Source organism: Methylobacterium sp. V23 (genome assembly GCF_002917135.1).
Taxonomy (GTDB): Bacteria; Pseudomonadota; Alphaproteobacteria; order Rhizobiales; family Beijerinckiaceae; genus Methylobacterium.
Genome location: NZ_PDHT01000020.1, coordinates 1 through 57,488, shown reverse-complemented (window position 1 = coordinate 57,488; position 57,488 = coordinate 1). Strand labels below are relative to the sequence as shown.

Here is a 57,488-nt window from a genome sequence, read left to right as displayed (position 1 = left end):
CCCGCGACCAGATCGGTTCGTCGAGCAGCGGGCCGATGTAGCGGTAATTGGCGGGGAGCACCGCCCCGTCGAAGTCGAAGGCTTGGCTGACCGCCAGGAGGACCCGCTCGGCCCGTTCGTAGTGGGCGAAGGCGGTCGTGACCGGCGCCAGCCCGAATGCGCGGCGTGCGTCGTTGAGCGCCGGTCGGCCGTGCTCCATTGCCAAAACAATCTTGTCGGTTGCTGCGTCGACCGCGGCCCGCTCCGCTTCCGTCCGCGGCGGCGCCAGGCCGCTGGCGGCGGGGGGCATGCCGGGCAGTGGGCGAATGCTGATATGCGGCGACAGGACGGCGTGCGGGATGCCGGCCACCTCGGCGGCCAGGGCGCAGCCGACGAGCAGGTCGATGCTGAGGACCGCGTCGGTCGGGAGGCGACGGATCTCGTCGAGGGTGTCCGCGGCGTAGGCGCCTGCCGGGGCGAACATGGCTTGGCGCAGCCAATCGGCCAGATCTGAGAAATCGACCGGATCGGCCTCCTGTCCGGTCGGGGCCCGGCGCCACCCGACGAACGGAAAGCCGGCCGCCGCGATCTCGGCCTGCATGGCTGGATCGGCCATGATGCGCGGACGGTGACCTGCCCGGTGCAGTTGCCGGGCTGCCGTGAGCACGGGGCTGAGATTGCCCGTGGTTCCCCACGAGATGCACAGGACGTCGAGCGACATGGTGGGTTTCCCAGTCTGGGCGCACGGGAGTGCGGTCTTCAGGTCGTGCTTGGGGGATTTGCCGACGGGCAGACGGTCGATCTAACCCGGGTGGATGATGGGGATGCAGCCGCCGAAGGCGACGCTGATCACCGACCTCTCGAGCCTTGCGTATACGAGACCGTTGCGTCCCGGTCGGCGTCCCGGACCTGGCAAGGGGACCGAACCGGCAGGCACCTGCCGCCTCGCGGCGGGCAATCCGACAGGGTCGGCGAACGACCCGCGACGCCCAGCGCTGGAAAGGTGAAAGCGTCTGAGGCGGAGCGTTCGTCGCCCGGCAATCGTGGAGACAGCCATATTAATCTGCCGCAGTTGGTATGATGACTATCGATTTTCTCAGTTACGGCGCGGTTTCGACCTGAGAAATTTTGTATTACAACGGTAATACATCTCTCTGAATTCCGTGCGGAAGCCATGCCTGACGCGAATGCTTGCTCGGAAACGGCCGCGTATTATGAAGGGCGCAATCCTTTAGGGGGCGTGATACCAAATCGGCGGTTCGAGGCCCGACGCCCGGACACGACCTGATCGGGATTCGGGGGCGGGCTGGCGACGGACACGGGGGCTGCCGGGATTGATCGCCTGGAGCGCAGTCCGACGAAGCGGCCGCGGGTTCGTCGGAGGATGCGCGCAAACACAACGACCTGGAGACGCCGGCCCGATGCAATCGGGCCGGATACGGCTCTAGCGCGACGGGTCTCCCGGTTTCCGAACCGGCCTGTCGAGATCGTGCCGGCGCGGCAGGCTGCCGCGAGAAGGAGTTGGTAATGATCGAACCCAGTCTGAGCCGGGGTCCGGCTCGAGGTGCGCGGGCCGGTACGACACGCATCCTGCTCATCGAGGACGATGCGGGCATCCAGCGCATCGTCTCCGATCACTTCGCCGACCACGATGTCGACGTCACCCCGGCGACGGACCGGAAGCAGGCGGAGAGGCGGCTCGCGGAGGGCGCGTTCGACCTCGTGGTGCTCGACCTGCGCCTGGGATCGGAGAACGGCCTCGACCTGCTGCGCGACCTGCGCGCCCGGAGCGACCTGCCGGTGATCATCACCACCGGCCACCGCCGGGACGAAATCGACCGGGTGATCGGCCTCGAACTTGGTGCGGACGACTACATCGTCAAACCCTACGGCCTGCGCGAGCTGCTGGCGCGGGTGCGGGTCATCCTGCGCCGGGCCGAGGTTGCGCCCGCCCCGACGCGGGTTCAGGACTCCCATCGCAGCCGCTTCGACGGCTGGGTGCTCGACCGCCGGCGCCGGCGCCTGACCAACCCCGACGGTGCGGACGTCGCCCTGAGCAAGGGCGAGTACGCGCTGCTGGCTGCCTTCCTCGATGCCCCCCAGCGTCCCCTGAGCCGCGAGCAGCTCCTGCAAGCCACGCGCGTCCACGAGGATGTGTTCGACCGCAGCATCGACGTGCAGATCCTGCGGTTGCGCCGCAAGCTGGAGGCGGATCCGAGCGCGCCGCGTCTGATCGTGACCGAGCGCGGCATCGGCTACGTCTTCGCCGTACCGGTCGAGAGGCTGTGATCGTGGCGCCGTCGCGCCGGGCCCGTTCCCCCGTGGCGGCGTTCGGCGCCGTCCTCATCGGCGGCGCCCTGGCCATCCTGCCGCTGGCCGCCGGGGAAGGGCCGCCCGGAGCCCCGCAACCGGCTGAGGCCGTGGAGGCCCGGGACGTCATCACCCCCGTCCCGAGCAGTCTCGGGGCGGATCCGGAGCGGGTCGCCCTCGGCCGGATGCTGTTCGCCGACAACCGGCTGTCGCGTGGGGGCGACCGGGCCTGCATCACCTGTCACGATCTCCGCAGCAACGGCGCGAGCGCGGCCGCCAGGAATGTGACCACTGACGGCACGCCGATGCCGCGCAATACGCCGACGGCCTTCAACGCGGCGCTGAGCTTCCGCTTAGGGTGGGCGGGCGACATCCCGACGCTGCGGGACCAAGCCGAGATCGCCCTGACCCGGCCGGAGTTCCTGGGCGGATCGTGGCCCCACATCCTCGCGGTGATCCAAGCCGACCCGGCCCTCGATGGTCCGTTCCGGGCGACCTATGGCCGGGACGTCGATCGAGCGGCGGTGATCGACGCGATCAACAGCTTCGAGCGCAGCCTGCTCACTCCCGACAGCCGCTTCGACCGGTGGCTGCACGGCGACGTCCATGCGATCACCGAGTCGGAGCGGGCAGGCTACGCCCTGTTCAAGGGCATCGGCTGCGCGGCCTGCCACCAGGGCGTCAACGTAGGCGGCAACCTGTTCGAGAAAGTCGGGATCTTCGTCACGATCCCCGACAAGGCCGCCGAGGTGCTCCGCGTGCCGAGCCTGCGCAACGTCGCGGTCACGGCGCCCTACTTCGATGACGGCGGCGTCGCCACGCTCCCCGAGGCGGTGCGGTTGATGGCCCGGGTGCAACTCGGCCGTGAGCTGACCGAAGCGCAAACCAGCGCGATCGTGGCGTTCCTCGGCACGCTCACGGGTTTCTACGAGGGGCGTCCCCTCACGGCTTCGCGGGCGCCCGACGCGCTGCCGCAGCCAGACGCCCGGCCGCAGCCAGATGCCCGGTCTCAGCCAGATGCCCGGCCTCAGCCATGAGGCTGACCCTGCAGGCCGCCGTCCTCGGGGTGCTGCTGGCCGCCCTGCTTACGTGGCTGATGATCAACGGCAAGGGCGAGATGGACGCCGCCTTTGCGCAGACCCGGCGCACGGTCGATGCCATCGCCCTCGCCGAATCCCGGATGCAGCACGACGTGCTCCGGGCGCGGACCGGGCTCCTGCGCAACTACGATCCGATCGTGGCCCACCTCCACGAAATGCAAGCGGCGCTGTCCGGGTTGCAGGCGGCGAGCGGACCGGACGATGGCGAGATGCGCTCGCTCGCCGAGGCGATCGCCCGGGAGGCGCAGATGGTCGAGCGCTTCAAGACCGGCAATGCCCTGGTGCAGAACTCGATCGCCTACTTCGACTCCCTCAGCGATCGGCTTTCGGAGCCGGACATCGATCCCAAACTCGCCCGCGCGGTCGCCGCCCTGCAGATCCGGGTCTCGGAACTCGCCCGCGAAGCGAGCCCCAAGCGCCTCGACGACATCCGCACGCGGCTCGATGTCCTGGCGGCGAGCGCACCTTCGGACCGCGATGCGGACATCTCCGCCATCGTCCTGCACGGGCGCCAGCTCTTGGACCTACTGCCGCAGGTCGACACCGTCGCCCGTTCCCTGCCGAACTCGTCGAGCGAGGCGGCGCGCCAAGCGCTCCTGGAGGCTCGCCGTACCCTTCGGGACCAGCGGCAGGCCCGCGCGGACGGATTCCGTCTCGCCCTCTATGCGGCCGCCTTATGCTTGGTGGCCTTGGTGGTGCGCGTAGGTTTGCTGATGCGAGCGGGGACCCTCGTCCTGCGCCGAACGATCGCCTTTCAATCGGTCGTCGCGCAGGCCGCCAACCATTTCTCGGCGAGCCAGCCCGACGAGATTGCATCGCGCATCGTCGATGTCATGGCGATGGTCAGCACGGGAGCCTGCACGGACCATTGCTACATCCTGATGCTCGACGGTTCCGACACGGTCCACTTGTGGAACCGAGCGGGGCTGCAGGCGCCCCGCGGCTGGCCGCTCGCGCAACGCGCTCTCGTGCCTGACATCATCGCTGCGTCCGAAGACTACATTTTCGTCGAGACCGCCGACGAAATCGGGCCCCCGGCGCTGGTTCGCCCCCTGGCGCAGCGCGGGGTCGCAACGTTCACCTGCGCGCGCCTGCGACGGGGCGGACACATCGTCGGTGTGCTGTGCTTCGAGCGCACCGTCAGTGTCCTGCCTCCCTGGATGCGGCACTCGCGCGGGCTCCTGCGCGTCGTGGCCGAAAGCTTCGGCGCGGCGCTGGAGCGCCAGCACGTCTGGGCCGAACGTCGCGAGATCGAGGCGGCCCTGCGGCGCGCGCAGCGACTCGAAGCGATCGGGATCTTCGCCAGCGGCGTGGCGCACAACATCAACAATGTCCTCAACGTCATGCTCGGTCATGCCGAGATCGCCGCGGATGCCCTGCCGGTCGATCCGGGACGGGCAACCGAGCATATCGGGCTGCTGGTCCAAGCGGGTGGTCGGGCCCATGAGATCGCGGGACAGATCCTGGATTACGGGCGGCGGGGCTGCTCATCGCAGAACACGAGTGCGGTCGACGCGATCGTGGCCGAGACGGTGGACGTGATCCGGACATCGACCGCCGACCCGACCGCGATCCGCCTGACCGGGACCACCGACGGCGCGATCGTCGACGGCGAACCGGCGCAGCTGCAGCAGGTGATCCACAATTTGATCCGCAACGCCATCCAGGCGTCCGAGCCGGGTGCCGCGGTCGACGTGCAGCTCGAACGGGTCCGATTACCAGGGCCGCGGGCCTTCTCGCACGGAGAGCTGCCATCCGGCACCTACGCCCGCATCCGCGTGTCCGACGCGGGCTGCGGGATGGACGAGGCCACGTGCGCACGGATCTTCGAGCCGTTCTTCACCACGCGTCCGGCCGGAACGGGGCTCGGTCTCGCCACGGCGTTCGAATTTGTCCAGGAACAGGCGGGCGCCTTCGACGTCCGGAGCGCGCCGGGCGTCGGCAGCGCGTTCGAGGTGTGGCTGGCCGCACGCCCGGCGTCGGAGCGCGGCGTCCCGGCCGCCGGCGGCACTGTGATGATCGTCGGAGCCGCGCGCGCCACGGTGCAGGAGGATGAGGAGACCCTCGCGGCCCTGGGTTACGAGCCGATCGGCTACACAGACCCGGACGCGGCGCTGACCGCACTGCGGATGGAGCCGAAGCGCTTCGACATCTTGATCGTCGAGAACCAGCCGTCGCGTTCGCTCGGTCTCGCCTTCGCGCGCCGCGCCGCCCGTATCGTCGATCGTCCGATCGTCCTCTCCCTGTCGGCCTCGGACACGGTACGACCGGAGGTTCTCTCGGCGATTCCGATCGTCGATGTCGCGCACCGACCCTGGCGTTCGAGCGCGCTCGCACTCACGCTGCGGCGACACCTGGGTTCGGAAGCGCGGAGCGCGCCGCCCCAGCGCACGGTCGCCGAGGATCGCGTAGTCGCGGAGTAGCACGTCATCCCGGAGCCCCGACACGGGCGGGCAAGCCTGCTTCACCCCGCCATGCCGCCGCTGGCGCCGGACGGCGTGGGTGCGCTCGGTCATCTTGGCGGCCCTGCGCCGCAACGCCTGATCCGCCTCCCGCCGCGGCGCCGCGGCGCCGCGGCGCCGCGCGCAGGCGGTGCTCGTACCGCCCATGCTCGGCCCCGACGTGGTCGTTTCGGCTGGCCCGGAGGCGAGGCGCGGCGTGCTGGCCACGCGCCCGGGTCTCTCCCGGCGCGTTCGGGCCGCTCTCACCGTCCGCGGGACCCGTCCACGCGGCAACGGCCCGGACGCACGCACCCGCTCGGCGACCGCGCGCTGGTCCGCTGCGGTCAACCGCCGTGCATTTGCAGCCACCCGACGATCCCGCCCACCACCGCCGGCTCGATGCCGTCGTAACCATGAGGCGAGAGCGAATCGCAGTCCCGGGCCGAGCTCCGCAGGTCGCCGCTGACCGCAAGGATGCGGACACTCGGCGCGTGCGGCAGGGCGGCGGCGATGCGTGGAGCCATCTCGGGCGGGGTCACATCGCAGGCGTCCTTGCGGTTGGCCACGACGAGCACCGGAACGCGCACGCTCTGCGGATCCGCGTCGAAGACCGTTTCGGTGCTCCGTCGTCCCGGTAACGACACGGCCTCGGTCAACACCAGGCCCGCAAGGAGACCCGGCCCGGCTTGGGCGGCGCCGTTCACCGCCGCGATCGTCCCCTGGCTTGTGCCGACGAGGAAGACGGGCGAAGGCGCTTGCTCCCGGGCGAAGGCGGCCAGACCGGCCACCAGACGGCCGTAGGCTGGAGCGCTTCGCATGCCTCGCAGGTTCGCCCGATCGATCGTGTCCGGGATCAGGACGGCGTAGCCCCTCGCCACCCAGTCGGCCCTCGTGCGGACAAGGAAATTCTCCTGGTGTCGCAGGTCGCCCTCGCGCCCGACGCCGATGTCGCCGGAGCCCCCCGGCAACATCACCAGCGTTGCCCGGGGGTGAGGCGGTGCCTCGTAGAGGACGCGCTGGTTTCGACCGTCGCCGAGCGGCAGATCCACCACCCGCTCTCCCGCCACAAGGGTTTGCCGCGCCGATCCGGTCTGAGCGATGGCCGGCGTGCCGAGCAGGCTCACGGCGACGAGCGAGCGGGTGAATGTGTTCAGCATCGCAACGCGCCCCGAAGAGACCGACCGGACTGTCTCGCACGCTTCATGAAGACGGCGCGTGCCTCCTTGCACGTTGTGCGCAAAGCCATCGGTTTCTTCGGGAGCGGCCGGTCGCGAGCGGTCCGGCAACATCGGCTCGCGGTCGCAGGCGTACACGCGTTCGAGACCCGAAAGCCGACCTTCGGTCGAGACCGGGTCATAGGACGTGCGGGTCGGATACCGATGCGACTTGCCAGAGCGATGCTGGGTCGCCAGCCGCTCACTGCCAGGCCGGCGACGATACGATGCCACGGGTCGTCTGATGTTGCCCATCCCTCACATCGGCCTGGGCGACATCACGCATCTCCGCTCGAGCGGCGCCCGTCTCCCGCGGCACGGCGGTCACGTCTTCTCGCGTCGCGGCTATCGGCCGAGCATGGCCACGGGTCCGCGTTGAGGTGTGTTCGGCGCAGATGTCGCCGGGCGTCTTCCTGCCAAGGCCATCGGACTGACGTTCACGGCGACTGCCACGGACGTCCGTCCGACGCCTTCGGTGTGCCTCAGCCCTTTTTCTTATAGGCTTGGATGGCGTTCTGGCAGCCGGGGGAAAGCTTCGACATGTTCTTCTGGAAGCATGCCTGAGTCTCGGGACCGTCCTCGGGCGGCAGTCCCGCACAGAAGGTCGTGAAATCGCCGGCGCACTGCTGCTGCAGGGCGGCCTTGTCCTCGTCGGACATCGGTGCGGCCAGGGCGGCGCCGGCCGCCGTGGCGGCCAGAATGAAGGTCAACCCGAAACGTATCAGCATGTCCTGCTCCCACGACCCCCAAGTGCTTCGGGTCGGGAGCGAAAACGTCGGTACCGTCCGAACCGTTGCACCCGTCACCCAGATTGCGGAGGGGTAACGGGCAGACGCGTGCGGGTACCGAATCCCAATTGAACGGCTGCTTCTCTCATCCTCTCGCGCGGAAACGGACGGGAGAAAACCACCCGACCCGGTCGTCCATCGCTGCTTTCTCAGGGTCGAGGAGCGGACGTTCCCGGGTTCCTCGGATCGCGCGCGGGTCCGAAAACGTCGGCCGCCGCATGCCTCGGCCGTCCGAAAATCGACCCCTGGAAATCTGCCGATCCCCGGCGGCGGTGAGACCGATGGGGTCCGGTCCGATGATCTTGCCTGCCGTGACGTTTGCCGCATGCGGAGCTAAAGCGGTCCGGTCAATTCCGTCGAGATGCCGACGATCGACGTCACGCCTTCCGGGACGTCCCTGCGCCTTCAAGCCGAGTCCGTGCGGGGCCTCTCGGCCTCGGCCCGATCGCGGGACCCCCGGAGGAGCGCGCCGATTCCCTCTCGAACGCGTGGCGTGACAGGGTTGTAGACGATCATGCCGAGATCCGGCCGGCCGTCCACGGAGAAGGCCGAGAACTCTAGCTCGATGGAGCCCAGGATCGGGTGCCGGAGCCGCTTGACCCCGTCCGTGTGCGCCCGGACGTCGTTCTCCCGCCACAGGGCTGCGAACTCCGGGCTGGTGCGACTGAGTTCCTCCGCCAATGCGTTCACCTCGGATGCGGCGCCTGCCCGCACCGCATCCGCCCGGAACGCCCCGACGACGTAGCGCGCCACGCTCTGCCAATCATGCTGCGCCGCTCGCACGCGCGGGTCGCCGAACATGCGGCGCAGGATGTTGCGCTCGCCGGGAGGGACCGTGTCCCAGTCGGTCAGCACCACGGCGGCGGCCCGGTTCCAGGCGACCACGTCCCAGGTCGCGGTCTTGATCAGCGCCGGGCTGACCTCAAGCGTGTCGAGCAACCGCTGGAGGCGCGGGGTGATCCCCTCCTTCGGCGTGTAGCGGACCTCGGGAGGACGCCCGAGGGCGAGCATGAACACGTGCTCGCGCTCCGGTTCGGTCAGCATCAATCCGACCGCGATGCGGTTCAGGACGTCAGCCGAGGGCGCTCCGCCACGTCCCTGCTCCAGCCACGTGTACCAGGTGGCGCTGATGTTCGAGCGCTGGGCGACCTCCTCCCGGCGCAGGCCGGGCGTGCGCCGGCGGCCCGAGAACCCCAGCGCGGCAGGATCGAGCCTGGTCCGCCGATCCCGCAGGTATGCTCCGAGCGTGGTTTCCGAGCTGGCAAGCATGGCGATCCTGTTAGCCGGTATACCGGGATACGGTCACTACTTTAACGGGATCGGCGCCGAGCGGATAGTTGGCGTCCGAACCCAACGGACCGCATCCCATGCTCATCTTCCTCACCGGCGCCACCGGCTTCATCGGCTCGGCCATCGTCCCCGAACTCCTCTCCGCGGGCCATCGGGTCCTCGGGATGACGCGGTCGGAGGCCGGAGCACGGGCCCTTGCCGAAGCGGGGGCCGAACCGTTCCTCGGTACCCTGGAGGACGTCGACAGTCTCCGTCGCGGCGCTGCCAGGGCGGACGGGGTCATCCACACCGCCTTCGACCACGACTTCTCCGACTTCGTCGCCAACTGCCAGAAGGACCGGCGCGCCATCGCGGCCCTGGGCTCGGCGCTCAAGGGGTCCGACCGCCCCCTCCTGATCACCTCCGGGGTCGGCATCGGTTGCTCAGCGCCAGGGCAACCGGCGACCGAGGACGTTTTCAACGCCGCGTATGCGAACCCCCGCGTGGCCTCGGAACTCGCGGGGGCGGCGCTCCTGGACGAGGGTGTGAACGTCTCGGTGGTGCGCCTCCCGCAGGTCCACGACACGGTCAAGCAGGGGCTCGTCACCTACCTGATCGATCTCGCGCGCGCCAAAGGCGTATCGGCCTATGTCGGGGACGGGGCGAACCGCTGGGCGGCAGGTCCCGTCCTCGACGTGGCGCGCCTCTATCGCCTCGCCGTGGAAAAGGCGGATGCGGGGGCTCGCTACCACGCCGTCGCCGAGGAGGGGGTCCGTGCCCGCGACATCGCGGAGGTCATCGGCCGCGGCCTGAAGGTGCCCGTGACGGCCCTGTCGCCGGAAGAGGCGGCCGGACATTTCGGGTGGCTCGGCATGTTCGCCGGCCTCGACATGTCGGCGTCCAAGGCCCGGACGCAGGCGCGGCTCGGCTGGCATCCGACCGGGCCGGGATTGCTGGCCGACCTTGAGCGGATGGACTATTCCCGCCCCCCGTCCTGAGACGACGGACGCAGCGCGTGACCGGCCGCGTCGGCGCCGTTCCCGATGGGAAGCGCGATGTCGCAGATCCACCCGCCCCGGACGTAGAGCGGATGGACGCGTCTTCTCCGACCTTTGTCGGTCACGTGCGCCGATCCGCTCTTCGTCGGCGGGCAAGCCCGTCGTCTTCGATCTTTGACCAGGACCGGTGGAAAGCAGGATGACCGCGTCCTGTCTCGTAGGGCGGCCCGAGCACGCCAAACCGCTCCGCACCGTCAGGGCCATTCACTGACCGATCGACACACCGGTTGAAGTGGTCCTTCGTCGCCAGGGTTGTGCCGTGCGCCGGTCCAGCGACCGCCTTGGGCAGACGATTTCGGCTGCGTCGCTCCGTGCGGACGGCGACGAGCACTGCCCCATCGTCGACGCGGGTGCCGACCACACCAAGCCCTGGCATTGGCGCGACGGCCCCATGCTGCTGCCTCGGGTTGGCGTCCTCAACCACAGGCACGGGCAACGATCCGAAGGCGCGTGGGTGACCGACGACCGTATCGCATCGTCCCCACAGCGCACGCGCACGATACGCGTGCGCACCGCTCGAATCAGAGCCATATCGCCGTCTCCCTCATGGATGGTGCCTCGAGGCGCGGTGAGGCACAGATCGGTTCCCCGAGCTGGGTGCGAGTCCTGATCCGGACCAGCGCCATGTTCCCGGTTGCTCCGGACATCCGCGCCTTGCACGCGCTGTGTCGAGAGGAAACCCACGGTGCGGTTGACCCAGCCGCGATCCGCGCCCTCGCGGACGGGAGCAGGCCAAGCGGCTGGACGGTCGACGGGAACTCCGGAAACACCGGGCGAAATCAGCCGGCGAGCACCCGCTCCACTGCCGCTCCGAGCGCGCGCACGCCGAAGGCCAAATCCCCGTCGGTGGTATTCTCCGCCCAATGGTGGCTGATGCCGCCGATCGATGGGACGAACAGCATCGCGGCCGGGAGGATGCGGGCGACGTTCTGGGCGTCGTGGCCGGCCCCCGAGGGCATCACCTGCCAGAGGCCGGGGCAGACCTCCTCGGCAGCCTCCGAGAGGGCTCGCATCAGGTCGGGGTCGCAAGGGGCGGGGATCGCCTTCGACAGCGCGAGGAGCGTGGCGGTGCAGCGCTCCCGCCGGTTCGACTCGCGCACCAGCGCGTCGAGGCAAGCCTCCATCCGCTCCAGCACCGGAATTGATACGTCGCGAAACTGGAAGGCCACCTCGGCGCGGCCTGGGATGATGCTGTAGCCGCCGGGATCCAGGGTGATCCGGCCCGTCGTCCAGGTGCTGCGCGGGCCGCAGACCTTCGGAAATTCCCGGTCGATGGCCGCAAGCAGGCGCACCGCCGAGAGCCCGGCATCCCGGCGCTCGGCCATGGTGGTGCCGCCGGCATGGTCCTGATGACCTTCGAAAACGATCCGGAACTGCCAGATCGCCACGATGCCGCTGACCACGCCGAGATGCAGGCCGGCGGACTCCAGCTGCGTGCCCTGTTCGATATGCAGTTCCAGAAAGCCGCGGTAGCGGGCGGGATCCAATCGCGTCCGCGGTTGCCCCGCGAGACCGGCCGATTCGAGGGCCGCGCGCAGGGGCGTCCCGTCTGTACGGTTGCGGGCGGCGTCGATCTCGGCCTCGGTCAGGTCACCGATCGCTGAGCGGCTCCCGAGGAAGCCGCCGGAGAAGTGCCCCTCTTCGTCCGCGAAGGCGACGACGTCGACCGGAAGGCTGGCCCGGGCCAGCGCCAAGCCGGCGACGACGCCGAGCGCCCCGTCGAGCCAGCCAGCCTCGTTCTGGGTCTCGATGTGGCTGCCTACGAGGGGGGGGGCCTGGGCCGCGATGACGCCCGAGGACGTTGCCGATTTCATCGATCGATGCCTCAAGTCCGCATCCCTCGAGTCGCGCCATCAGCCAGCGGCGCGATTCCATATCTTGAGGCGAAAAGGTGGGCCGGTGAACACCGGTCCGGAACTGGCCGATCTCGCGCAAGGCGTACAGGTCGGCGAGGAAAGCGTCCGTATCGATTTTGGTCATTGCAGGGTCCGGCCTCTGAGCGCCCGAACCCTGCAAGCCTCGTGCAGAGGTGAATTCGGCCGCTTCGCGCCGCCCATCCACCTTCGGGCTCCGAGCCGAGCGAGGAGAGATCGCCTGACCACAGCGCCGTCTCGTCCCCCGCTCGCGAACCCACAGCGGCCACGGCCCGTCGCCCGCCTGTCATGGCTGATGTTGAGACGCTGGGTGATCTTCGCGGACAGGAAAGTTCCTGCTTCGCCAGGACTCATGTTCGCCAGGACTAATGCCAAGCGTGTTTTCATCGTGGCTTTAAGAGGTTTGAGCTGAAGTTTATGCCGTCATGACTTCTGCCGGCATCGACGAAAACGGGCTTGTTCCCTTTCAGAGGCAGCTGTGCGCGATGAGCTGATGGATAAAGGCTGCACAGGCTTCGAGTTCGTCGCGGGTCACATACTCGTCCGCCTTGTGCGCGCGCGCGATGGAGCCCGGGCCGATCACCACGCTCGGCGTGTTGCCCAGCGCCTCGAACAGGCCGGCCTCGGTTCCGTAGGAAACTTTGGCGTGGCCATTTCGGCCGGCGAGCGTCTTGGCCAGGGTGACGATCTCGGCCTCCGGGCGGGTCTCAAGGCCCGGATAGTCGATCAGCGGCTCTATCGCGACGCCGCAGGCAGGATCGACGGCCTGCATCATCGGCGCCAAGATGTCCGTGGCATAGGCGATCGCCGCCGCCGCGAGGGCCGCCGCATCGTCGCCACCGATCGCGCGGTACTCGAACTCCACCGAGCAGGTTTCTGGCACGATATTGAGCGCCGATCCGCCTCGGACGACGCTGGACAGGCCCGTGGTGTGGGGCACGTCGTAGAGTGCGTCCCGCCGCCCGTCACGAACGAGTGCCTCGGCCGAGAGCCGCACATGCTCGATGAAGCGGGCCGCGTACTCCACCGCATTGACGCCCTGCGGGGCCAATGCCGAATGGCAGGCGAGGCCCCGGAAGGTGACGCGCGCAGCAGACTTCCCCTTGTGGCCGACGACCACCTCCATTCCTGTCGGTTCGCCGACGAAACAGCCGCGCGGGTGCAGGCCCCGTTCCAGCATCCGCGCGATGAGGGGGCGGACGCCGAGGCAGCCGATTTCCTCGTCGTAGGAAATCGCGAGATGGATCGGTGTCGAGAGCCCCGCCGTCATCATCGCAGGCAATGCAGCGAGGCAGACGGCGAGGAAGCCCTTCATGTCGGAGGTGCCGCGACCGTAGAGGCGCCCTGCCTCCTCGCGCAGGACGAAGGGATCGGACGACCAAGGCTGGCCCTCGACCGGGACCACGTCGCTGTGGCCCGAGAGCACGTAACCGGGTTTGTCCCCGGGCCCGACGCTGATCCAGAGAGCCGCCTTGTTGCCGGAGGCGTCCGGGACCCGCTCCACCGCGGCCCCATGACCACGGGCGAAGGCTTCCACCCAGTCGATCAGCGGTAGGTTCGAGCGCGTGCTGACTGTGTCGAAAGCGACGAGCGTGGCGAGAAACGCGACGCTATCGGGCACCTCCGCTCGCGAGGGGGCATCTGACGTTGTCCAGGTCTGTCGCGTCATGGCTTTCACGTCATGGCTTTCGATCGTGTGCCGGAGCAGTGTGTGGCGACCTGTCGGATCCGGGCCGGTGCCGAAACGCGGATCGCCGGTCCCACGACTCCGAAGCCCGGCGGAAACCCCGGGCCCGATCCGAAACCCGAGTCCGGGCAGCGGTCGCCGGAGCGGTAAGCAACCGCCTTGGTAACGGATCAGTCGACGTTCGTCTGCAAAGACGTTTGGACCGTCGCGTCACGGTTTGGCATGATTGACGCTTCCGGCCCAGAGAGGCAGACCTTGCTGCCGCTGGGCTCGGCCCTGCCCGTGCCTCACGCCGTTTCACGATCCACGACGGACATCCTTGATGACGCAGACGCCGGAGACTGCCGGGCGGACCCCCGGCCTGTGCTGGATTCGGGCCGTGGCCGGCCTCGCCATCTCGGGTATCGTCGCCATCTCGGGTGTCGTCGCCCTCGCGGGCGATGCGGCGCAGGCGCGGGACCTTCGGGTCGGCCTGAGCGCCGAGCCGACCTCGATGGATCCGCACTTCCACAACCTCGGGCCCAACAACGCCTTGCGCCGGCACATCTTCGAGTCGCTCGTCGATACGGATGCCCAGATGAGGCTCAAGCCTTCGCTCGCCCTGTCGTGGACGCCGCGGGATACGACTACCTGGGAGTTCAAGCTGCGGCCGGGCGTGACCTTCTCGGACGGCACGCCGTTCACGGCGCAGGACGTGATCTACACCTTCTGCCGGATCCCGCTGGTCGAGAATTCGCCCTCGTCCTTCGCCACCTTCGTCAAACCCTTCACGCGGGTCGAGGCGCCTGATCCGCTCACCGTGGTGGTGACCACCGACGGTCCGCTGCCGCTTCTGCCGACGAACCTTACGGCGCTCGGAATGCTGAGCGCCAAGGCGTCGGGGGCCGCGGGCGCGGTGACCTTCGCCAAGGGCGGCTGCACCGGCATGGGGACGCCGCCGCGGTCCACCGACTTCGCCGATCCGAAGGTCTCGGTCGGCACCGGCCCCTACGTCCTGCGGGAATACGTCCGCGGCACGCAGATCGTGCTGGCGCCGAACCCGTCCTACTGGGGACCCAAGTCCGCCTTCGACAAGGTGACGATGAAGCCGATCCCCTCGACGGGACCGCGGGTCGCGGCGCTGCTCGCCGGCGACGTCGATCTTATCGAGAGCCCGGCGATCCAGGACCTGCCCCGGATCGAGGGGGCCGGGTTCACCGTGACCAAGGGGCTGTCGAACCGCATCATCTACGTCCATCTCGACCAGTTCGATGGGCCGGACTGGAAGACCCCGACCATCAAGGGCACCGACCGGAACCCCCTGCGTGACGTTCGCGTGCGGGAAGCCCTCTCCAAGGCGGTCGACCGGAAGGCCATCGTCGAGCGGGTGATGGGCGGAGTGGCGCAGGCGGCGGGCGAGATCCTGCCTTACCCGCTCTCCGGCACGACCAAGGACTTCCCGATCGTGCCCTACGACCCCAAGGGGGCCAAGGACCTGCTCACGCAAGCCGGTTATCCGAACGGGTTCGAGATCACGCTCGGCACGCCGAACGACCGCTACATCAACGACGAGAAGGTGGCGCAGGTCATCGCGCAGATGTGGACCCGCATCGGCGTGAGGACCGGCATCGACGCCTCCACGGCTTCGACCTTCTTCACCCGGCGCAACAAGTTCGAGTTCTCGGCCTATCTCTCCGGCTGGGGAGCGGACTCGGGCGACATGTCGAACTCCCTGAACTCGCTGCTGCTGTGCTTCGACCCGGTGAAGGGGCTCGGCTTCACAAATCGCGGGCGCTACTGCAACCGCGAGGTCGACCGACTGACGGTCGAGGCGATGGCGACCTTCGAGGAGGCGAAGCGCGAGGATCTGCTTCGGCAGGCCTCGGCGCTTGCCATGAAGGACTACCCGCTGATCCCGCTTCACTTCGAGGTGACGCCCTGGGCCACGGCCAAGGGCCTGCGCTACGTGCCGCGCATCGATCAGTACACGCTGGTGATGAACGTGGAACTGACCCCGTGACGGTCGATCCTCGGGAGCAGCCCTGCCCGTGCTGACCTACCTCATCCAGCGTTTCGGCCAGGCGGTGCTCACGGTCGCTGCCATGGCGACCTTGGTCTTTCTCGGCGTCTATGCCATCGCCGACCCGATCGACGTGCTCGCCGCACCGGACGCGACGCCGGACGAACGCGCGCAGATCAGCCGACGCCTCGGCCTCGACCAGCCCCTCTGGATGCAGTTCGCCACCTGCGTCTGGCGCGCGCTGCACGGCGACCTCGGCCGCTCGTTCGTCTACAACGAGCCGGCCTTCACGGTGATCCTGCAGCGGCTCCCCGCGACCCTGGAACTCGCCTTCACAGCGCTCTTCATCGCGATCGCCCTCGGCCTGCCCCTCGGACTCTGGGCGGGCCTGCGCGCGGAAAAGGCCACCGACAAGGCGATCATGGGCGGGTCCATCCTGGCCTTCTCCCTGCCGAACTTCTGGCAGGGACTGATGCTGGTCCTGATCTTTTCGGTGACGCTGGGCTGGCTGCCGGCCGGGGGGCGTGGCGAGACCGTGCGCGTCCTCGGGCTCGATCTCGGCTTCCTCACCCTCGACGGCCTTCGCCACCTCATCCTGCCGGCCGTGAACCTCGCCCTGTTCAAGCTCGCGGTGGTGATCCGCCTCGCCCGGGCCGGAACCCGTGAGGCCATGCTGCAGGACTACGTCCGGTTTGCCCGCGCCAAGGGATTGCGGCCGGCCCGCATCGTCGGCGTTCATGTCCTCAAGAACATCCTGCTGCCCGTGGTCACCGTGATCGGGCTGGAATTCGGCTCGATGATCGCGTTCGCGGTGGTCACCGAGACGGTGTTCGCCTGGCCCGGCATCGGCAAGCTGCTGATTGATTCGATCAACCGCCTCGACCGGCCGGTGATCGTCGCCTACCTCATGCTGACGGTGTGTCTGTTCGTGCTGATCAACTTCGTCATCGATCTGATCTATGCCGCCCTCGACCCACGGGTGCGCCTCGCGGAAACGGACGCATGACGCCCGCGGCCACTCTCCCGGAAGAGCCGGTCCCGTACCGGGCGGATCCGGTCTGGCGCGCCCACGCTCGCGCGTTCTTCCGCTCCCCCGCGGCCGGCCTCGGCCTCGTCATCCTGGTGGCCGTGGCCCTGGTGGCAGCGCTGGCGCCCTGGATCACGCCGCAGGATCCCTACGACCTTGCGAGCCTCGATGTCATGGATGGCACGCAGCCGCCTGGAAGCCGGAGCTTCGCCGGGCTCACCTACTGGCTCGGAACCGATGCCCAGGGGCGCGACATGCTGTCGGCCATCGTCTACGGGCTGCGCGTCTCGCTCGTCGTCAGCCTCTCGGCGACACTCATCGCCGCGTCCGTCGGCTCCTGCATCGGCGTGCTCGCAGCCAATGCGGGCGGGCGGCTGGACGCCGTGCTGATGCGCCTGGTCGACCTGCAGCTCTCGTTCCCCGCGATCCTGATCGCCCTCGTGTTGCTCGCCGCTTTCGGGCGGGGCATCGACAAGGTGGTGATCGCCCTGGTGACCGTGCAATGGGCCTACTACGCTCGGGCGATCCGGGCCCAGGCCTTGGTGGAACGGCGCCGGGAGTACATGGAGGCGGCCCGGGCGCTCGCGCTCCCGCGCACCAGCCTGATCTTCCGGCACCTCCTGCCGAACTGTCTGGCTCCGGTGATCGTGGTCGCGACCATGCAGGTGGCCCACGCCATCGCCCTCGAAGCCACGCTCTCCTTCCTCGGCGTCGGCGTGCCGGTGACCGAACCCTCCCTCGGGCTTCTGATCAAGAACGGCTACGACTACCTGCTCTCGGGCAAGTACTGGATCTCGACCTTTCCGGGCCTTGCCCTCGTCGCCGTCATCGTGGCCATCAACCTCGTGGGAGACCGTTTGCGCGACGTGCTCAACCCCAGGCTCTCCGCGTGAGCGCGCCGGACCGGACACCGCCGGCCAACGCGCCCGTCCTCGCCGTCGAGAACCTTCAGGTCGCCTTTCGGGCCGGCGGCCGGGAACACCTGGCGGTCCAGGGGCTGGACCTGTCCGTATCCCGCGGCGAGGTGGTGGGGCTCGTCGGCGAATCCGGCTCCGGCAAATCCGTCACCGGGCTTGCCCTCATGGGCCTGATCGACGCTCCGGGCCGTGTCGCCGGAGGAAGGATCGTCTTCGAGGGCCGCGATCTCATGGGCCTGTCCGAGGCCGAGCTTCGGCGCCTGCGCGGCGCCCGCATGGCGATGATCTTCCAGGACCCGATGACCACCCTGAACCCAGTACTCCGGGTGGAAACCCAGATCGTCGAGGCGATCACCGCCCACGAGCGAGTTTCGGCGAAGGCGGCCCGCGCCCGCGCCCGCGAGGCGCTGGTGCGCGTTGGCATCCCCGCGCCCGACGAGCGCCTCGGGGCCTACCCGCACCAGCTCTCGGGCGGCATGCGCCAGCGGATCGCCATCGCCATCGCGCTGCTGCATCGCCCCGCCCTCCTCATCGCTGACGAACCCACCACCGCGCTCGACGTGACGATCCAGGCCCAGATACTGGCGGAGGCGCAGGATCTGTGTGCCGAGATGGGCACCGCGTTGATCTGGATCACCCACGACCTCGCGGTGGTCTCCGGTCTCGCCGACCGGCTCCTCGTGATGTATGCGGGTCGGGTCGTCGAGGCCGGTCCGGTGGCCGAGGTTGTGGAGGCGCCGCTCCACCCCTACAGCGCCGGACTGATCGGCTCGGCCCCGAGCCGCAACAAGCGCGGCGCCCGCTTGGCGCAGATCCCTGGCCTCGCCCCGCCGCTGGGCCGACGTCCACCGGGCTGCGCCTTCGCGCCCCGCTGCTTCAACGTCCGGCCCGACTGTTCCGAGCCTCCGCCCCTGGTCCGCCGGTCGGGCCGGGAGGCCCTCTGCCGGTATCCTCTCAGCGAGACCGTCGTCGCGTGAAGCCCCTCGTGACCCTGGAATCCGTGTCGAAGCGTTTCGGCACAACGCCCTCCCTCGCCGCCCGCATCGCCAGCCTGCTCGGCGAGCGCCGCCGACCCACCAGCGTCCAGGCGGTTTCGGACATCGACATGCGCGTGGACGCCGGCGAAGTCGTCGGGCTCGTCGGTGAGTCCGGTTGCGGCAAGTCCACGCTCGCCCGCCTCGTGGCCGGTCTCCACGTGCCGAGCGACGGGCGCGTCCGACGCGCGGGCGTGGATCTCACCGAGATGACCCCCACCGAGCGCCGGGCCGCTCAGCTCAGCGTGCAGATGGTGTTTCAAGACGCCACGGCCTCACTCAATCCACGCATGCGCGTTCTCGACATCGTCGGCGAGGCGCCCGTCGCCCATGGCCTCGTGAGCGCCGGGGCCAAGCGAGACTACGTCGCCGACCTCCTCGCGCGCGTGAGCCTCGGGCCAGATGCGATGGCCCGCTTCCCCCACCAGTTCTCCGGGGGGCAGCGAGCCCGGATCGGCATCGCCCGGGCGCTGGCGGTGCAGCCGAAGATGCTCGTCCTCGACGAGTCCGTTGCGGCCCTCGACGTCTCGATCCAGGCCCAGGTGCTCAACCTCTTTCTCGACCTGCGCCGCGATCTCGGGCTGACCTACCTGTTCGTCAGCCACGATCTCGGGGTGATCGAGCACGTGGCGACACGGGTCCTGGTCATGTATCTCGGCCGCATCGTCGAGGAGGCGCCGGTGGAGGCACTGTTCGCCGCCCCGGCCCATCCCTACACGATCAGCCTCCTCGCGCAGACGCCGCGGCTCGTGCCGAGCAAGCGCCGCTTCCAGGGGCTCGTCGGCGAGCCTCCCTCGCCCCTGGCTCCGCCGCCCGGCTGCGCCTTCCATCCGCGCTGTGCCCATGCCATCGCGCGCTGCCGGGTCGAGCGACCGGTGCTGCGCAGCCTTGCGGGTGAACGCCACGTCGCTTGCCACCTGGAACGATCGGAGTTCGGATGAGGTCAGCCCCCGAGCTCTGCCCGTCACGAGGATGATCGATGGACCGGACCCCAAAGGCCGGATGATCAGAAATCCCGGGCAAATCGTCAGGGCAGTCCGACCGCCATGCGTCTTTCTCCAAGCCGCTGACTTCTCCAAGCAGCTGAGGTGCTCCAGGCAGCTGACTTGCTCCAAGCCTCTGAAATGAACGCCGGCAACCATCGTCACGCCCGGCTGGGGCCGCCGGCTGGACGTAGATTCCTGAACCAAGACCGTTCACGCAGATACAGCCTGGACATTCCCGCGAGAAGGCCGTTTGCACATGACACGAGACGCTCTGTCCCTCGGCATCATCGGCGCCGGCATCATGGGGGAACGCATGCTCGGCGTCGTGTCCGCTCAGACGGACATTCCCGTGCGCGTTGCCGGGATCTGGGATCCATCCCCCGCCTCGCTGGACCGGATCGCCTGCACGTTTCCGGCGGTGACAAGGATGGCAGATGCCGACGCGCTGATCGCGGCAAGTACGTGTGTCTACGTGGCTTCGCCGCCCGGCTCGCATATCGGCTACGCCCGGAGGGCCTCGGCCGCGGGGCGCAGCGTTTTCCTGGAGAAGCCCCTCGCTGTCGACCTGGAAGAGGCACGCCGGTTCGTGGCGGAGGGCGACGCTGTGGGCGCAGTGAACTTCCCGTTCGCGTCCTCTCCTGCGGTGGCCACCATCGCACGCTGGATCGCCGAGGGCGCAATCGGCGCCCCGCGTCGTCTGGTGATCGATGTGGCCTTCGCGCATTGGCCGCGGCCCTGGCAGACCGACGCCGCGGCCTGGCTCGACGCGCGCAGGGAGGGCGGCTTCACGCGCGAAGTCGTCTCGCATTTCCTGTTCCTGACCCGACGTCTCGTGGGCCCGCTGCGCGAGCTGCGGGGCAATGCCAACTTTCCCGAGCCCCACCGCTCCGAACGGGCGATCCAGGCGACGCTCCGAGCGGGCGACGTACCGGTCTTCGTCACCGGCCAAGTCGGTGGAACCCGGCAGGACGACCACAACACCTGGACCCTCCTGGGCGAGAGCGGGGCGGTTCGCCTGCGGGATTGGTCGATCGCCGAGCGGCTACGGCCGAACGGACAATTCGAGACGGCACCGGATGCGTTGCCCAACGACCAGGCACGGCTGGTCGCCCTCCGGCGTCAGCTCGACGGTGTCGTCCGGATGACCCGTGGCGAGCCGCACGCGCTCGCCACCTTCGTCGAGGCGCTGGAGGTCCAGGAAGTCGTCGAAGGGCTCGTCGCCCGATAGGCTCGACCTGACGTCAGCCTGAACAGCAGGCAATGGCGGTGGCGGTTGACCCACGGGCCATCGACCGCACCGGTCGATGCGGATTGCCATGAGGACGTCCCTGGGTATTCCCTGCGCGAACGCCGATTGAGGCCTGACCGGGAATGCGTTGAGATGGATCGCCCTGCCGAGCCGGCCCGGCCCGCCCCGCCTGCCGACGCAATCCCGCTGTCCCGCCGCGTTCCTTTCGCCCGGCAGATCGCCGACACCCTGCGGGATCTGATCGTTCGTGGCGATCTGGCTGCGGGGAGCCGGATCGTCGAGCGCACGCTGTGCGAACGCTTGAGCGTCTCGCGCACGCCCCTGCGCGAGGCTTTGAAGCTTTTGGAGGCCGATGGTCTGATCGAACTCAGCCAAAATCGCGGTGCGCGGGTCATGTCCATGACGATCACGGAGGCCGGGCACCTGTTCGAGCTGATCGCAGGCCTGGAGGGTTTTGCCGCGGAGTTGGCCGTTGCTCGCGCATGCCCTGACGACATCATCGCTCTGGAGCTTCAGCATGCGCAAATGCTTAAGCATTACGCTGACCAGGAGAAAGATGCTTACTTTGCGCTCAACAATGCCATCCACGACGCCGTGGTTCGCCTGTCCGGGAACCCGCTCCTGATCGCGACCCATGCGTCGATCCTGTTGCGGGCCCGACGGGGACGCTACATGGCGATCGTTGACCCTCTGCGCTGGCGCGAGTCCGTTGCTGAGCACGCGGCGCTGATGGCGGCATTCCGGTCCTGCGATGCGCCCGCGGCCGGTGCCGTGTGGCGGCAGCATCTTCGGAGGACGGGTGAAACCGTCCGTACCGCGCTGGGCCAGCCAGCGGTTTCCGCGGACGGGGCGAGCGAACAGCATTCCGCCGAGACGTGCCTTACCGGCTCCGAGACCCACCGACCCAGTTCGGACTGACCGTCCGACCCGAACTCACGCGCCCGGTCGCGAAGTCGCAGTCCCCCGGATGTCCGTCGGCATCGCACCCTTCGGTCTGCGGCCTTCCACCTGGCGTGCGTGCCTGCCAGTCACGCGTCGTCTTCGCTGATTATACTCGCTTTTTACCGATGGCATGCAATTTGGATGGGGTGATCACCTGTCCGGCGAACCGATTGCGAGACTGCCATGGTCGCGAAGATCCACCTCAGGCACCCGAACCGCCGCGGGCTCCTGCGCGTCGGGGGGCTCGCGGGCCTGGGCTCGGTGTCCTTGCGCCGATCGGCCTGGGCGGCAGCAGAGACGACGCTCGAAGCGATCCGCCGGGCCGGGCTCGTGCGCGTCGGCTGCGAGGCCGCGTACCGGCCCTTCACCTTTCGCGAGGGCGGCAATGTGGTCGGCTACGATGTCGATCTCGCCGCGCTGCTCTTCGCACCCCTCGGCGTCATGGTCGAGATGGTGGACACGGCTTGGGCCGGCGTGATCCCGGCCCTCTACGCCGGCAACTTCGACCTGATCATGACCTCGCTCACCTACACCAAGGAGCGCGTTCAGCGCGTCGGCTATACGATCCCCTACGCGGAGGCGACCCAGGAACTCCTCGTCCGCGCATCCGATGCCCAGGCAATCCGCTCCCTCGATGGGATGGCCGGCAAGATCCTCGGCGTGAAGCTCGGCTCGGCCGGCGACACCATGAAGGCCGGGCCCGACGCGAAGCTGAAGGCCGCCGCCGGCACCGGATTCTCGGAGGTCAAGACCTACGACGATCACCCCGCGGCCTATCTCGCACTGGCTCAGGGTTCCGTCGATGGGGTGATCAACACGCTTGCGACCCTGACGCAGGTCACCAAGGATGCGCCCGGACGGTATGCCGTTGTCCGCGATATCGGGCCCCGCAACTGGGCCGGTATCGGGGTGCGGAAAGAGGATGCGGCGCTGATCGCGTTCCTCGACGCACGGATCACCGCCCTGAAGGCGAGCGGCGATATCTACGCCCTGCAGGAGAAATGGTTCGGCATCCGCATGGATCTCGCCGACCACATCCCGACCTTCTCCTGAGGCGATGCCGTGAGCATCGATTGGGCCGTCGTCGCGATGGCCATACCACTCCTGGCGCAGGGCGCCCTCACGAGCCTGAGGATCGCCGCCCTCGCAGGTCTCCTCGGGTTGGCAGGGGGCGTCGCGCTCGGCCTGATCGCCCTCGGCGGCTTTACGCCGGCGCGCCTCGCCGTTCGGGCCTACGTGGACTTCATCCGTGGAACGCCGCTCCTCATCCAGATCTTCATCGTCTTCTTCGGCCTTCCGATGCTCGGATGGCGGCCCGGCGAATACCTGTCGGGGGTCATCGCGCTCTCGCTGAACAGTGCCGGCTATATCGCCGAGATCGTGCGCGGCGCGGTCGGTTCGATCGAACGGGGCCAGACAGAGGCGGCGCAGTCCATCGGGCTCACCCGCGGCAAGATCCTGCTCCACGTCCTGCTGCCGCAGGCCATCCGCCCGATGACGCCCGCGCTGACCAACGACCTGATCACCCTCGTGAAGAACACCTCCCTGCTGTCGGTGATCTCCGTCTACGAGCTGACCCGCTCCGGCCAGGCGATCATCGCGTCACACTTTTCCCCACTGGAGATCTTCGCGTTGCTGGCGCTGTACTACTACCTCATCATTTCAGTGCTGGCTTACATCTCCAGATTGATCGAACGGAAGCTCCCCGCATGGTAGGGCCCGAACGATCATCCCTCCCCGCGCCGGCGCCGCTGCTGTCCATCCGGAACCTGTGCAAGCGGTTCGGGGACCGCATGGTCCTCAAGGATGTCTCCTTCGAGATCGGCGCGGGCGAGGCCGTGGTGCTGATCGGGCCATCGGGCTCGGGCAAGACCACGGTGCTGCGCTGCCTGAACCAGCTCGAGACCCCCACATCGGGCACGATCACCCTGGCGGGCGACGTCATCGGCGGCAGCCTAGCTCCGGATGGGACACGGTGGAAGCCTTTCGGTGAGGCAGACATCGCCGGCCAGCGCCGACGCTTCGGCTTCGTGTTCCAACGCTTCAACCTTTTCCCCCACCTCTGCGCCTTGCAGAACGTCGCTCTGGGACCGCGCCTGACCCTGGGACTACTGAAGGCCACGGCCGAGGCGCGCGCGGCGGCGCACCTGGAGTGGGTTCGGCTCGCAGACCACCGGGACAAGCGGCCCGGGCAACTCTCCGGCGGCCAGCAACAGCGTGTGGCCATCGCGCGTGCGCTCGCCATGGAGCCGGAGTTGATCCTCTTCGACGAGCCGACCTCCGCGCTCGATCCCGAACTCGTTCACGAAGTCCTCGACGTCATGCGCGCTCTTGCCCGCGACGGCATGACGATGATCGTCGTCACGCACGAGATGAGCTTCGCACGGCAGGTCGCCCACCGCATGGTCTTCATGGCGGACGGGGCGATCGTCGAGCAGGGCGCGCCCGACGCCCTCTTCACCGCGCCGCAGCACGAGACGACGCGCCGCTTCCTCGCCCACGTGCGGAATCGATGACCCCGATGCGTCCGCTCGACCTCCTGCTGACGGGCGCCACGGCGCTGACGGCGAACCCCCGCGACCCGGTGATCGCCGATGCCGTCATCGGGATCACGGCCAACCGCATCACGCGGATCGGTCGTGCTCCGGCCGGCGAGCCCCTGCCCGTTGTGCGCCGTGTCCTGCATCTGCCGGGACGCGTCATCACGCCCGGCCTCGTCAACATCCACACGCATACGACCCTCGCCATGGTGCGCGGCGTCGCTGAGGATCTGGGCTTCGCCCCGGCCTACACGCCGGGCATCCCGCAGGGGCACATGGTGACCCCGGACGAGGCCTGCGCCATCGCTCGGCTCGGGGCCCTCGAGGCGCTGCTGTTCGGCTCGACGCTGATCAACGATACCTTCGTGCATGCCGATGTGATCACCCCAGCGATGGCGGAGCTCGGTCTCCGGGTCTGGTCCTGCGGCCGCATCCACGACGTCGATTTCAGCGGCGTCTCGACGGGGCGCTGGGTGCATCGGGACGCTATCGGCGACCAAACCCTCGGGGAGGCGCTCGACCTCGCCGCGCGCTACGAGGGCCGCAGTGACCTTCGGATCGGCGTCCAGCTCGCGGCGCACGCGCCCGATACCTGCTCGACGCCGTTCCTTCGGCGGATCGCGGAGGCGGCCCGCTCGACCGGCCTGCGGGTCACGACGCACCTGTCCCAGAGCAAGGTCGAAGTCGCCCGCATCCGCGAGCGGGACGGGGTGAGCCCGCCCGAACTTCTCGACGCGGTCGGGCTTCTCGACGATCGGTTGCTCGCCGCCCACTGCATCCACGTCAGCGAGGCCGACATCGCCCGCATCGGGCGTGCGGGTATCGGCATCGCGCATATCGCGAAGGGCAATGCCACGGGGGGAACGATCGCCCCCACCGCACGCCTGCGCGCGGCGGGGGCACGGCTGACCCTCGGCACCGACAACATGCACGCGGATATGGTGGAGGTGATGCGCTGGGCGCTCGCCATGGGCCGCATCCAGGCCGGCGCGGTCACCGCGGAGTGGCAACCCGAGGCCGTGTTCGACATGGCGACGATGGCGGGCGCCCGCGCCATGGGACTCGCGGACGAGATCGGGAGCCTGGAGCCCGGCAAGCGGGCGGACCTCGTCGTTTTCGATTTCCGCCGCCCGCACCTGGCGCCGAACCGCAATCCCCTCGGGAACCTCGTCCACACCGCGCAGGGACGGGACGTCGAGATGGTTCTGGTCGACGGCGCCGTCGTGGTGGAGGACGGCCGCCCCACCCGCGCCGATGCCGACACGATCCGGCGCGACGCCGAGCGCGCCATCACGGCCTTGTGGGAGCGCGCCCGGGCATGAAGATCCTGCTTCTCAATCCGAACACCTCCACGGCGATGACGGAGCGGATGTCGACGGAGGCCGCCGGAGCCCTGGCGCCCGACACCGACCTGACCGCCATCACGGCGATCCGGGGCCTGCCCTACATCGCGAGCCGGGCCGAGGCGCAACTGGCCGGCAGCACTGTCCTCGAAATGCTGGCCGAGCATCGCCGGGGGTACGACGCGGCCATCATCGCGGCCTTCGGCGATCCCGGCCTGATCGCGGCGCGGGAACTCTTCGACCTGCCCGTGATCGGCATGGCGGAAGCCGCAATGCACACCGCCTGCATGCTCGGACAGCGGTTCGCCATCGTCACCTTCTCACCCACCCTGCTGCCCTGGTACGAGGATGCCGTCGCACTCGCCGGCCTCGGCGCGCGCTGTTCGGCTCTGCGGGCCGTCCGGGTGGGGTTCCGCTCGGTCACCGAGGTCCAGCATGAGTTGGAAGGCGAGATCGCCGAGCTGATCCGGCGAACGATCCGGGAGGACGGCGCCGACGTGGTGGTGCTCGCCGGCGCTCCCCTGACGGGCCTCGCGAAGCGCCTTCGCGCAGAGATGTCCGTTCCCCTCGTGGACCCGCTCGCCGCGGCCCTGGGCCAGGCGCAGGCCCTGGTCCGCCTGGCACCCGCGCCGGCGCGCGCCGGTCGCTTCGCGCGGCCCGGGGCCAAGGCGACCGCAGGTCTGGCGCCCGCTCTCGCGCGGTGGATCGAACACCGTGAGGAGCCGGGATGAGGCAGGAGCCGTTCGACCCGCCGCCCGCGACGCTGGCGGGATGCGGGCGGCCTTCGGATCTGTCACGGGAGCAGCCATCTCATTATTGGGCGCCGGCAGACGACATCGCTCATCGTATTGTCTTCATCGGGAGGCGGATTTTGCTGTTGTTTCTCAAATACTGACGGCGAACACGGCCGCCTTGTTTCGGGGAGACATCCTCGGTCGTTCTGGCATCCGTTTTGCTGAGCCTTCGCTTATCGCCTGGAGTACTCTGATTTGTCTCAGTCACCACACCTGACGAAGCTCTCCCGCCGCGCGGTGCTCGCTCTCCCGGTCGGCCTTGCGGCGGCCTCGGGACACGTGGCCGCCGCCGAACCCCGGCGGGGCGGCACGATGGTGATGATCGTGCATCCCGAACCTTCGACGCTGGCGCACTACGCCGTCACCGCCGGCAACATCCCGCCCATCGCGACACAGGTCTACGAGGGGCTGTGCACCTATGACTGGGACCTGAACCCTCAACCGAACCTGGCCCGATCGTGGGAGATCGCGCCCGACGGCAAAACCATCACCTTCAAGCTGCAGGAGGGCGTGACCTTCCACAACGGCAAGCCGTTCACCAGCGCCGACGTGCAGTACTCGTTCATGGAAGTCCTGAAGAAGTACAACCCGATCGCCCCGGTGATGCTGACGGAACTGACGTCGGTCGACACGCCTGATCCCCAGACGGCGGTTCTGCACCTCGCCAACCCGGCGCCGTACCTGATGAAGGCCCTGTCCGGGCGTGACCTTCCGATCCTGTGCAAGTCCGTCTTCGAGGGGACCGATGTCCTCCAGAACCCCAGCGCCAACAAACCGATCGGCACCGGGCCGTTCAAGTTCGTGAGTTGGGAGCGTGGGCAGTCCGTGCGGCTCGATCGGAACGAGCATTACTGGAAACCCGGCCTGCCCTACCTCAACCGCATCATCGCCCGTTTCATCCCGGATGCGGGAACCCGGTCGGCGGCGATGGAGGCCGGCGAGGCCCATTTCGCCGCCTACAGCGCGGTGAACTACGCCGACCTGGCACGCATGACGTCCAATCCCATCCTGGGGCTGACGACCAAGGGCTACGAGATGACGCCGGCCCAGAGCGTGCTCGAACTCAACGGCCGGCACCCGCAACTCCAGAAGAAGGGCGTGCGCCAGGCGATCGCCTATGCGATCGATCGCAACGTCATCCTGCGGGACGTCATGTACGGCTACGGCCAGCCCGCGACCGGTCCGCTCAGCCGCAAATTCAAGACGGCCGGGCTCTACACGGACGACCTGCGACGGTTCGACGTTCCGGATCGCATCGAGATCGCCAACCGTCTGCTCGACGAGGCCGGCGCGCCGCGCGGCGCCGACTCCATGCGCTTCGGCCTGCATCTGGAGGTCAATTCATTCGGCGAACAATGGCTGCGGCAGGCCGAATACCTGAAGCAGGCCCTGGCACCGGTCGGCATCGACGTGACGCTGCGGTCGGAGGACACGGCGACGTGGCTCCGGCGGGTCTACACGAACTACGACTACGACCTGAACGAGCCGTTCCTGAGCCAGGGCGTCGATCCGGTCTATGGCCTGAACAAGCAGTTCCTGACGTCGCAGATCCGCAAGGGCGTCACCTTCGTCAACGACATGTTCTACAGCAACCCGGAGGTCGACCGGATGCTCGACGCGGGCATGCGCGAGCCAGATCCGATCAAGCGCGGCGACATCTACAAGAAAGTTCAGCAGATCCTTGCCGAGGACTGCCCGATGGTCTGGCTGATCGACGTACAATACGTCAGCGTGTTCAACACGAAGCTGCACGACCACACCACAGGTCCGCTGGGGACGCAGCAGGCGTTCGAGCGGGCCTGGATGGACAAGTAGCGTCGTGCGGCTCGCGCGCTATCTCGGCCACCGGATCCTGCTGGCGATTCCGGTGGTGCTCGGCATCGTCGTGCTCAACTTCTTCCTCATTCATCTCGCGCCCGGCGACGCGGCCTCGGTCCTGGCGGGCGAGAGCGGTGCGGCGAGCCCCGAATACCTGGAGCAGTTGCGGCAGAAGTTCGGGCTGGACCAGCCGCTCGGCACGCAGTTCCTCGTCTACCTGACGAACATGCTGCACCTGAACCTTGGATACTCGTTCCGCAACGACAGTCCGGTCACCGACCTCATCCTCGACCGGCTCTGGCCGACGGGCCTGCTGATGCTGACGGCCTTCGGGGCCGCCCTCGTGGCCGGGACCCTGCTGGGGTTGATCGCCGCCACACGGCGGAACTCGTGGCGCGATAGCGTCATCTCGCTCGTGAGCCTCGTCGCCTACGCGACGCCGGGCTTCTGGCTCGGCCTGATGATGATCGTGGTCTTCGCGATCCATCTCGGCTGGCTCCCGACCAGCGGCTTCGACACGGTCGGCGCCGACACCGAGGGCTGGGATCAGGTTTGGGACGTTGCCCGCCATCTCGTGATGCCGGCCATCGCCCTGTCGCTGTTCTATCTCGCCGTCTACGCCCGGGTGATGCGGGCCTCCGTGCTGGAGCAGGTCGGCATGGACTACGTCACCACGGCGCGCGCCAAGGGCCAGACCGAAACCCGGATCATGACGGGGCACGTTCTGCGCAACGCGCTTCTCCCCGTCGTGACCATGGCGGGCGTTCAGGCCGGCAACCTGATCGGCGGGTCCATCGTCGTCGAGACGGTCTTCGGCTGGCCGGGAATCGGCACGCTGGCGTTCAACGCCCTGCAATCCCGTGACCTGAACCTGCTGCTGGGGATCTTCTTCGTGTCGGCCTGCCTCGTCGTTCTGGTGAACCTCGCGGTCGATCTCATCTACACCGCCCTCGATCCGCGAATGGAGCTCTGAGCATGGGCGCCGGTCTCGCGCGCTTCGCCCGCAACCGCATGGCCCTGTTCGGTGCGGCCATCCTGCTCGGGCTTCTGCTTCTGGTCCTGGCGACGCCAGCCCTCTTTCCAGGCGATCCATTCCGCCTCGTCGGGCCTGCCCTCCAGCCACCAGGCGGGCGCTTCCTGCTCGGCACCGATACCCTCGGGCGGGACGTCGCCGCGCAGATCGCCTACGGCGCCCGCACCTCCCTGCTGATCGGCGTCGGCGCAACGCTCGGCGCCATCCTCTTCGGCGTGATCGTCGGCGGATTGGCCGGGTACTACCGCGGCGCCGTCGAGATCGTCCTCATGCGGGTCACCGAGTTCTTCCAGACCATTCCGGCCTTCGTCCTCGCGATCCTGATCGTGGCGATCCTCTCGCCCTCCGTGACGAGCGAGATCATCGCCATCGCGGCCGTGTCCTGGCCGGGCATCGCGCGCCTCGTCCGGGGCGAGTTCGCGGCCCTCGGTGGCCGGGAGTTCATCCTCGCCTGCACGGGGCTCGGGGCCAGCGACGCCCGGATCATCTTCCGGCACATGCTGCCGAACTGCACCGCGCCGATCATCGCGGTCGGCTCTCTGCTGATCGGCACGGCGATCCTGATCGAGGCCGGGCTCGCCTTCCTCGGCCTCGGCGACCCCAACGTGATGAGTTGGGGCCTGATCATCAGCGCCGGCCGCGCGGTTCTGCGTTCGGCGTGGTGGATCTGCACCTTCCCGGGCATCGCCATCCTGCTCACGGTGCTGGCCATCAATCTCGTGGGCGATGGATTGAACGAAGCCCTGAATCCGAGGCTGCGCGAGCGATGACCACCCCCGTTCTCGACATCGAGAAGCTCTCGATCGGCCTGCCGCCCGGAGCGGACCGCGCCCAGGCCGTGACGGATGTCGACCTCGCCCTCCGGGCCGGGGCGGTGACCTGCCTGATCGGCGAGAGTGGATCGGGGAAGTCGATGGTGGCGCGCGCGATCCTGGGATTGCTGCCGAAGCCGCATGTCCGCATTGTCGGCGGCCGCCTCCTGTTCGAGGGGCAGGACCTCGCGGCGATCGATGAGAGCGGGATGCGGGCGATCCGGGGCGCCAGGATCGCGATGATTTTCCAGGAGCCGATGACGGCCTTGAACCCCCTCCATACGATCGGGCGCCAGCTCGACGAGATCCTGCGCATTCACACGACGACCGGCCGCGCCGCGCGTCGCGACAGGATCCTCGCGCTTCTCGACAGCGTCCACCTGCCGGACCCGGCACGCCTCGCTCGCGCGTTCCCGCACCAATTGTCGGGCGGGCAGCGACAGCGCGCGATGATCGCCATGGCGCTCGCGCTCAAACCGCGCCTGCTGATCGCGGACGAGCCGACCACGGCTCTCGACGTGACCACCCAGGCGCAGATCCTTCACCTGATCCGTGACCTTCAACGCGAGCACGGCACCTCGGTCCTGTTCATCACGCATGATTTCGGCGTGGTCGCCGATATCGCCGACAGCGTGGCGGTCCTGCAAAAGGGACGGCTGGTGGAGCAAGGCGGCGTCGCGGACGTCCTCGGCCGCCCCCAGCATCCGTATACCCGCTCGCTCATCGCCGCCGTGCCGAAGCTGGCGCCGCCTCCGGTCCGGCCAGCGAGTACGGCACCCCTGGTCGTGGAGGGACGTAAGATCGAGAAGGCCTACGGGGCACGCGGGCTGTTCGGCGGCCGGGCGATCCGGGCGCTGGCCCAGGTCGATGTCGAACTCCGGCGCGGGGAGACCCTCGGAGTGGTCGGGGAGAGCGGCTCCGGCAAGAGCACCCTGGCGCGCGCCGTGACCCGGCTCATGCCGGTGGATGGCGGCGAAATCCTGCTCTCGGGCCACAACGTCGCCGACCTGAGCCGCGCCCAGATGCGCCCGCATCGCAAGCGCGTGCAGATGGTGTTCCAGGATCCCTACGCCTCCCTCGATCCGCGCCAGCGCGTGATCGACATCATCGCGGAGGGACCGATCATCCACGGCACCACGCCCGCGGTGGCACAGGAGGAAGCGCGCGTGCTGCTCGGACTGGTCGGCCTCGATCCGTCGGCCGCGCGACGCTTTCCCCACGAGTTCAGCGGAGGCCAGCGCCAACGGATCGGTATCGCCCGCGCGCTCGCTCTCCGGCCGGATATCCTGGTCGCCGACGAACCGGTCTCCGCGCTCGACGTTTCGGTGCAGGCCCAGATCCTCGCGCTTCTTGCCGACATCAAGGCTCGGCTTCAGCTCAGCATGCTGTTCGTCACCCACGATCTGCGCGTCGCCCTCCAGGTCTGCGACCGGATCGCCGTGATGCGGCAGGGGGCTGTGGTCGAAGTCGGCCCCACGGCAGAGATCTACGCGTCGCCGAAGCATCCCTACACGGCCGCCCTGTTCGCCGCCGTACCCGGCGCCGACTGGCAGGAACGGGCGAGCCGGCCCATTCACGAGCGGACACACGCATGACCCCACCCCCTGGAAACGCCATCGAAGCCTTCCTGCCCGGACCCCGGGCCAAGGTCGCGGGGGCCCCGTCGGGTCCGCTTGTCGGTCTCACTTTCGCGGTCAAGGATCTGATCGACGTCGCCGACATTCCGACCGGCGGCGGCAATCCGGACTGGCCGCGTGTCCATCCGACGCCGACCCGGCATGCGGCCGTCGTGCGGTCCCTGCTGGACGCCGGAGCCTCCGTCGTCGGGAAGACCGTTACGGACGAGGTCTCGCTCGGCATCCTGGGCGAGAACGCGCATGACGGCACCCCCCTGAACCCGGTCGTGCCCGATCGTGTCCCCGGAGGCTCATCCAGCGGGTCGGCCTCCGCCGTGGCTGCCGGGGCGTGCGATTTCGCCCTGGGAACAGACACGGGCGGCTCGGTGCGCGTCCCGGCGAGTTTCTGCGGACTCTACGGGATTCGCCCGACCCATGGTCGCGTCGACTTCACCGGCATCGCCCCGCAGGCGCCGACCTCCGATACGTGCGGATGGTTCGCCCGCGACGCTGGCACGTTGTCCCGGGTCGCCGAGATCCTGCTCGGCGACCCGCTTCCGACCACCCTGCGCTCTCGCCTGCCCCCTCGCCTGCTCGTCGCCACCGATGCCTTCGGCTTCGCGGACGCTTCGGTGCAGGCCGCACTGGCACCCATGGTCGACCGGCTCGCGAGCCTGATCGGACATCGGCAGGACGTGACCTTGGCGCCGCAGGGCTTGTCGGTCTGGCAACGGGCGCAGCGGGTGCTGCAGGGAAGCGAGGCCTGGGCGACGTTCGCGCCTTGGATCGATACCTGCAATCCCCGCATGGCCTTCGGCGTCGCCCGGGCCCTCATCCAGGGCTCGATGATGTCGGAGGCCGAGCGGAATGCCGCGACCCTCATGCGGATCGAGGCGCGGGCGCGGATGGCCCTCCTCCTCCCGCCGGGCACGATCCTGTGTCTGCCGACGACACCGTTCGCGGCGCCGCCCAAAGGACTGCCCCTCCACCTGCTCAACCCGCTGCGTGAACGCATCAGCTGCCTCACCAGCCATGGCGGCCTGACGGGTGTGCCGCAGGTGAACCTTCCGGGCGCTACGGACCAGGACGCCCCGGTCGGCCTGTCGATCATCGGGGGTGTCGGAACGGATCTCGACCTGATCCGGGTCGCGGTTGCTATGGAGAGATGAGCGATGGATGCCAGCCTGAACCAGCCGCACGTGGTCGCCGAAGTGTCCGCCCTGTTCGAACGCTACGAGCAGGCGCTGATCGACAAGGATGTGGGTGTCCTGGACGACACGTTCTGGGATAGCCCCCACACGATCCGCTATGCTGTCCACGAGAACGGTTATGGCTTCGCGGCAATCCATGCCGCCCGCGTCGCCGCCGTCCCGGTGCCCGGGGGCATCAAGGAGGCCCGCATTCGCCTCGAGATCCTGACCGTGGGCACGGATCTCGCCACGGTGAACCTCGAGTTCAAGCCACGGGGAAAGCCCGGGATCGGCCGTCAGAGCCAGACGTGGTTCCGTTTCCCGGAGCAGGGGTGGAAGGTGATCGCCGCCCACGTGTCGATCATGCCCCCGGCGTCGGAGGGCGCCGGGGCCTGATCGCGCGCGCTAGGTCTCGAGCCAGGCGCGGACAGCGTTCTTGAGGAACGCGGCGTCCGCCGGAATGCCGGCGGGATTGCCGGCCCGGTGTCCCCAGATGCTGGGGATCGGCGTCAGCGCGGCGGTGCGCAGCCGGGATCGTTCGGCCGCGTTGTCGGCAACGCGGAAGTACAGGTCGGTCTCCCCCGGCATGAGCAGGACCCGGGCGGTGATCGCTCCGAGCGCCCGGTCCAGGTCCCCGCCGTAGCGATCGCTGGCACTGATGTCGCTCGCTTCCCAGGTCTGGAGCTGCGCGTAGAGGTCCGCTGCGGGACGGCGCGCGAAGCGCTCCTCCCAATCGGATCGCAGGAACGTCTCCAGATCCGGGGCGCCGAGGGCGACCTCGTGCAGGTTGGCGCGATAGAAGTCCTGGCTCAGCGCCCAACCGGCATAGATGCGCCCGAACGCCCGCAACGCAGCCTTCGGTTCAGAGAGGAAACGCCCTGGCCCGCGGTATTCCGGCGCGGCTTCCAGAACCGCCAGCAACCCCTTTAGGAAGACCCGGTTGTGCGTGGCCGTCCGGGCGCTTCCACAGACGACGACCGCGCGTTCGACGGCCTCGGGAAACAGGGCGGCCCAGTGATAGGCCTGCTGCGCACCCATCGACCAGCCGTAGACGGCATGCAGCCGTTCGATCCCCCAGATGTCTGCCAGGAGGCGTCGCTGGGCATGAACGTTGTCCCAAGTGGTCACGAGACCGGGCCAGGCCGGTGTCCCCGACGGGCTGGTCGAGAGGCCGTTGCCGAACATGTCGGGAATGACGACGAACCAGCGCGTGGGATCGAGCACGCCGTCAGGACCGATCAACCATTCCAGGTCGGGGTGTTGGGCGGAATAGCTGGTCGGATAGAGCACGACGTTGTCCCGGGCAGCGGAAAGCGTACCGTGCGTCTTCCAGGTCAGACGTGCATCGGGGAGGATGTCGCCCGATTGCAACCGCAAATCACCGAGGTGGTAAGAGCCGGTATCCGTAGGCCAGCCGCCCATGTGGTGCTCCTTGTTCGTCGAACATGCAGGACTGAAGACCAGCGCGTCGCGCGGGAGGGCACTCCACGGGCGAGGCGGTGAAGACGGGCGTACCCCATCCCGCAGCGCGACGTTAGCACGATGACGCGTCATGGCGATGTCGACGCGCCGCTCAGAGTCTCGATGAGACGCGCCCCCAGGAGGGCTCGGGCGTCGTCGCCGAGGCGGTCACTCGCAGGCACACCCGATGGCCGGCCGGACGTGGTCCTCGCGACCGGCACGGTCAGGCCGGGGCCGCCCATCAGGGCCAAGGGTGGTCCCAGCATGCGACGGCCCGCGCCGTCTCCGTATCAGCCTTGATCGAAGCGCTGCCTGGCTTCCGCCGTCATGGGGGCGAACAGATTGACGAGCGTGCCGTCCGGGTCACGCAGGAGCAGGGAGCGGTTACCCCACGGCATCGTTGTGGGCGGCTGCACCACCACAACGGCGATGCTGGACGTGATCCGTGCGAGTTCCGCGTCCACGTCGCCGACCCGGAACTCGATGATGACGCTTCGGTTGGCTGCAGGCTCGGCGACCGCGTCCCCGCCGAAGAAGCCCAGCGTACGCGTGCTCCCAATCGCCAGCGTTGCGCCCGGCGTGCGGATCTCGATGAAGTCGGGCGTGTAGCGCGTGGCGGTAAGCCCCGTCACGGCCTCGTAGAAGCTGACGAGACGGTCGACGTCGGCGGTGATGATACGGGTCGAGGCAAGATGCACGTCGTTCTCCGGAGCAAGTGCGGTTTTGTCCCCGCCGAGGATGGACGTAGCCGAACCCTGCTGACAGCATCCTGTCAGGAGAGATGAGCCGATGCGCCGCGCCGACCGCCTGTTCCAGATCATCCAGATCCTGCGCCGCTCGGCGCGTCCGATCACGGCCGCGGTGCTGGCGGGCGAACTCGAAGTGACCGTCCGCACGGTCTACCGCGACGTCGCGGACCTGATCGCGCAGCGCGTGCCGATCCGTGGCGAGGCTGGGGTCGGCTACGTCCTCGACGGCGCGTACGACATGCCGCCGCTGATGCTCAGCGCCGACGAACTGGAAGCGGCGGTGATCGGTGCGCAGTGGGTCGCAATGCGGGGCGATCCGGGGCTGGCGAGCGCTGCACGCAACCTGCTCGCCAAGATTTCCGAGGTCGTCCCCGATCACCTGCGCCCGTTCATCGCTGACCCGGGCGTCAGCGCCGGCCCCACGCGGCCCGCATCCGCCGATGGCCTCGACATGGCGCGGCTGCGCGCCGCGATCCGCACCGGGTGCAAGGTGCGCATCAGCTATCGTGACGAAGCTGGCCGTGCGAGCGAGCGCGTCGTCTGGCCGGTGATGGTCGGCTACGCCGAAACCGTCCGGCTGCTCGCGGCATGGTGTGAATGGCGGCAGGCCTTCCGCCACTTCCGCACCGACCGCATCGAGGCTTCGGCCTTCCTCGACGAGCGCTTCGAGCGACGACCCGGCGATCTGCGGCGGGACTGGAAGCGTCAGTTCGAGGCCGAGCGCGGATTTCGCCTCCCTTGATCGGCTGCCGGAACCGTCGCCGGTCGAGCGACCGGTTCCGGACACGGCGCGTGTCGCGTGCCACGACGGAGTGGGGTCGCGAGCCGTCGGTCGCGTTCCCGGCAGGCACGGAGGCGATGCCCCGAGCCTGTCCGACGGCGCCGGGCGAGCGCCTCAAAGAACCTGGGACAGAAAACGTCGGGTGCGCGCATCGACGGCGGACGAGAACAGGGTCTCGGGGGGACCGTGCTCGACGATGATGCCGCGATCGGTGAAGTAGACGTGGTCGGCGACCTCGCGGGCGAAGTTCATCTCGTGGGTGACGAGGAGGCAGGTCATGCCCTCCTCGGCCAGTTCGCGGATGGTGACCAGCACCTCCTTGACCGTCTCGGGATCGAGCGCGGCGGTGACCTCGTCGAACAGCATCACCTCCGGCCGCATCGCCAGCGATCGGGCGATGGCGACCCGCTGCTGCTGCCCGCCCGACATCTCGCCGGGATAGGCCGCCTCCTTGCCCGCGAGCCGCACCTTGGCGAGGAGCGCGCGCGCCCGGACCTCGACCTCCCGCTTGTCCTGGCCGAGCACGTGGATGGGCGCCATCATCACGTTCTCCAGCGCCGTCTTGTGCGGAAACAGGTTGTACTGCTGGAACACCATGCCGACCTTGCGCCGCAGGGCCAGCTTGTCGAGCTTCGGATCGACCACCTCGATGCCGTCGACCCGGATGGTGCCGGAGGTGACCGGGACGAGGGCGTTGATGCAGCGGATCAGCGTCGACTTGCCCGAGCCCGACGGCCCGATGATGCAGATGACCTCGCCCCGGCGCACGTCGAAGCTGATGCCCTTGAGGACCTCGGCCTCGCCGAAGGCCTTGTGCACGTCGAGCACCTGCACGATCGGGCGGTCGGCGGGCGGGACACGCGACATCGGGGACGCACCATCGGACAAGGGAGGCCTCACGCCGTCTCGAACCGCCGCTCCAGGCGCGCGGTCAGCCGGTCGATCGGGTAGCAGTAGAGGAAGAAACACAGCAGGGCGAAGCCGTAGAGCGGCGCGAACAGTTCGGGCCTGCCCCCTTCCGCCGCGTGGACCTGCGCCGTCAGCGTCAGCATCTCGGTGACGCCCACGATCGAGGCCTGGACGGTGGCCATGGCGATCAAGGCGTAGACGTTCATCCAGGGGGGCAACATCCGCTTGAGGCATTGCGGCAGGATGATGCGGAACAGCGTCTGGCGCCGGGTGAAGGCCAGGGATTCGGCCGCTTCCCACTGGGTGGCCGGAACGGAGCGCACGGCGCCGCGCACGATCTCGGCGACGTTGGCCATCACCGGCAGCGCGAATCCAACCGTCGCCTTGATCCAGTCGGGCAGTGGCACGCGCAACCCGAACACCGTGACCTGGAACGGTACGAGAAACATCACGAAGAACAGCAGCACCAGCCAGGGCACGTTGCGGAAGAACTGCGTCAGCCCCCAGGCGACGCGGCGCAGGATCGGCCCCTCGCTGACCAGGGCGAGGCCCAGCCCGACGCCCGCCCCCGTCCCGAGGAGCATCGCCACGAGCGAGATCGCGACGTTGAAGGCAAAGCCCGTGAGCAGCAGCGGTGCCCAGCGCAGGATCACCTGGAGCGGCGACAGCACTGCGTCGGGCCCCTGGGCGAGGGCCGGCATCACGAGGACGAGGCCGGCGAGCCACGCTCCGAGGAGCCAGGCCCGCACCGGGCCGAGGGTGAACCGGGCCCGGGTGCGCGAGACCCGGAACGGCAGCAGGACCGGCAGGTCGCCCGCTGTCGACGGCAATGGCGTCACCGGCTGTAACCCGGGATTCGCAGGGCCCGCTCCCAGCGGTGCATCAGCCAGACCAGGACGCCGACGAGGACGGCGTAGGTCGCCAGCAGGACGATCATCATCTCCAGCACGTTCTGCGATTCCGACCAGATCTGCTTCACCGCGTAGAGCGTCTCCGGCACCGCGATGGCGTAGGCCAGGGTGGTGGTCTTCAGGAGATTGATCAGGTTGTTGTTGAGGGCCGGCAGGCAGACCCGGAGGGCGAGCGGCAGCACGACGTAGAGGTAGGCCTTGAGCCGGGTGTAGCCGAGGGACTCGGCCGCCTCGACGGTGGTGCGCGGCACCGCCTCGATGCCCGAACGGAAGATCTCGACGTTGAAGGCCCCGGCGAACAGGGCCAGCGCGACGATGGCCCATTGCACGTTGTCGAGGAGCGGCACCCGCAGTCCGTCGGCGGTCTGGGTGGCCGGCAGCAGGGTGCCGAGCCCGAAGTAGAAGAAGAAGATCTGCACCAGCGGCGGCGTATTGCAGAACACGACGACGAAGCCGTTGACGAGGCCGCGCAGGAACCGGGAGGGACCGCCCTGCAGAAGCGCTCCCACGGCGCCGATGACGAGGCTCGCCAGGATCGTCGTCACCGCGAGCAGCAGGGTGGTCTTCAAGCCGTTGACGTAGCGGTCCCAGTCATAGGGGTCGTAGAAGACCGTGAAGTTGTAGCCCGTGGTCTCGTAGAGGCCCCGGAACCAGTTCGGAACGGCGTCCATCGTGCTCCTCGAGATGGCCGGTCGTTCGGCCCGGCGCGGTTCAGTTGGTCGCGTTCTTGTACTTTTCGTGCATCGCCTTCGAGTATTCCGTCGGCTCGATGCCCCACTTCTTCTCCTCCTCGACGATGAAGCCGGACTTCATCCACTCCTTGGTCGTCGTCTCCAGGAGGCCCTGCAGCGCGCCGTTGCCGAGCGCCACCGCCATCATCCAGGGGGCGTCGAGGATGCCCTTCAGCGGCAGCCCGTAATCCGCCTTCCAGTCGGCGTCGAGGAGTTTCCCCTGAAGCATGCTCTGGTCGTAGACGTAGCCGAGACAATTGCCCTGCTTGAGCGCGAAGAGCGGCTTCTCGGAGCCGTCGAAGGCGACGATCTCCGCACCGTAGGTCCGGGCCACGTCCTTGTTGTACCAGGCGCCCGAGGTGGCGCAGAGGGGCTTGCCCTTCAGCTGCGCCCAGTCCGTGATGCCGGCTTTCTTGGGCAGCATCACGTTGACGAAGTCGGAATAGTATTGCGGGTCGATGGCCTGCACCACGCGGCGGCGCTCCGGCTTGTCTGAGAGCGTGGCGATGAGGAGGTCGACCTTGCCCTGCTGCAGGAACTCGATCCGGTTGGAGGAGACCACCGGCACGAGCTCGAGCTTCACGCCGAGGCGCTTGGCGACGTCGGCGGCCAGGTCCGGCTCGAGCCCGATGATCGCCCCGCTGGGATCGCGGAAGCCAAAGGGCCGGTAATCCGCCTTCACGCCGACGATGAGGGTTCCGCGCTGCTTGATCGCCTCGATCCCATCCGCCGCCGTCGCCAGGGACGCGGACAGCACGGTGGCCGCCGCGAGCAGACCAGAGCCGAGAAACGTCGAAGTCGGCTTGCGCATGGAAGGATACCTTCTGCTGAGCACATCCGGCTCGACCGGAGACGAGACCGGGGCTCGACGTGCGCTCTTCGGGGAGACTGCCCTCTCGGGTCCGATCGGGTCAAGCAATCGACAGGCCATGGCTGTGGGGATCAGCCGAACCGCGCGAGCGCATAGGGTGCGAGAGCGATGCGCCCGCCGCCCTGCAGCATCTCCTCGGCCACGGCCTCGCCGATTCCGGCCGAGTGCTTGAAGCCGTGCCCGGAGCAGGCCGACACGACGAGGACCCGGTCCATCCGCGGGTGGCGATCGATGATGAAGCCCCGGTCGGGCGTCACGGTGTAGAGGCAGGCAGCGGCCCGGGTCACCCGCGCCGATGCGCCGGCGAGCCGGCCCGCCACGTGGTGTCGGTGCATCGCGGCGGATTCCGCGGGGCTCACGACGCGGTCGAGGGACTCGGCCTGCGTCGATGTCGCGTACTGCTCGGTGGCGACCTTCACCTCGGCCTCTCCCGGCAGGGGCGGGAAGCCGTAGAGGTAGTCTGTGTCGCCGGAACCGTGCATCCAGATGAAGACCGGCGCATCGGGCCCGTAGGCCGAGGCGTCGTCGAGGGCGTACCAGTGCAGCAGCTGGCGGTTGACGGTGAGCAGGTCCGTGAAGGGCGCGCCGAGCAGGGGCGCGGTCCAGGCTCCGGCGGCGACCACCACCTGATCGGCCTGGACGAGGCCGCGATCGGTCTCGATGCGGACCCCGCCCGACTCCTGGCGGATCGATCGCACCGTCGTCCCGGTGCGGATCTCGGCCCCGAGCGCGCCGGCTCGGTGGAGCTGCGCGGCGATGCAGCGCTCGGGCCGGACGTAGCCGCCGCCGGGCTCGTAATAGGCCTTCTCGTCGCCGCCGAGATGGCGGAACTGGGGGAAGCGGCGCGCCACCTCGCGCCCGTCGAGAACCTCGTGCGGGATCGCGAAAGCCCGCGCGGCATCGATCGAGCGCCCGACGAAATCCGGCTTCCCGTGATGCGAGGAAACACCGCTGCCCGGCCCCATCACGAGCGCGCCGCAGGCCGTCAGCAGCGTTTCGCCGGTCTCTGCTTCCAGGCTCCGCCAGATCCGGTGCGAGGCCAGGACGAAGGGGACGTAATCGCGGCCCTCGCCGACGGCCTGCCGGGTGATGCGGCTTTCGCCGTGGCTCGACCCCGAGCTATGCGGCGGGGCGAAGCGATCGAGGCCGACCGCCTTCGCCCCGCGCAAGCCCAACTGGTAGAGGGCCGCGCTGCCCATGGCGCCGAGGCCGACGACGGCAATCTCAAAACGGTCTTCCATCGGTGGATGCGCTCCGGTCCGCCCTCGCGGAGAATGCCGTTCGCTTGCGGAAAAATCGATGGCGAGGCAATGCGCCGGCCGGGATGCTATGCCCGGCCTGCCGATGGGACGGCGCCGAAGCCGGCTCGCTCCGTCGCCGGACCCGCTGCGATCGCTGAATCGATCGCGGAGCCGGCGATCGCCGGCACCCGTAAGCGACCGTACAAGAGGGCGATGTCGTCCAATATGAATCAGATTCAAAACGCGAATGCTTGCCTGATACGCGCCTCTGAGAGGCTTCTAGATTGGTTTTCTCGTGATTGATCTTCCGTGGGGCGAGCGGATAGGACGGTGAACCGCCTGCGCAGGCGGCTTGGCGCGTGCCTTGCATGAGTTGGCGCGCAGCGCAGAGCCACCGGCTCTCATGGGTTGGCGTGCCCATCCGACGATGCCCGTCCTGGACGGTGCTGCCCGGTCCGACTGCATCATGCCCTCCTCGATGCAGCCCTGCGTCCGGCAGACCGAACGGTCGCGGTGTCATCGCCCTCTGCGGGATCGGAGAGCATCATGTGCGAACGTGACGGTCTACTCTTTCAACGCTTGTCCCGGCGTGGCCTGCTCCGCGCAGCGGGATCGGCCGGCGCGGCCATCGCGCTGCCGGCCCATCTCGCGGCCCTGGTCGCACCGGCCGCCGCGGCGGGGGCGATGACCAGCGTCAAGGCGACCCACGGGTCCGGCTTCTGCAACCTCGGCATGTTCCTCGCCCATGAGCGCAAACTGACCGAGGGCGACGGGGTCAGCCTGGATTTCGTGGTGACGCCCTCGAACGCCGAGATCACGACCATGTTCGGTGCCGGGCTCGTCGACATGTCGATGATCCCCTACTCGAACTTCATGACCCTGTACGACGCCGGTGCCCCGGTGAAGATCGTCGCCGGCGGCGGTGTCCAGGGCTGCATGATCGTGGCGCGCGAAGGCATCCGGTCCGCGGCCGACCTGAAGGGCAAGACCCTCGGCACCTTCCAGGCCGACACCCTCGAGGTCCTGCCGTTCGACTACCTCAAGAAGGCCGGACTGACCTTCCAGGACCTCGACGTACGCTACCTCGATACCTCACCGGAGCTGGCCCAGGCCTTCATCGCCGGCGCGGTCGATGCGATCTGCCATATCGAGCCCTACGCCACGCAGTGCCTGCAGTCGCGCAAGGGCGCCACGCTCCTCTCGGACGGAACCGATGTCTACGGCGCCGGCTATTCCGATTGCGTCCTCGCGGCCCGGACGCCGCTGATCGAGAAGAGCCCCGCCACCGTACGGGCGGTGATCAAGGCCCTGTTCACCGCGCAGTCGCAGATCGAATCCGATCGCGCTGCGGCGCTGAAGGACACCGTCGGCAACTACTACAAGACCACCATGGAAGCCGCGGTCGATGCCTCCGCCAAGCAACCCGTCTGCACGGATCAGCGCAACCAGACCGACTTCATCATCGCCCGCGGACAGTCGATGAAGGAGATGGGCTACGTCAAGAAGGCGCCCGGACCCGATGCCTTCGACTGGAGCCTGATGGAGCAGGTCATCGCCGAGAACCGGCCGCTCTATGACGGGCTGAAGCTGAAATCGGCCTGACGGACCCCGCGTCTCCCGGACCCGATTCCCGATCTTCCGAAAGGCAGCCTCATGGCCGCGACGGACGTTCCACTCGGCGCAGTGGCGCCGGTTTCTGCACAAGCCGCGCAGGCGGCTCCGGGACAGGGGCGGCCCTTCGCTCCCCGGCGATACCCGCGCCTGCGCGCGGGTCTGGCGACCCTCGGCTGGAGCCTCGCCTCGCTCGGGCTGTTCGCCGGCCTGTGGGAGACCCTCTGGGCCCTGGGGTTCCTGAACCCCCTGCTCCTGCCGCCCCCGCACCTGTTCCTCGCCGACCTACCCGCGACCCTGAAGTATTTCGACCGATCCAACCGGATCGGCAGCCGCAGCGAGGGCGGGGGCGTGATGCCGCTCCTCGCCACCATCGGGTGGACGACCATGCGGGTCACGGTCGGGCTCGTCCTCGGCTTCGTCGGTGGCGTCCTGGTGGGCGCGCTGCTCCACTATGTTCGGCTGTTCCGCAACCTCGTCCTGCCCACGGTGCTCCTGCTGGCGCCGATCTCGCCGGTGGCCTGGCTGCCGGTGGCGATCTTCGTCTTCGGAATCGGCGACGTGCCGGCGATCTTCCTCGTATTCATCACCCTGTTCTTCGCCATCGCGCTGACGACGAGCACCCAGATCGCAGCGGTGCCGGTCACCTACCTCAACGCCGCCCGCATCATGGGGGCGGATACCCGCCAGACCTTCTTCCGCGTGGTGCTGCCGGCGATCCTGCCGGGGCTGTTCATGACCCTGCGCCTCAACCTGTTCGCCGCCTGGATGGTGGTGCTGATCGCGGAGGCGGTGGGCGTCGGCAGCGGCCTCGGGCAGATCGTCTCGCTCGCCCGCTCGACCTTCAACGCCCGCCTCAGTTTCTTCACCATGGCGATCATCGGCCTGCTCGGCTTCAGCTTCGACTGGGCCCTGCGCCAGATCCAGGCCCGGATGCTGTGGTGGATCGCACCCCAGGGAGGCGGTCGATGAACGCTCCGGTCCCGACCCCCTCGCTCCGCCGCCCGGCCGTGCACCTGTCGGGTGTCGGCAAGACCTGGACGCCGGCCGGACGCGGCCCCGTCCAGGCCCTGCGCGACGTCGACCTCGACATCGCCCCCGGCGAGTTCGTGGTCTTCCTCGGCCCCTCCGGCTGCGGAAAGTCGACGCTGCTCTACATGATCGCCGGGCTGGAGCCGGCGAGCGCCGGCACGATGGAAGCTGACGGCCTGCCGATCACGGGGCCGTCGGCCGAGCGCGGCCTGATCTTCCAGGACGCCTCGCTGTTCCCCTGGCTGACGATCCTCGACAACGTCGCCTTCGGCCTCTCCATCGGCGCGGTCCAGAAGCTGAAGCGCCGGGAGATTGCCGCCGAGATGCTGCGGCGGGTCGGCCTCGCCGACATGATGGACAAGAAGCCGGACGAGCTCTCCGGGGGCATGCGCCAGCGCGCCGCCTGCGCCCGGGCCCTCGCCATGCGCCCGAAGGTCCTCATGATGGACGAGCCCTTCGCGGCCCTCGACGTCCAGACCCGCGCCAAGATGCAGGATTTCCTGCTGCAGATCTGGCGCGACAGCGGTGCCTCGATCGTCCTCGTCACGCATTCCATCGACGAGGCGGTCGCGCTTGCCGATCGGGTCGTGGTGTTCACCGCCCGTCCCGGCCGGGTGAAGACCATCGTACCGGTGGATCTGCCCCGCCCGCGCAATCCCCGCGACCCGCGCTTCCACGACCTGCGCGACCGCTTCGGCGAACTCCTCGCCGACGAGGTCGACCGGGCCTTCGCGGAGCAGGAGGCGCGCTGAGCGCCGTCCTCGTCCGCCGCCATCGTTCTCAACCGCCTGAAGGATCAGCATGACCGAGATCATCGTCGAGGCCCGCACCATCATCACGGGCGTGCAGGACCGGCATACCCCGATCATTCACGACAACGCCGCCGTGCTGGTGCGCGACGGCGTCCTCGTCGCGGTCGGCGATCCGGCGGCCTTGCGCGCCACGGCACCGGACGCGACCGTGCATCGTTACCCGCGCCACGTGATGCTGCCGGGCTTCGTCAACAGCCATCACCATGTCGGGCTCACCCCCCTGCAACTCGGCTCGCCCGACCACGCCCTGGAACTCTGGTTCGCCACGCGCATCGCCGCCAAGCGCGTCGACCACGAACTCGACACCCTTTATTCCGCCTTCGAGATGCTCGCCTCCGGCGTCACCACCGTGCAGCACATCCACGGCTGGATGGCGGGCGGCTACGAGCAGGTCCACGGCGCGGCCTCGCAGGTGCTCGGCGCCTATCGCAAGATCGGGATGCGCGCCTCCTACTGCTACGCCGTGCGCGAGCAGAACCGCCTCGTCTACGAGGCCGACGAAGCCTTCTGCGAACGCCTGCCCCAGCCCGTCGCCGGGCAGCTGATGGCGCATCTCAAGGCGCAGTCGATGCCCTTCGCGGATTTCATGACCCTGTTCGAGACCCTGACGGCGGAGAACGAGGGCGAGCGCCTCACCCGGATCCAGCTGGCTCCGGCCAACCTGCACTGGTGCAGCGACGAGGCGCTGCAGACCCTCGATGCCACCGCGCGCAAGCACGGCGTGCCCATGCACATGCACCTTCTCGAGACCGCCTATCAGAAGGAATATGCCCGGCGCCGGACCGGCAAGACCGCCGTGCGGCACCTGCACGACCTCGGCGTGCTCGGGCCGCACCTGACCCTCGGGCACGGCGTCTGGCTGACGGCGGAAGATGCCGACATCGCCGCCGAGACCGGCACCTGCATCTGCCACAACTGCTCGTCGAACTTCCGCCTGCGCTCCGGCGTGGCGCCCCTCAACCTCTACGAGGCCAAGGGCATGACCGTCGGGATGGGCCTCGACGAGGCGGGCATCAACGAGGACCGGGATATGCTCCAGGAGCTGCGCCTCGTCCTGCGCGCGCACCGCACCCCCGGCATGGACGACGACGTGCCCACGTGCTCGCAGGTCCTGCGGATGGCGACCGAGCACGGCGCCAAGACCACCGCCTTCGGCCAGAGCATCGGCCGGCTCGATCCGGGCCGCTTCTTCGACGCGGTGCTGATCGACTACGACAAGGCGACCTATCCCTACCAGGACACCGACATCCCGATCCTCGACGCGCTGATGCAGCGCGCCAAGACGGGAGCCGTCGATGCGGTCTTCGTCGACGGGCAGATCGTCTACGCCGACGGCCGCTTCACCCGGGTCGACCGCGATGCCGTGCTCGCCGAGATCGCCGAAACCCTCGGCCGGCCGCGGACCCCGGAAGAGGTCGCCCGGCGGGAGCTCGGGCTCGCCGTCACGCCCCACGTCAAGGCCTTCTACGACGGCTACCTGCCTGACGCCCCGCGCCAGCCCTTCTACGCGCCGTCCTCGCGCACCTGATGGTCTGCCCACGCTCCGCCACGGAAACACGAGGTCCGACACGATGATGGGTCGAAAGCGGGCGGCGCTCATCGCCGCGGCGATCGGGGCCTGCACGTCCGTCGCGCAGGCCGAGAGCGCGTTGCGTATCGCCATGACGGCGACCGACATCCCCACCACCACGGGGATGCCGAACAACGGCTTCGAAGGCCTGCGTTTCCTCGGCTATCCGGTCTTCGAGCCGCTGGTGCAGTGGGACCTGACGCGCAGCGACCGGCCCGCGACCCTCAAGCCCGGATTGGCCGAGCGCTGGGAGCAAATGGCCGAGGACAAGCGGACCTGGCTCTTCCATCTGCGCGACGGCGTCGCGTTCCACGACGGTACGCCCTTCACCGCGGATGCCGTGCTGTGGAATCTCGACCGCTACTTTAAGGCCGACAGCCCGCAATACGAGGTGGCCGCCGCCGGCATCACGAAGACGCGTGTGCCGATCATCGCCGGCTACCGCAAGCTCGATGAGCGCACGGTCGCGGTCACGACGACCGTCGCGGCCTCGTACTTCCCCTACATGATGGTCTACCTGCTGTTCACCGCGCCGTCCTCGTTCGAGAAGGGCGGGCGCACCTGGGCCGGGATCGCGATGCTGCCGGCCGCCGGGACGGGACCGTTCCGGATCACGCGGGTCAGTCCGCGCGAGGCCGTCGATCTGGCGCGGTTCGACGGCTACTGGGACGCCACGCGCCGGGCGAAGGTCGACCGGATCCGGCTGATGCCGATCCCGGAGGCGAATGCCCGGATCGCCGCCCTGCGCTCGGGACAGGTCGACTGGATCGAGGTCCCGGCCGCCGACGGGATTCCCTCGCTGAAGGCGGCGGGCTTCACCGTCACCACGGGCTCCTACCCGCATGTCTGGCCGTGGTTCTACAACATCGGTGCCAAGGACAGCCCGTTCCGCGATGTGCGGATCCGGCAGGCGCTGAACTACTGCGTGGACCGCGACGCGATCGTCGGCTTCCTCAACGGGACGGCCGAGCCGGCGGTCGGGTGGCTGAAGGCCGACGATCCGAGCTTCGGCGCGCCGCAGAACCATTACGGCTTCGACCCGGAGCGGGGCCGGGCCCTCCTGGCCGAGGCCGGCTACGGACCCCAGAAGCCCTTGGCCTTCCCGGTGATGATCTCGACCTCGGGCTCGGGCCAGATGCTGCCGCTGCCGATGAACGAATTCCTGCAGGAGAACCTGAAGCAGTCCTGCGGCGTCGAGGTGCGGTTCGACGTGGTGGAATGGCAGGTGCTCCTGAACGCCACCCGCGCCCTGCCGGATGCCGCGAGCCTCTCGGGTGCCATGGCGCTCAACGTGAGTTCGCCCACCTCGGATGCCGGCGTCATGGCCCGCTACTTCTCCTCCGATCGCTTTCCGCCGGGCGGCTTCAACTTCCTCAACTGGAAGGATGAGACCTTCGACGCCGCGCTCCAGCGCCTGTCGGACTCGACCGACCCGGCGGTGATCGCGGCGGCGACCCGCACCGCGCACGAGCGCCTCGTGGACGACCCGCCCTGGCTCTACGTCGTGCACGACCGCAATCCGCGCGCGATGTCGCCACGGGTGAAGGGTTTCATCCCGGCCCAATCGTGGCTCCTCGACCTGTCCCTCGTCAGCGTCCAGTAGGCGTCCCATGTCCGACCCGACCCATCTCGACGCCCTCTCCCTCGCCGAGGCGATCGCCGCCCGTCGCCTGTCGCCGGTGGACGCCGTCGCGGCGCACCTTGCCCGGATCGCCGTCCATGAGACGACGCTGCAGGCCTTCACGGAGGTCTATGCCGACGATGCGCGCCTCGCCGCCGAGGGCGCCGACCGGGCGATCTGCTCCGGTCACGCCGTCGGTCCCCTGCACGGGGTGCCGGTGGTGCTCAAGGACCTGATCGACCTCTCCGGCCGGATCACCATGGGGGGATCGGCCGCGCACCGGGCCCGGCGGGCGCGCACCACGGCCACTATCGCCCAACGGCTGATCGGGCAGGGAATGATCGTGCTGGGCAAGACGCACACCGTGGAGTTCGCCTATGGCGGGTGGGGCACCAACCCGCATCTCGGCACGCCCCGGAACCCCTGGGACCTCGCGGTGGCTCGCACCCCCGGTGGATCGAGCAGCGGCACCGGCGTCTCCGTGGCGGCCCGCATGGCACCCTGGGGGATCGGCACCGACACGGGCGGATCCGTCCGCCTGCCCGCCTCGTTCTGCGGGCTCACCGGGCTCAAGGTCACGGTCGGGCGCGTCAGCACCCACGGGATCGTCCCGTTGAGCGCCACCCTGGATACGCCGGGGCCGCTGGGCCGCTCGGTCGCCGACGTGGCGCTCCTCTATCGCGCGATCGCGGGGCCCGACATCCTCGATCCCGCGACGCGCGGCATCGACCCGGTCGATCCGCTACCCGGCCTGACGCGCGGCGTGCGCGGACTGCGTCTCGCCCGCATGCCGAGGGTGGAACGCGAGGGGGTCTCGCCCGAGGTCCTGAGCGCCTACGATGCAGCCCTCGCGCAGTTCGAACGGCTCGGTGCCGAGGTGGTGGAGATCGCCCTGCCGTTCCGCTTCGCCGAGCTCACGAGCGTCCAGGCCAGCGCGGTGACCAATGCCGAGGCCTACTTCGTCAACGGCCGCCTTGCGGAGGACCCGGACGCCCCCCTCGGCGATGCCGTCCGGGCCCGCATCCTGGCCGGGGCAGGCGTGACCGCGCAGGATTATCTCGCCACCCAGTCCCTGCGCCGCGATCTCCAGCGCCGGTTCCTGGCCGCGATGGAGGGGTTCGACGCCCTGCTGACGCCGACCACCGAGACGGCGGCCATTCCCCTCGCGGAGGTCGACGAGGGGCACTTGCCCTCGCGCTTCACGCGGTTCGGTAACCTGCTGGATCTCTGTGCCTTGGCCCTGCCCGACGGTTTCACCGGGGCGGGCCTGCCGCTCTCCCTCCAGATCACGTGCCGTGGTTACGAAGAGGCCATGGCATTGCGGATCGGGCATGCCTATCAAACAGCCACCGCGTGGCACCTGCGCAGCCCCTCCCTCGCAGATACCAACGGTCCCGCCCTTCGATCGCCGCCCTGATGCGACGCCATACGATGCCGTCCGCGCCGACGCGGGGTCGGTCGCGGGCTGCGGATCGCTCGCAGCCTCGCATGGCACGCGGTTCGCGGACCGCATCCCGATGGGCCGCGGGGCCGCGCCCGAGGAACTCGCCGACGCCATCGCCGTCCTGGCAAGCCACGATGCGCGTTTCGGCACCGGCGTGAACCTGCCCGTCGACGGTGGGTTGTCCGCCTCGAACGGCCAACCGCGCCAGGACTGATCCCACCGCGCACCCCGGACATGCGCCGGTCCGCCAGGGCAGATGCCGCCTTCGGTCGGCGAGGCCCCGGGTCGGGCCGCCGATCGCCGGCGAAGCGCCCCCCTCGAAACGGAGAACGACCATGGACGTCAGACGCCTCGGACATTCGGGTCCCCGCCCTGAGCTTCGGCACCGCGACCTTCGGCGGGGGGAACGACTTCTTCAAGGCATGGGGTTCGACCGACGCGGGCGGTGCCTCTCGCCTCGTCGACGTCTGCCTCGACCACGGCGTGACGATGTTCGACAGCGCCGATGTCTATTCGGAGGGGCTGGCCGAGGAGATCCTGGGCGCCGCCATCAAGGGCAAGCGAGACCGGCTGCTGATCTCGACCAAGACCACCTTCCCGATGGGCGACGACCCCAACGGCTTCGGCTCGTCCCGCCAGCATCTCGTCGACGCGGTGGACAAGGCCCTCAAATGGCTGGGCGTCGAGCACATCGACCTGCTCCAACTGCACGGGCAGGACTACAACACCCCGGTGGAGGAAACGCTCTCGACGCTCGACCGGATCGTGCGCTCGGGCAAGGTCCGCTACATCGGCGCCTCGAACTTCTCCGGTTGGCACCTGATGAAGTCGCTCGCGGTTTCGGACCGATACGGCTATCCGAGGCACGTGGCGCACCAGGCCTACTACTCGCTGCTCAACCGCGACTACGAGTGGGAGCTGATGCCGCTTGGGCGCGACCAGGGCGTCGGCGCCGTGATCTGGAGCCCCCTGGGCTGGGGGAAGCTGACCGGCAAGGTCCGTCGCGATCAACCGCCGAAGCCCGGCACACGGGCGCATGACATCGTCGAGACCGGACCGCACTACGAGCCGGAACGCCTGTTCCGGATCGTCGATGCGCTGCTCGGCGTCGCCGCGGAGACCGGCAAGACCGTGCCCCAGATTGCGCTGAACTGGCTGCTCCAGCGCCCGACGGTGTCCAGCATCGTGGTGGGGGCGCGCAACGAGGAGCAGCTCATCGAGAACATCGGTGCGGTGGGGTGGAGCCTCTCGGCGGGACAGGTGGCCAGGCTCGACGCGGCCAGCGACGTGCCTCCGGCCTATCCGATCTGGCACCAGCGCGGCTTCCCGATGTTGAATGAGCGCGGCTGACCGATGTGAACCTGGCAGGCTGGACGACCCTGGCAGGCGGGACGCAGCCGCCTCTGGGGCGTCCATTCGCGACCTGACCGGAGGATTGAACATGGATCTTGGACTGGCTGGGAAGCGGGCGCTGGTGGTCGGGGCAAGCCGTGGGCTCGGTGCCGCGATTGCCCGGACGTTGCTGCAGGAAGGGGCGACCGTCGTGGCGGCCGCCCGCAACGCCGGGGCGCTCGCCGGCTGGATCGACGCCCTGCCGCCGGACCAGCGGGCGCGGGTGGGGGCGATCACCGTCGACCTCGCGGACATCGCCACGGTGGACGCCCTGGTGGAGGCGCTGCGCGCGCGCGGCGGCGTGGATATCCTGATCGGCAACTCCGGCGGCCCGCCGCCCGGGGAGGCACGGGACACGAGCCGGGGCGACTGGCTCGTGCACTTCGAGGCCATGGCGGCCAACCTGTTTCACCTCGTACAGGGCCTGCTGCCACACATGACCGAGCGCGGCTGGGGCCGCATCGTCACCATCGCGTCCTCGGGCGTCGAGCAGCCGATCCCACGGCTGGTGGTCTCCAACGCAGTGCGTGCCGCCGTTGTCGGCTGGTCGAAGACGCTCGCCACCGAGGTCGCGAGCCAGGGCGTGACGGTGAACGTGGTGCTGCCCGGCCGCATCCACACGGAGCGCGTCGACCAGCTCGACGACGCCGCGGCGGCACGGACGGGAACGACGCGCGACGCTGTCGCAAAATCGGCCATCGGGGCGATTCCGGCGGGCCGCTACGGCAGGCCGGAGGAGTTCGCGGACGTCGTGACCTTCCTGGCCAGCGCGCGCGCCTCCTACGTGACGGGGGCCAAGATCCGGATCGACGGTGGCCTCATCTGCGGCCTCTGAGGAACGGGCAAGCGACGGACGCGATCGGACCGCAGGCGACAAAGGAAAGCTTGCTAAGTCATTGACCTAGCAGGCTGAAACGTTGGTGGCGAGGGAGGGATTTGAACCCCCGACACAAGGATTATGATCTGCGCGCGAGCGTGGCTAAGTCATCGATCGCGCACGCGTCTCTGATGCGCTGCGCTAGCTCTGTGCTAACTACTGTTCTGTCCGCCCTCCCCTGCCATAACGAACCTGCCGGTCACGATTTGCACGTCGCTTCAACTCCGGCCCGAACAGGAGTGACACCGGAGGGAACTCCAGCACCCGTGGCTTCTTGCCTCGCAGGATACCGGGATGTTGGAGTGTGTCATGGCTTTGGACGATAAGACGATAGCCCCCGTTCTCAGCGTGCCGCCCAAGGGCAAGCCCCTGGTCGAACCCCGCGTCAGCGACGATCAGGCCGAGGCCGGCCCAACCTCGCCTGGCCGCGTTGCCCCATCTCAGGACCCGGGTCCGGAAACAGGCGGCTATGACGATCACTCGCCAAGTCGGCACCCAACGAACGAGAAGGGCGGCTACGGTGCCGGCTGAGGAAAGAACAGTTACAGACCTGGATCGTGCTGAATGGCGAGCCCAAGGCCTGAAGGCTGGCGATGACTACGGCAGCGAACTTGCAGCGCTGGCAAGGGGTGACGTCGGTGACCCACAATTTCAGGATCTCGTTGCATCAATGGGCGTGAAACTCCGAGAAGAGGCTCAGCGTCTTAGAGACATGGCAATCCCGGAGGAACTGATCGAGGAGTTCACCCGGGCGGCCGTCGAGCGCGTAATGCTCAGGATGCACGCTGCTCATACCGTGTTCGACAAATCCTCCTGACTTCGCTTCTAGAGGCACCATGCTTTTGGCATTGCCGGGGAGATCCCGCAGGGTGCCTCAACCGAGTTGACCGTCTGCATATCGATCGAGATTTGCCGGACTCGTTGGTCTCTTAGGAAGCGAGCCGTGCCTCGACCAAGTCGATTTCACGGATGAGCCGACGCAGGACAACATCATCGAGGGCGTGTGAGCGACGCAGGCGATAGAGAGCCTGCCGTTCGGCCTCGATACCAGTGAGGCGCAGGCGTTTCTCGGTCATTGCGATCTGCTTAACGCGGGTAAGATCCTTTCTCGACTCTGTCGTCGGAGCCTCCAGGCCTTCGTAGCGATCCATGGCGCGAGCGCTGGCTTCAACTGCGATCGAGGCGTCCTCCTGCTCTTCGACGAGGCGATGTTGTAGGGCCTCGATGGCTTTGACGGCATCATCGCGCGCAGTCGCGCGGGCAGCATCCTCTTCTGCATCGTGGCTAGGCTCGGGGGGAAGGCGGAGACCGCGCAAAAGCGGCGGCAGCACCGTGCTTGCGAGCAGAAGCGATGTCAGGATCACCCCCATTGCCAAGAGGATGGACAGGTCGCGGGCGGGAAATGGGCTGCCGTCCTTGAGGGTCAGCGGCAGGGTGAGGATACCCGCGAGGGTGATTGCGCCCTTCACGCCGGCGAGTGTCGTGGCTGCCACGAGGCGCATGGTCGGCGTCTCGCGTTGATCGCCGCGACGGCGTGCTTTCATCAGCACGAACTGGAGTGAGATCCAGACCCAAATGAACCTGATCGCCATCAGGCCGGCAGTGATGGCCAGGATCCAGGCAATGAGCCAGCCCGCGCCCTGGACGTCAGCCTGCGTCACGGCATGCTTGAGTACCTCAGGCAATTGCTCGCCAAGCAGCACGAAGATAGAGCCGTTCGCCGCGAGCGCGACGGTGTTCCAGACAGCGGTGCGCCGGACCCGCGTGGCGCCCAGGCTGCGTCCCTGGATCTCGACGTAAGTCATGGCAATGCCGGCCGCGACTGCTGCGAGGATGCCGGAAGCGTGCACATGCTCAGCGGCAAGATAGGCACCGAATGGCGTGAGCAGGCTGAACAGGATCTGTAGGCCTGGGTCCTCACCTGTGCGCCGGCGCAGCAGTTCCTGCGCGCCCATAAGAAGGAAGGTCGTGACGGCACCGATCCCGATGCCACCGAGAGCGAGCCAGACGAACGTGGTTGCGGCTTCCGGAAGCGAGAACGTACCCGTTAGAGCGGCGGCAATCGCGAAGCACAGGCAGACGAGGCCGGTGGCGTCGTTGAGAAGGGCCTCTCCCTCCAGGATGTGCATCAGGCGGCGTGGGACTGGCGCCTGCGCTGCTACGGAGGAGACCGCAATGGGATCGGTGGGAGACAGAACGGCCGCCAAAGCGAAGGCTACGGCGAGTGGGATGCCCGGGATCATCCCGTGGATCAGCGTCCCGATCCCAAGCACTGTCAGAACGACGAGGCCGAGCGCGAGCGCCAAGACGGTCTTGCCGTCACGGAACAGGTCGCGCTTCGGGATGCGCCAGCCGTCCAAGAACAGCAGCGGTGGCAGGAAGACGAGGAAGAAGATCTCGGGATCCAGAGAGGTGCTGGGTAGCGGGCCCAAAGCAAGCGCTACGCCGATAGCGATCTGGATCAGCGGAAGTGGCAATGGCAGAAGGCGGCCGAGCGCCCCACTGACGAGGACAGACAGCAGCAGGGCAAGAACAACGGTGACGCTTTCCATTCAGCTCTTTCGCGAGAGGTTCGGACGAGGTGTGCCGCGTGCATAGCCCGTCGAGGCACAGCGACCTGCCTTCGATCGGTCAAGCCGGGAGTGTTCTGGACGGGCCCGGCGTCGCGCTGTAGCCGTGCCGCAGCGGGCGGAGAGCTGTCGCAAGGAACGGAGACGCGATCTTGGACGCACGCGAGAGCCGGGCACGACCAACGATCTATCTTGATGTCGATGGCGTCGTGACCACCGTCGCGTATCAACGTCGCGCAGGCAAGGACCGTCTCGACCCGGCCCAGATCGCGCGCGTCGCGGCCCTTGTGCAGATGTTCGACGCCCAGGTGGTCGTGTCGTCGACGTGGCGCGTCGCCGATTGCCGCCCAACTTTGGTCGAAGCTGGCCTGCCTGAGGGCTGCTTCCACCCCGATTGGCGTACGGCCATCCTTCCGACGAGCCGAGACGACGAGACCGGCGGGATGCTGCCAGCCGAGCGAGCCCGCCGCGGCGACGAGATTGCCGAGCATGCGAGCCGGAACCGCATCACGAATTACCTCGTCCTGGACGATGTCGATGTCGGCCCCACCCATGCGGGCCGGCATGTCCGGCCGGACGCAGAGCGCGGTCTGAGTGAAGCGGACAATGATCTCGCGCGGCAGCTTCTCGCGAGGGCGGCCTGATTGATGCTGCGTCAGGAAAGCGCAGGCCGGGTATTCATTGCTTTACGATTTCGAAGCACTTGAACTTTCCCTGAACGCCGATCATTGCATGACGGTGGTGTGACAGTCGCGTCGTACCGCTTCCCGACATCGACACGGTCATCCTGACCCTCGCCGGACCTGCCTGTCCGGCCACCCTGCGTGACGTCGCACTCGTGTGGCGCTCATGGGCGCGTCGCGTCGGATCATCGATCGGCAGGAAGGAGTGGCTGCGATGCGTCGTTTTCTGAACCGGGTTCGGACGTCCAGTCCCTCGCTGGCCGCTTTGGGCATCGTCGAGCGCTCGGCTGCTGGGGCGCATGCGTCCCTCATAGCCAAGGGCTGGGCCGAGATCGGCTACGGGTATCACGGCAGCGTCCATGCCCATCCCGACCACCCGGACATTGTCGTGCGTCTCGCTCGCAAGGCCGACGGGTTCGGTGACTATGCAGCCCTGCTGCGCAAGGGGTTCAAGGGGTCGGATGGGCCGCATGCGCCGCGGATCTATGACCTGCAGGTCAGTCGCTGTGGGGCGCTGATGACAGTCGGTTCGCGTCTGGCCGATCCGAAGCCCGATACCTGGTGGTTGGCTTACGCTCACGCAGTCCTTGCGGACCATCCCAGTGTCGCGATGGACCAGGGCGTTCGTGACCGGTTCAAGGTGGAATGGCCGGCCCACGAACCCAAGATCGATCATCCGAGCTTCGATGGCATCCGTGAGGATTTTCGGGCTGCTTGGCCAGGATTTGAGGCCTATGTGGCCACCCTGCGTAGCGCTGCTCCTCGCGCACTGGATCCGAACATCGGCAATGTGCTTGTGGGGCAGGACGGAAATCCCGTGGTGAACGATCCGCTCTGCGACGACGGGGTTGGCTTATGGCGCTCGCCGCTCTCACGCCTGCCGACACGCTTCGGGGATGTCCTTCGCCGCTTGGCGGGCACCTCATTCGGTCGAGCGCCTGCAGCCGCCTGACCCTCATCCCCGCGAGGCACGCCAGTCGGCCGCCTACCAAGATCCAAGGAGGCCTGGAAAACTGACCTCCCGAACGACGGGGGCTCCGCAGGCGGTCATCAAGTCCCGCAGGAACTCCACCTCCTCCTCGGCCTCGGCAAGCGTCATGAACCCTGTCCGCGCGTGCAGCACGCGCCCACCAAGAAGCACGAGAAGATCGAAGCGCCCATCCGGTTTGTCGACGATGCTGTAGGTTACTCGCTGAGCCATAGGGCTTCCTACGCGGGTCAGCTGCCAAAAGTTGCACGAAGGATGCGCGCCGTTCCCCCCTCAGGCAGGGGTACAGTCATTGGTTGCCTTGAGGGTCTCTGCCAGGAATGCCCGTGCTCGGCTCACCCGGCTCTTCATAGTGCCCGTTTGCGTACCCAGGAGAGCGGCTGCAGCTTCGTAGGTCATGCCCTGACCCGCTACGAGCAGCAGGGCCTCACGCTGTGCAGGCGGCAGCTTGGCGAGGATCGCCCACACCTTCTGCAGCTCGATGCCATGCTCCTGTGAAGGGAGCGTGATGATCTTGGCGGCCTCAGCGCCGTCGGCATCCTCGACCTCCCGCTTGGCCTTGCGGCACTCGGTGTAGAACTGATTGCGTAGGATAGTGCAGAGCCACGCCATGAGGTTCGTCCCCGGCACGAACCGATCCTGGCTCTTCCATGCCCTCAGCAGAGTCTCCTGCACGAGATCATCGGCGCGGGTCGCGTTCACAACAAGCGACAGCGCAAAGCCACGCAGGCCGGGCAGGGCAGCAAGCAGCTCCTGTCGAAACACGGATGCCGCCTGAGAGCCCTGATGGGCGAGCGCCACGTCGAGCTGTGCGATCAGGTTCAGAAGCCGCTGGGGCTGCTCCTCTGCCTTGAGAGAGCCGTACACGGCTTGAAGCTGACGTCCGAGATGATCGCGAACAAACTCGGGCAAAGAAGGGCTCACGCCCGTCGCGCTCAGCTCGCCGTGAGGCACGTCGACCAAGCCGTCGCGCCGTTTCGGCTTCTGGTGGTCTTCCGTGCTCATGCTGTCCCGCCTCTCTCCTCTGCGGGCTAACGGGCTCGGGAGCTTTAGGAAATTGCAGTCGGGAGCGATTGGCAGATCAATTATGAATGCTGCCTAACGTTGGCTTAGAGCGATGTTCAGAAAGGGCGCAGGGGTTTGCGGTCCGTCATGAAACGGCACGTAGGTTGGTCTCCTCGAACGGTGAGCCGGCCGCCGGTATTGTCCTACATAGCCCCAAGCATCATCGCCGCTTGGCGCGCTCGGAACTCGCTGACAGCTTCGAGAAGGTGTCCTCGCACATGCTACCCAGGTTGCTCCGCATCAGGTTCTTTGCCCAGACACGACGGCCATCGTCCATCAGGGTCAGGGCGACTTCCTGCGGGGTCTGCTTAGCGCACGCCTTCATAATCTTCATCAGCGGGTACTCGGTCTCTTTCCCACACGACTTCCTCGCCTGGAGGAAAAAGCCATAGTTTTGGAAATGCTTAGGACAATCCTCATCCGCCGTTGCAACCACGGGCGCGAGTACGCTGAACGCGAAAAGGAAAGCGAACTGAACCTGCATCCGTGATCCTTGATGGGCGAAAAGGCGGAGCGGTCAGCGAGCCGCCCTCGAACCAGCCCAGAAACACAGAAGCTTGGGTTTTCGTTTCGCGGCCTTCGTTCGGTAAGAAAGCCTTAACTACGCTGACCTAAACCACGTTCATCAGATCGGAGTTGGGATGCCCGCCTCGTTCCGGACTGATCATGCTAGCTGGCCCACACAGCCAACTGCGATACTTCACGACTGAAGCCGATTGGTCCGATGGGAGGGGGAGCCTTGCTCGCCTGTCGCGCTGATCGGCTTCGCCGTGCGTGATCTAAGCGTAAGCTATTGCGGGAATATTGCTTCCACCCAATCGGGTGTAGGCTCGTCCAATGTCCAGGTGGCGCATCTACCTTGTAACAATAGCAGCGCTTGCGCTTCCCATCAGCGGTTTTTGGCTCCATGCCTGGTACATCGGGGTGGGCTTGAAGTGGCTTGAGCCGGAAACCGATCTGCTGCTGATCGTATCTCTGTCATTCGGAGCCGGTGCACCCCTGGCCCTTTTCGTGACGCGATCGATTGCAAGGTCATAGGCACACTAGGGTGTGAACCGAACCAAGGCGTTGCGAGCGTTATCGTTTTGTGATTCAGAGCCGCCGTTTGCAGCATGGAGGCGGCGATGGCAGATCTGTTTTGGCTTTCCG

General features: G+C 68.1%; 49 protein-coding genes and 3 pseudogenes (1 of these 52 running past the window's edge). 35 read left to right on the top strand and 17 right to left on the bottom strand.

The features are described 5' to 3' along the window. Positions 1-700: the 5' portion of a glycosyltransferase gene (locus tag CRT23_RS18430; RefSeq protein WP_103710921.1), read on the bottom strand. 572 nt of this gene lie to the left of the window's left edge; the window shows 700 of its 1,272 coding nt (coding positions 1-700); its start codon is at positions 698-700; its stop codon lies off the left edge, out of view. An 806-nt stretch (positions 701-1,506) separates the two neighbouring features. Between CRT23_RS18430 and CRT23_RS18425 the strand changes: the two genes are divergently transcribed. Genes CRT23_RS18425 through CRT23_RS18415 form a run of 3 tightly spaced genes read left to right on the top strand, consistent with a single transcriptional unit; the run spans position 1,507 to position 5,812 of the window. Then, positions 1,507-2,268, top strand: coding sequence for a response regulator (locus tag CRT23_RS18425; RefSeq protein ID WP_055958593.1), 762 nt, complete (start codon positions 1,507-1,509; stop codon positions 2,266-2,268). A 2-nt stretch (positions 2,269-2,270) separates the two neighbouring features. Beyond that, positions 2,271-3,326 (top strand): cytochrome c peroxidase, encoded by a 1,056-nt coding sequence (locus CRT23_RS18420; protein ID WP_245436343.1) that lies wholly within the window; start codon positions 2,271-2,273, stop codon positions 3,324-3,326. Next, a complete protein-coding gene (locus CRT23_RS18415; protein WP_103710919.1) occupies positions 3,323-5,812 on the top strand; it encodes a two-component system VirA-like sensor kinase in 2,490 nt (829 codons plus the stop codon). The genes CRT23_RS18420 and CRT23_RS18415 overlap by 4 nt, the downstream gene beginning before the upstream one ends. Positions 5,813-6,174: 362 nt before the next feature. On the opposite strand, the gene CRT23_RS18410 is transcribed toward CRT23_RS18415, so the two are convergent. From CRT23_RS18410 to CRT23_RS18400, 3 genes are all read right to left on the bottom strand, one after another. After that, positions 6,175-7,299 (bottom strand): alpha/beta hydrolase, encoded by a 1,125-nt coding sequence (locus tag CRT23_RS18410; protein WP_245436341.1) that lies wholly within the window; start codon positions 7,297-7,299, stop codon positions 6,175-6,177. 227 nt (positions 7,300-7,526) lie between these two features. Next, a complete protein-coding gene (locus tag CRT23_RS18405) occupies positions 7,527-7,772 on the bottom strand; it encodes a hypothetical protein (protein ID WP_103710915.1) in 246 nt (81 codons plus the stop codon). Positions 7,773-8,237: 465 nt separating this feature from the next. Next, positions 8,238-9,101 (bottom strand): helix-turn-helix transcriptional regulator, encoded by an 864-nt coding sequence (locus tag CRT23_RS18400; protein ID WP_103710913.1) that lies wholly within the window; start codon positions 9,099-9,101, stop codon positions 8,238-8,240. A 98-nt stretch (positions 9,102-9,199) separates the two neighbouring features. Between CRT23_RS18400 and CRT23_RS18395 the strand changes: the two genes are divergently transcribed. Then, a complete protein-coding gene (locus CRT23_RS18395; RefSeq protein ID WP_103710911.1) occupies positions 9,200-10,099 on the top strand; it encodes an SDR family oxidoreductase in 900 nt (299 codons plus the stop codon). Positions 10,100-10,938: 839 nt separating this feature from the next. Here CRT23_RS18395 and CRT23_RS18390 read toward each other — a convergent pair. Both CRT23_RS18390 and argE read right to left on the bottom strand, forming a co-directional pair. Beyond that, positions 10,939-12,139 (bottom strand): annotated as a pseudogene (locus CRT23_RS18390) (Zn-dependent hydrolase). 360 nt (positions 12,140-12,499) lie between these two features. Next, positions 12,500-13,654, bottom strand: coding sequence for an acetylornithine deacetylase (gene argE, locus CRT23_RS18385; protein ID WP_245436339.1), 1,155 nt, complete (start codon positions 13,652-13,654; stop codon positions 12,500-12,502). 388 nt (positions 13,655-14,042) lie between these two features. Here argE and CRT23_RS18380 point away from each other — a divergent pair, with 388 nt between their 5' ends. The 18 genes from CRT23_RS18380 to CRT23_RS18295 all read left to right on the top strand — a co-directional run bounded on the left by CRT23_RS18380 (position 14,043) and on the right by CRT23_RS18295 (position 33,416). Beyond that, positions 14,043-15,719, top strand: a complete 1,677-nt coding sequence (locus CRT23_RS18380) for an ABC transporter substrate-binding protein (protein ID WP_103710907.1) — start codon at positions 14,043-14,045, stop codon at positions 15,717-15,719. Positions 15,720-15,747: 28 nt separating this feature from the next. Continuing rightward, positions 15,748-16,725 (top strand): ABC transporter permease, encoded by a 978-nt coding sequence (locus CRT23_RS18375; RefSeq protein WP_103710905.1) that lies wholly within the window; start codon positions 15,748-15,750, stop codon positions 16,723-16,725. Beyond that, positions 16,722-17,639 carry an ABC transporter permease gene (locus tag CRT23_RS18370; protein WP_103710903.1) on the top strand — a complete coding sequence of 306 codons (918 nt, stop codon included), beginning with the start codon at positions 16,722-16,724 and terminating at the stop codon, positions 17,637-17,639. The genes CRT23_RS18375 and CRT23_RS18370 overlap by 4 nt, the downstream gene beginning before the upstream one ends. Beyond that, the gene (locus tag CRT23_RS18365; RefSeq protein ID WP_103710901.1) at positions 17,636-18,640 is read left to right on the top strand and encodes an ABC transporter ATP-binding protein; all 1,005 of its coding nucleotides are present in this window, start codon (positions 17,636-17,638) and stop codon (positions 18,638-18,640) included. Before CRT23_RS18370 ends, CRT23_RS18365 begins: the two co-directional genes overlap by 4 nt. Then, positions 18,637-19,638: an oligopeptide/dipeptide ABC transporter ATP-binding protein gene (locus CRT23_RS18360; protein WP_245436337.1), complete on the top strand. Its 1,002-nt coding sequence runs from the start codon at positions 18,637-18,639 to the stop codon at positions 19,636-19,638. The genes CRT23_RS18365 and CRT23_RS18360 overlap by 4 nt, the downstream gene beginning before the upstream one ends. Before the next feature lie 301 nt (positions 19,639-19,939). Beyond that, on the top strand, positions 19,940-20,911 hold the full coding sequence (locus CRT23_RS18355; protein ID WP_103710899.1) for a Gfo/Idh/MocA family oxidoreductase: 972 nt from the start codon (positions 19,940-19,942) through the stop codon (positions 20,909-20,911). Between the two features lie 153 nt (positions 20,912-21,064). Continuing rightward, positions 21,065-21,850, top strand: a complete 786-nt coding sequence (locus CRT23_RS18350; RefSeq protein WP_103710897.1) for a GntR family transcriptional regulator — start codon at positions 21,065-21,067, stop codon at positions 21,848-21,850. A gap of 207 nt (positions 21,851-22,057) precedes the next feature. After that, the gene (locus CRT23_RS18345) at positions 22,058-22,927 is read left to right on the top strand and encodes a transporter substrate-binding domain-containing protein (RefSeq protein ID WP_103710896.1); all 870 of its coding nucleotides are present in this window, start codon (positions 22,058-22,060) and stop codon (positions 22,925-22,927) included. A 9-nt stretch (positions 22,928-22,936) separates the two neighbouring features. Continuing rightward, on the top strand, positions 22,937-23,590 hold the full coding sequence (locus tag CRT23_RS18340; RefSeq protein WP_245436335.1) for an amino acid ABC transporter permease: 654 nt from the start codon (positions 22,937-22,939) through the stop codon (positions 23,588-23,590). Between the two features lie 77 nt (positions 23,591-23,667). Beyond that, complete coding sequence (locus CRT23_RS18335; protein ID WP_280951992.1) at positions 23,668-24,390, top strand: amino acid ABC transporter ATP-binding protein; 723 nt, start codon at positions 23,668-23,670, stop codon at positions 24,388-24,390. A gap of 5 nt (positions 24,391-24,395) precedes the next feature. After that, on the top strand, positions 24,396-25,736 hold the full coding sequence (locus CRT23_RS18330) for an amidohydrolase family protein (RefSeq protein ID WP_210202089.1): 1,341 nt from the start codon (positions 24,396-24,398) through the stop codon (positions 25,734-25,736). Next, on the top strand, positions 25,733-26,488 hold the full coding sequence (locus tag CRT23_RS18325) for an aspartate/glutamate racemase family protein (protein WP_103710890.1): 756 nt from the start codon (positions 25,733-25,735) through the stop codon (positions 26,486-26,488). The genes CRT23_RS18330 and CRT23_RS18325 overlap by 4 nt, the downstream gene beginning before the upstream one ends. A gap of 258 nt (positions 26,489-26,746) precedes the next feature. Next, the gene (locus CRT23_RS18320) at positions 26,747-28,366 is read left to right on the top strand and encodes an ABC transporter substrate-binding protein (protein WP_146056418.1); all 1,620 of its coding nucleotides are present in this window, start codon (positions 26,747-26,749) and stop codon (positions 28,364-28,366) included. 4 nt (positions 28,367-28,370) lie between these two features. Then, positions 28,371-29,342, top strand: coding sequence for an ABC transporter permease (locus CRT23_RS18315; RefSeq protein WP_103710886.1), 972 nt, complete (start codon positions 28,371-28,373; stop codon positions 29,340-29,342). Between the two features lie 2 nt (positions 29,343-29,344). Then, complete coding sequence (locus CRT23_RS18310; protein WP_103710884.1) at positions 29,345-30,172, top strand: ABC transporter permease; 828 nt, start codon at positions 29,345-29,347, stop codon at positions 30,170-30,172. Next, entirely contained in the window at positions 30,169-31,809 is a 1,641-nt protein-coding gene (locus tag CRT23_RS18305; protein ID WP_103710882.1) for a dipeptide ABC transporter ATP-binding protein, read from the top strand. The genes CRT23_RS18310 and CRT23_RS18305 overlap by 4 nt, the downstream gene beginning before the upstream one ends. Further along, positions 31,806-32,999 (top strand): amidase, encoded by a 1,194-nt coding sequence (locus CRT23_RS18300; protein ID WP_103710880.1) that lies wholly within the window; start codon positions 31,806-31,808, stop codon positions 32,997-32,999. The genes CRT23_RS18305 and CRT23_RS18300 overlap by 4 nt, the downstream gene beginning before the upstream one ends. Positions 33,000-33,002: 3 nt before the next feature. Next, positions 33,003-33,416 carry an AtzH-like domain-containing protein gene (locus tag CRT23_RS18295; RefSeq protein WP_055958659.1) on the top strand — a complete coding sequence of 138 codons (414 nt, stop codon included), beginning with the start codon at positions 33,003-33,005 and terminating at the stop codon, positions 33,414-33,416. 9 nt (positions 33,417-33,425) lie between these two features. Here the strand turns inward: CRT23_RS18295 and CRT23_RS18290 are convergent, their stop codons facing one another. After that, entirely contained in the window at positions 33,426-34,442 is a 1,017-nt protein-coding gene (locus CRT23_RS18290; RefSeq protein ID WP_103710879.1) for an alpha/beta fold hydrolase, read from the bottom strand. 329 nt (positions 34,443-34,771) lie between these two features. Then, the gene (locus tag CRT23_RS18285) at positions 34,772-35,179 is read right to left on the bottom strand and encodes a VOC family protein (protein WP_103710877.1); all 408 of its coding nucleotides are present in this window, start codon (positions 35,177-35,179) and stop codon (positions 34,772-34,774) included. A 91-nt stretch (positions 35,180-35,270) separates the two neighbouring features. On the opposite strand from CRT23_RS18285, the gene CRT23_RS18280 reads away from it, so the two are divergent. Then, entirely contained in the window at positions 35,271-35,972 is a 702-nt protein-coding gene (locus tag CRT23_RS18280; RefSeq protein WP_103710875.1) for a YafY family protein, read from the top strand. Positions 35,973-36,125: 153 nt separating this feature from the next. Here the strand turns inward: CRT23_RS18280 and CRT23_RS18275 are convergent, their stop codons facing one another. The 5 genes from CRT23_RS18275 to solA all read right to left on the bottom strand — a co-directional run bounded on the left by CRT23_RS18275 (position 36,126) and on the right by solA (position 40,674). Then, a complete protein-coding gene (locus CRT23_RS18275) occupies positions 36,126-36,878 on the bottom strand; it encodes an amino acid ABC transporter ATP-binding protein (protein WP_103710873.1) in 753 nt (250 codons plus the stop codon). Between the two features lie 29 nt (positions 36,879-36,907). Continuing rightward, on the bottom strand, positions 36,908-37,750 hold the full coding sequence (locus CRT23_RS18270) for an amino acid ABC transporter permease (RefSeq protein ID WP_245436334.1): 843 nt from the start codon (positions 37,748-37,750) through the stop codon (positions 36,908-36,910). Positions 37,751-37,755: 5 nt separating this feature from the next. Then, entirely contained in the window at positions 37,756-38,502 is a 747-nt protein-coding gene (locus CRT23_RS18265; protein ID WP_103710869.1) for an amino acid ABC transporter permease, read from the bottom strand. 40 nt (positions 38,503-38,542) lie between these two features. Beyond that, a complete protein-coding gene (locus CRT23_RS18260) occupies positions 38,543-39,373 on the bottom strand; it encodes a transporter substrate-binding domain-containing protein (RefSeq protein WP_103710867.1) in 831 nt (276 codons plus the stop codon). A 131-nt stretch (positions 39,374-39,504) separates the two neighbouring features. After that, positions 39,505-40,674: an N-methyl-L-tryptophan oxidase gene (gene solA / locus CRT23_RS18255; protein ID WP_103710865.1), complete on the bottom strand. Its 1,170-nt coding sequence runs from the start codon at positions 40,672-40,674 to the stop codon at positions 39,505-39,507. Between the two features lie 546 nt (positions 40,675-41,220). Between solA and CRT23_RS18250 the strand changes: the two genes are divergently transcribed. The 10 genes and pseudogenes from CRT23_RS18250 (at position 41,221) to CRT23_RS27860 (ending at position 51,850) form a co-directional block, all read left to right on the top strand. Further along, positions 41,221-42,276, top strand: a complete 1,056-nt coding sequence (locus CRT23_RS18250) for an ABC transporter substrate-binding protein (RefSeq protein ID WP_103710863.1) — start codon at positions 41,221-41,223, stop codon at positions 42,274-42,276. 51 nt (positions 42,277-42,327) lie between these two features. After that, the gene (locus CRT23_RS18245) at positions 42,328-43,257 is read left to right on the top strand and encodes an ABC transporter permease subunit (protein ID WP_103710861.1); all 930 of its coding nucleotides are present in this window, start codon (positions 42,328-42,330) and stop codon (positions 43,255-43,257) included. Then, entirely contained in the window at positions 43,254-44,069 is an 816-nt protein-coding gene (locus CRT23_RS18240) for an ABC transporter ATP-binding protein (protein WP_103710859.1), read from the top strand. Before CRT23_RS18245 ends, CRT23_RS18240 begins: the two co-directional genes overlap by 4 nt. 49 nt (positions 44,070-44,118) lie before the next feature. Beyond that, positions 44,119-45,657, top strand: a complete 1,539-nt coding sequence (locus CRT23_RS18235) for an amidohydrolase family protein (protein WP_103710857.1) — start codon at positions 44,119-44,121, stop codon at positions 45,655-45,657. A gap of 43 nt (positions 45,658-45,700) precedes the next feature. Then, positions 45,701-47,302, top strand: a complete 1,602-nt coding sequence (locus CRT23_RS18230) for an ABC transporter substrate-binding protein (RefSeq protein ID WP_103710856.1) — start codon at positions 45,701-45,703, stop codon at positions 47,300-47,302. A gap of 7 nt (positions 47,303-47,309) precedes the next feature. Beyond that, entirely contained in the window at positions 47,310-48,737 is a 1,428-nt protein-coding gene (locus CRT23_RS18225; protein ID WP_103710854.1) for an amidase, read from the top strand. Positions 48,738-48,816: 79 nt separating this feature from the next. Further along, positions 48,817-48,978: pseudogene (locus CRT23_RS29770) on the top strand (SDR family oxidoreductase); the annotation flags it as partial. A 121-nt stretch (positions 48,979-49,099) separates the two neighbouring features. Beyond that, positions 49,100-50,114 (top strand): annotated as a pseudogene (locus tag CRT23_RS18215) (aldo/keto reductase). Positions 50,115-50,205: 91 nt separating this feature from the next. After that, on the top strand, positions 50,206-50,991 hold the full coding sequence (locus CRT23_RS18210) for an SDR family oxidoreductase (protein ID WP_103710849.1): 786 nt from the start codon (positions 50,206-50,208) through the stop codon (positions 50,989-50,991). A 511-nt stretch (positions 50,992-51,502) separates the two neighbouring features. Continuing rightward, entirely contained in the window at positions 51,503-51,850 is a 348-nt protein-coding gene (locus CRT23_RS27860; RefSeq protein ID WP_146056417.1) for a hypothetical protein, read from the top strand. Positions 51,851-51,962: 112 nt separating this feature from the next. On the opposite strand, the gene CRT23_RS18205 is transcribed toward CRT23_RS27860, so the two are convergent. Continuing rightward, positions 51,963-53,585 (bottom strand): Na+/H+ antiporter, encoded by a 1,623-nt coding sequence (locus tag CRT23_RS18205; protein ID WP_103710847.1) that lies wholly within the window; start codon positions 53,583-53,585, stop codon positions 51,963-51,965. 170 nt (positions 53,586-53,755) lie between these two features. Between CRT23_RS18205 and CRT23_RS18200 the strand changes: the two genes are divergently transcribed. Beyond that, on the top strand, positions 53,756-54,247 hold the full coding sequence (locus tag CRT23_RS18200) for an HAD domain-containing protein (protein WP_103710845.1): 492 nt from the start codon (positions 53,756-53,758) through the stop codon (positions 54,245-54,247). Between the two features lie 253 nt (positions 54,248-54,500). Continuing rightward, positions 54,501-55,238: a hypothetical protein gene (locus tag CRT23_RS18195; RefSeq protein WP_146056416.1), complete on the top strand. Its 738-nt coding sequence runs from the start codon at positions 54,501-54,503 to the stop codon at positions 55,236-55,238. Between the two features lie 33 nt (positions 55,239-55,271). On the opposite strand, the gene CRT23_RS18190 is transcribed toward CRT23_RS18195, so the two are convergent. The 3 genes from CRT23_RS18190 to CRT23_RS18180 all read right to left on the bottom strand — a co-directional run bounded on the left by CRT23_RS18190 (position 55,272) and on the right by CRT23_RS18180 (position 56,823). Then, positions 55,272-55,487, bottom strand: coding sequence for a hypothetical protein (locus tag CRT23_RS18190; RefSeq protein ID WP_103710841.1), 216 nt, complete (start codon positions 55,485-55,487; stop codon positions 55,272-55,274). A 60-nt stretch (positions 55,488-55,547) separates the two neighbouring features. Beyond that, the gene (locus tag CRT23_RS18185; RefSeq protein WP_103710840.1) at positions 55,548-56,279 is read right to left on the bottom strand and encodes a sigma-70 family RNA polymerase sigma factor; all 732 of its coding nucleotides are present in this window, start codon (positions 56,277-56,279) and stop codon (positions 55,548-55,550) included. A 220-nt stretch (positions 56,280-56,499) separates the two neighbouring features. Beyond that, entirely contained in the window at positions 56,500-56,823 is a 324-nt protein-coding gene (locus CRT23_RS18180) for a hypothetical protein (protein ID WP_103710838.1), read from the bottom strand. Positions 56,824-57,488 lie beyond the last annotated feature (665 nt).

Excerpts from the sequence above, each read along its gene's own strand:
- CRT23_RS18330 (WP_210202089.1), top strand. The coding sequence starts at position 24,396 with ATGCGTCCGCTCGACCTCCTGCTGACGGGCGCCACGGCGCTGACGGCG.
- CRT23_RS18350 (WP_103710897.1), top strand. The coding sequence starts at position 21,065 with ATGGATCGCCCTGCCGAGCCGGCCCGGCCCGCCCCGCCTGCCGACGCA.
- CRT23_RS18260 (WP_103710867.1), bottom strand. The coding sequence starts at position 39,373 with ATGCGCAAGCCGACTTCGACGTTTCTCGGCTCTGGTCTGCTCGCGGCG.
- CRT23_RS18400 (WP_103710913.1), bottom strand. The coding sequence starts at position 9,101 with ATGCTTGCCAGCTCGGAAACCACGCTCGGAGCATACCTGCGGGATCGG.
- CRT23_RS18235 (WP_103710857.1), top strand. The coding sequence starts at position 44,119 with ATGACCGAGATCATCGTCGAGGCCCGCACCATCATCACGGGCGTGCAG.
- CRT23_RS18405 (WP_103710915.1), bottom strand. The coding sequence starts at position 7,772 with ATGCTGATACGTTTCGGGTTGACCTTCATTCTGGCCGCCACGGCGGCC.
- CRT23_RS18370 (WP_103710903.1), top strand. The coding sequence starts at position 16,722 with ATGACGCCCGCGGCCACTCTCCCGGAAGAGCCGGTCCCGTACCGGGCG.
- CRT23_RS18300 (WP_103710880.1), top strand. The coding sequence starts at position 31,806 with ATGACCCCACCCCCTGGAAACGCCATCGAAGCCTTCCTGCCCGGACCC.
- CRT23_RS18335 (WP_280951992.1), top strand. The coding sequence starts at position 23,668 with ATGGTCCTCAAGGATGTCTCCTTCGAGATCGGCGCGGGCGAGGCCGTG.
- CRT23_RS18425 (WP_055958593.1), top strand. The coding sequence starts at position 1,507 with ATGATCGAACCCAGTCTGAGCCGGGGTCCGGCTCGAGGTGCGCGGGCC.
- solA (WP_103710865.1), bottom strand. The coding sequence starts at position 40,674 with ATGGAAGACCGTTTTGAGATTGCCGTCGTCGGCCTCGGCGCCATGGGC.
- CRT23_RS18195 (WP_146056416.1), top strand. The coding sequence starts at position 54,501 with ATGCGTCGTTTTCTGAACCGGGTTCGGACGTCCAGTCCCTCGCTGGCC.
- CRT23_RS18345 (WP_103710896.1), top strand. The coding sequence starts at position 22,058 with ATGGTCGCGAAGATCCACCTCAGGCACCCGAACCGCCGCGGGCTCCTG.
- CRT23_RS18230 (WP_103710856.1), top strand. The coding sequence starts at position 45,701 with ATGATGGGTCGAAAGCGGGCGGCGCTCATCGCCGCGGCGATCGGGGCC.
- CRT23_RS18210 (WP_103710849.1), top strand. The coding sequence starts at position 50,206 with ATGGATCTTGGACTGGCTGGGAAGCGGGCGCTGGTGGTCGGGGCAAGC.
- CRT23_RS18325 (WP_103710890.1), top strand. The coding sequence starts at position 25,733 with ATGAAGATCCTGCTTCTCAATCCGAACACCTCCACGGCGATGACGGAG.
- CRT23_RS27860 (WP_146056417.1), top strand. The coding sequence starts at position 51,503 with ATGACGATCACTCGCCAAGTCGGCACCCAACGAACGAGAAGGGCGGCT.
- CRT23_RS18280 (WP_103710875.1), top strand. The coding sequence starts at position 35,271 with ATGCGCCGCGCCGACCGCCTGTTCCAGATCATCCAGATCCTGCGCCGC.
- CRT23_RS18355 (WP_103710899.1), top strand. The coding sequence starts at position 19,940 with ATGACACGAGACGCTCTGTCCCTCGGCATCATCGGCGCCGGCATCATG.
- CRT23_RS18250 (WP_103710863.1), top strand. The coding sequence starts at position 41,221 with ATGTGCGAACGTGACGGTCTACTCTTTCAACGCTTGTCCCGGCGTGGC.
- CRT23_RS18180 (WP_103710838.1), bottom strand. The coding sequence starts at position 56,823 with ATGCAGGTTCAGTTCGCTTTCCTTTTCGCGTTCAGCGTACTCGCGCCC.
- CRT23_RS18245 (WP_103710861.1), top strand. The coding sequence starts at position 42,328 with ATGGCCGCGACGGACGTTCCACTCGGCGCAGTGGCGCCGGTTTCTGCA.
- CRT23_RS18265 (WP_103710869.1), bottom strand. The coding sequence starts at position 38,502 with ATGGACGCCGTTCCGAACTGGTTCCGGGGCCTCTACGAGACCACGGGC.
- CRT23_RS18410 (WP_245436341.1), bottom strand. The coding sequence starts at position 7,299 with ATGGGCAACATCAGACGACCCGTGGCATCGTATCGTCGCCGGCCTGGC.
- CRT23_RS18190 (WP_103710841.1), bottom strand. The coding sequence starts at position 55,487 with ATGGCTCAGCGAGTAACCTACAGCATCGTCGACAAACCGGATGGGCGC.
- CRT23_RS18275 (WP_103710873.1), bottom strand. The coding sequence starts at position 36,878 with ATGTCGCGTGTCCCGCCCGCCGACCGCCCGATCGTGCAGGTGCTCGAC.
- CRT23_RS18290 (WP_103710879.1), bottom strand. The coding sequence starts at position 34,442 with ATGGGCGGCTGGCCTACGGATACCGGCTCTTACCACCTCGGTGATTTG.
- CRT23_RS18305 (WP_103710882.1), top strand. The coding sequence starts at position 30,169 with ATGACCACCCCCGTTCTCGACATCGAGAAGCTCTCGATCGGCCTGCCG.
- CRT23_RS18295 (WP_055958659.1), top strand. The coding sequence starts at position 33,003 with ATGGATGCCAGCCTGAACCAGCCGCACGTGGTCGCCGAAGTGTCCGCC.
- CRT23_RS18185 (WP_103710840.1), bottom strand. The coding sequence starts at position 56,279 with ATGAGCACGGAAGACCACCAGAAGCCGAAACGGCGCGACGGCTTGGTC.
- CRT23_RS18395 (WP_103710911.1), top strand. The coding sequence starts at position 9,200 with ATGCTCATCTTCCTCACCGGCGCCACCGGCTTCATCGGCTCGGCCATC.
- CRT23_RS18415 (WP_103710919.1), top strand. The coding sequence starts at position 3,323 with ATGAGGCTGACCCTGCAGGCCGCCGTCCTCGGGGTGCTGCTGGCCGCC.
- CRT23_RS18380 (WP_103710907.1), top strand. The coding sequence starts at position 14,043 with ATGACGCAGACGCCGGAGACTGCCGGGCGGACCCCCGGCCTGTGCTGG.
- CRT23_RS18310 (WP_103710884.1), top strand. The coding sequence starts at position 29,345 with ATGGGCGCCGGTCTCGCGCGCTTCGCCCGCAACCGCATGGCCCTGTTC.
- CRT23_RS18205 (WP_103710847.1), bottom strand. The coding sequence starts at position 53,585 with ATGGAAAGCGTCACCGTTGTTCTTGCCCTGCTGCTGTCTGTCCTCGTC.
- CRT23_RS18240 (WP_103710859.1), top strand. The coding sequence starts at position 43,254 with ATGAACGCTCCGGTCCCGACCCCCTCGCTCCGCCGCCCGGCCGTGCAC.
- CRT23_RS18225 (WP_103710854.1), top strand. The coding sequence starts at position 47,310 with ATGTCCGACCCGACCCATCTCGACGCCCTCTCCCTCGCCGAGGCGATC.